The organism is Amycolatopsis taiwanensis DSM 45107 (assembly GCF_000519205.1).
In the GTDB taxonomy this organism is placed as follows: Bacteria; Actinomycetota; Actinomycetes; order Mycobacteriales; family Pseudonocardiaceae; genus Amycolatopsis_E; species Amycolatopsis_E taiwanensis.
Map to the genome: position 1 here is coordinate 1 of NZ_JAFB01000048.1, position 57,671 is coordinate 57,671.

Below are 57,671 nucleotides of genomic sequence, written 5' to 3' on the forward strand. Positions count from 1 at the left end.
GCTACGAAGGCGCGGGGATCGGCGTGCGCACCCCGATCAAACAACCCGCCGGCAACCAGGTACTCGACGTGGACAACCGGACCTACAACGCCCTCCTCCGCGGACTGCGCTGCCTGGGCGAACGCGGCTTCGCCGTCCTCACCGGCCGCTGGCGCGCCCTCCACCACACCACCGCCCACCCCAGCAAGATCGGCAACATCGTCAAAGCCGCCCTCGTCCTCACCCACTACGAACACGGCCGACTCACCTAAAAATCGTTGAGATCACCTCACTGTTCAAATATCGTATCGCGTGTTAATTTGGTGATATAATTGCTGCGTGCGCGATCGGGTCCGACGATGCGGGCGCCGCCCTGAAGGAGAACCTCGCCGCGTACTCCCGAACTCGGTTAAGCTGAAAGATCGGTTCAGCGTGCCATCGTGAGACACCTGAACAAGGCGGATTTCATTCCGATCGAACTCGGTGACCTGACCGCCGGGCAACAGACCCTAATAAGAGAATATATTGCACAGTTCGCGCCACGAGTGTTTATTCTGGAGTGATATGTCCTGGGTTTTCGTTCTTCACACTGGGCGTGCTGACGAGCGCGAGCATATGATGTTCTGGGATTCGGGCCCGGCTCGCTGGGTGATCGAGCAGATCCGTGTCACTGTTACGGACGAGCACCTCAAGGACGGGATCCGCAGGCACCAAGAAAGCGGCGAGCGCATGTTTTCTGTGAGTGACTTCCCGGAACCTCAGATAGCGCAGGAGATTGCCGTCATTCTCGGTCCGTTGCTGTGGGCTGCGCGTCGGGAGTGGTCGCCTGGCAACGACCCCGGCATGACAGACGCGATCGAGGAGCTCGTCGACTTGACGCGCGAGTGGCTAGCCAATGTCAACGACCAACGCCGCGCCGAGGGACGGCCCGAACTCCACCCTTCCCTTGATTAGTGGGGGGCGGCTTATTGGGCGAACCTGCGCATTTGGGAGAGGGAGAAAATTGGGAGAGTCGAATGTCCAGTTGGTGACGTGAACTGCGGTGAACCGACACGAACGGACCCGTTTTATGCAGGGTTTCTCTGTTTCCGCTGGTCAACGGATTATTTGGACCATTCTGGGGGTCAAGGGGTCGCAGGTTCAAATCCTGTCGTCCCGACGGTCGGGAAGGGGTCTCCTGACGTGGGTATCAGCCCAGGTCAGGAGGCTCTTCTTCGTTTTGGTGTCGATCTTGTTCATGATCGTTTCGTGAGGCCCTTGGGGACCATTTGGGGACCAGACCCCGTGAGACGCTGTGAGACGAGCGCTCATCAGACGGCCCGCAGCTGGGGCCCACGTGGGGACCGCAGGTGTTTGGTGAGCAACTCGCCCGCGTCGTTCACGGACTGACGGTCCGGGTGGAGGTAGCGCTGCGTCGTGGTCAACGAACCGTGCCCGGCGATCTTGCGAAGGTGATGCACGGGCCCCCAGCATCGGCCATCCAGGTCAGGCCGGTGTGGCGTAGGTCGTGTCGTCGCAGGTGTTCGTAGCCGAGTTGGCCCACTACGTTGTCCCAGTTGGTCATGAGCATTCCGTTACGTAATCGACTGGGTACAGCGTGGCATCGATCGCAGTTACGTAACCCCAGGTTGCCAAGGCGGCTAGTGCCAGGGCAGCGGCGAACCAGAGCCACATCTTCCAGCCGCGCCGCCACACTCCCATCGCGACGAGCGCCACGACGGCGAAGCTTGGGGGCAGCAGTACGAACTTCAGGGCAAGTTGACTGATGGTCACGAACGGATCGCCGATGACGCCGCCGTTCTCGATCTGGCATAGCCAGAGCCCGTATGGTGCCCGGTACGCCACCAGACCCGCGAAATGCAGCCAAAACGGCCACAAGACGCACGCCACTACCACGGCGACCACGACGCCGGCCCCCACACGTAAATTGGTCCTCGCCACCACCCCAGCCCTCCTCCATTGGTTACCCGAAAGACGCACGAGCGACGCGGCAGTTGCGGGGCCCACATCCCTGCTGACGTGCTGCTGGACATCGCCCGAGGCGCACCCGCCGGACCGGCACGGGATGGCGCGGACGTTCACGGACATCGAGGCTGGCGTCAGGGAGCCTGTCGTCCCAACGGTCATGTAGAAGCCTCCTGACGTGGGGTACAGCACCCAGGTCGGGGGCTTCTTTCGTTTAGCTCTCCGATCATGCGGTTGGTCAACTCGCGGCGGTCTTGGGGACCAGACCTCGTAAGAGCTTGTTCCCAAACCTGGTTCGTTTTGGTGAGGCGGCGGCTGGTGGTTCGGATCATGCTCCAGCGGACCATGGTTTCGTGGTGCTCGGGTAGGCGTTCGTAGTCGCGAACGCAGCGGCGGTGTCTGGCGATCCAGGCCAGTGTTCGTTCGACCACCCATCGCTTGGGCAGGACGACGAATCCGGTGACGTCGTCGGATCGTTTGACGATCTCGAGCGCGATCTTGCAGCGCTGGCGGGTCCACGCGACGAGCTTGCCGGCGTAACCACCGTCGGCCCAGATGTGGCGTACGCGGCGGCAGGTGGCGGCCAGTAATTCAAGCAGAGGCTTGGCGCCGTCGCGGTCCTGGACCGAGGCGGCGGTCACCAGGACACACAACAGCAGACCGAGAGTGTCCACGGCGATATGCCGCTTGCGGCCATTGATCTTCTTGCCCGCGTCATAACCCCGACTGGGCTTGCCGACGGTCTCGGCGGCCTTCACCGACGCCGAGTCGATCACCAAAATATTCTGGTCAACACCGGCCTTCTCCCAGGTCGCGAGGTAGTTGTAGACGGTCGACCATGGCGGGAAGTCCGCGGGCAGCGCGCGCCACTTGTTGCCGTTGTCCACCAGGTAGAAGATCGCGTCCACGATGGCGCGTCGGCAGCGGACCTCCGGTCGTCCTCCAGCCCCGGCAAGCCACGCCGGAACCGGCAACAACCGATCGATCACCGCCCACTGCGCATCGGTGGTGTCGGAGGGATACCGCCGCGGCCGCGGCGAACTCACGCGCCGGTGAAACGGTGCCAGACGGCAACACGCCTTCCCCGAGGCGACATCAACAGGTGTGATACGGCAAGATAGCACCCGAACTCCTGGTACAGCGGCGATTCGACACCGACTGCTCTACCAGGAGTTCCTTCACGACCAGCGCAGACACACCCAACCAAGATCAGGTTTAGGAACAGGCTCTAAGGGGCGCCGGTGGAAGGCTGCTGCGGAGAACTGGGACAGCCCGTTCATTGTCACGACCACGGTGCAACTGTTCGACTCGCTATTCGGGCGTAAGCCGTCACAGATGCGCAAGGTCCATCGTCTGGCCAACGCAGTGGTGATTCTGGACGAGGTGCAAGCGCTGCCGCTACGGGTGTTGGTGCCTATTCTGAACGCGCTTCGGGTGCTCTCCGAGCAGTTCGGGACGACGGTGCTGCTCACATCGGCTACGCAGCCCACGTTCGAACATTTGCAGGTGTGGCAGGACCTGAACGTGACCGAGGTCGTCGCTGACCCGGTCACGCTGTTTAAGCAGCTGCGTCGTGTTGAGTATGAGTGGTGGCTGGAGCCGAAACCGACCTTGGCCGAGGTGGCGGAGTCGGCAGCCGAATACGAGCAGGTTCTGGTCGTGGTCAACACGATCGCGGACGCACGTGCGGTTTACCGGGACTGGGCGGCACGAGACCCCGACTGTGCGTGGCATTTGTCCACCCGGATGTGCGCTCGCACCGTGGCAAAGTGTTGAAACAGGTCCGGGAGAGGTTGCGGCGTAAGCAGCGTGTCCGCCTGGTGTCGACGCAGCTCATTGAGGCTGGTGTAGACGTGGATTTCCCGGCGGTGTATCGGGCGATGGCTCCGGCGGAATCCCTGCAACAGGCGGCGGGGCGTGCGAACCGGGAAGGCCGTCTCCCCGGCTTGGGCAGGGTGGTGGTGTTCGACGCCAGCGACATGTCCTCGCCGGCGGGCTACCGCATCGGAACCGGCGCGACGCACACCCACTTCGGTCCGGGCCCGGACGGCGTAGTGGACCCCGATGACTTGCCCGCTTTGTCGGCGTATTACCGCACGCTCTACCAGCGTTCCAACGCCGACAACGGTGAACGCGGGGTGGAAATCCAGCGCAACCGGGCAAAGTTCGATTTCCAGGCTGTCACCGATGGGCCCTTCCGTTCCTACCGCGACGGTCCGCCGCATCGGGACCGATCGCTGGCGTTCCGCATGCTCGACGACACCGTGTCGATGATCGCCACCGGTTACGACGCGCGCGCGACTGAATTGCTCGCGCAGCTGCGATCAGATTCTGGGGATGCAGGCCGTGTGCTTCGTGAACTACAGCCTTTCTTGGTCGCTCTTCCCAAACGCGTGCTCAGCGACCCCGCAGTCGCCAGCCTATGCGCGCCGGTCATCGGCGACTTGTACGAGTGGCAGGGCGACTACCACGACGCGTACGGCATCGCCGAGCACACTCATCAGTTTGCTCGTCCCGAGGGCGATGACTGGAGCGAGGCCCTCGAATTCGCGGGCAAGGTGACGCGGCTGGAACTGGAGCGTTGTGAGAAGATGGTCTTGAAGGCCGAAGAGGATGGTGAATGGCTGCCCATCCTCCACACCTACGACGGTCCGTTGAAACTCTACGCTTCCCTGCCGCTGGTGGACGGCAGGCTATACCTCGGGTTCGCCATGACAACGATCACGCCCACCGGCCGAATTGGCATGTCTCACATGCTGCGAGACACGTTTGAGGAGATGAGCGAGGACGAGTTCGTGGAGCTGGCGGACGAAGCATGCGGCAACCTCAAACGCGGACTCTCCTTTACGGGATATACGGTCGAGGAGAAGGGGCTCCTGCTCACGCTGGAGCGCGGCGACGACAACCTGTGTGCCGGGTCCGCGATCGTGCTGGACGACTTCCACGAGCGCGCCGCCAGGCATGTGGGCGAGGACAAGCTGGTCGTGGGGCTGATCAGCCCGGACCATATCTGCATAGCGGGCGCGAGTTCGGGCTGGAGTGAGGAGATTAAGGACTGGGTGCCCACCTCTCCCGATACGAGCGGCGACCTGGTTCCCTGCGTCTTACTGATCGACGGTTCCGAAAGCATGGAAATCATCGCCGAATGTCCCACCGGACGAGCGCCCGCGAACACACCCGAGTGAGCAGAGTGTGAGGGGCCAGAAAGTTTTCGGACAGTGAGAATTAGATTTTTTTAGGCTGTCTTACTCTGCTCGATCCATTCGGATTCTACCTCATTTCGGCGTGCGATAGCCAATTGTCGAGTGGGGTCGTATCCGATTGTACGGAAATTCGATATACCGGGTGATGTCGGTCTGCGCATGCTTCCCTGGTAGGGTATTGTGTGCGGTAGACTCGTTCGGTCTTTAGCGCTCCATTGAACGATTCTGCGCATTAGTGTGTCCTGAAGGGAGCTGGTTGTGGTTATGTTGTAGAAGGCAGAATGATTGCAGTGACCGTGCGGTTTCACCACGAACTGCTGTGGTGAATGAGTCGTGATGGTGAGCGTGCGTGGAAAAGCCGTCGTGAGAGGCGGCAGGTATGAGCCAAGAAGGCGAACGAGAGTGAACCGTTGACGACGTGTCATTAAGCCAGGTGGCATCAAAATCAGGGCCTTAAATGCTGTCCTGACATAACCCAGAGGGAAACCTGTCTATGCTCTGGCGGTGCCCGGCATGAAGATGGCGCGAGCTTGGTTTGGGCTCTGCAATGGAACAGGAGAACTCTTCGGCGTGATACGGGTTCCCGTGAATTGGAACGGGACCCACCGGGGAGGCCGGCGAGTGGCTAATCCGCGAGCCGCAGAGTACCGGACGCGTGCCAGGAGAGCGGAACGTCTTGTAGTAGTGATGAAGTGCCTGTAATAGGCGTCGAGCGAAGAGGACGTGCTGTCGAGCGTCGTCCAGTGATCAACCAGAAATGGGAGGAATTGTGTGGGCAAAACAAGATCAGTGACCTCACTATCACGTCGCCCTTGAATCCGGTTCTCTTGATGGACGTTGGCCCCAACATTCCGAACATTCTGTCCTCTGGTTGGCTTTCTCGTACCCGCTTCACCTCCACTACAGCGTGAACGCGCCGCTGTGGCCGTTGAGGCGGCCGCATGCGGTGAGCGCCAGCAGGCCATGTCCGGCGACACTCGTTGCGGGGCCGAGTTGCCCGAGGTCGATGGAAGTGTGCCGGGCGACAACCGTGGCATTGCGCAGATCGGGCACTTCGATGCCCAGTTTGGCGAGACGGACCATGACTTCGTCGCCCCGCTCGCTCCAGGCGTCGTCGTCCTTGATGCTGTACATGGTCGCCCGGATGTCCCGCGCGAGATCAGGCGGTGCATATTTGTCGAGCACATCGAAGATCCCACCACCGGTGTGCGGGCGGAGCCCGGTCTCAGCGGGAAGCGGGTCTCCTGCTTCGACCTCGCCCTCATCGAGGCTGTGGTGGTAGTAACGCACCAGTGTGCCGTTCTCGGCCAGGCACCAGGCTGTCCAATCCTCGGATGTCATGTTCACGTACCAGTACACGGCGGAACCCAGTCGCCTGCTCAGTTCGATACAGCGATGCTGCCAAACCTCGTGCGGGTACGCCGATGACTCATCGCCAGATTTATCGGCTTCGCCCGAGCGGTGCGCGGCGAGCTCGTTTTGGGCGACCGGCGTACCGAACACGAGCGTCCACCCATCCAGGACCGGTGACACGAAAACCTTGGCGCACCACTCGTGGTCACTGTGCGGCCCCCAGCTCCGACGCCACGGATGCTCCCGGGGCCGGACGAGCGCAGCACCAGCGCGCATTGTGATCGGCACCGGGTCAGACAGATCGAATGCGTCCAGCACTGTCTGGCGGTCGCTGGTGCGGACCGCGTACCACTCCCCATCGGGTTCGATCGACTCCGGAACCTCGGACGCCTGTTTGTGGGCGACCAGCCGTTCCAGCGCCCGCCGATCGGCGGGATCGATCGTGTCCCACCCGATCCCGGCGAGCGCGGTCAGCGCGGCGCGCCGCTCCGGCACAGGCGACCGCCGCACCTGTTGCAGCACGGGCACGGTGTCACGGCCCAGGTTGATCAGCACCGTGACCGTCTCCCGCTGCACCTCCGGGTCGGGGTCGGCCAGCAGCGTGGTCAGGACGCGCACGAAGGGCAGAAACGGTTCGGGACCGGTATATCCGAGTGCGAAAACGGATCTGCGCCGTTCATCGGCATCCGGTGACCGCAGGCTCAGAACCCGGTCGCGGATCTTCTTGGTCATCGTCTCGAATCCGAGCAGCATCCCTGCGCGGGCCGCCGCATCCTGGCCGCCAATCGCGATGACGTCGACGAGTTCGCCATAGGCCGCCACGGCTGCCTGACGTAGTACCGCTTCCGCCGCAGGCCACTCCGAGCGGTGTTCCGCGTCGAGCAACGTGTCTGAGGCATTTCGCAACGTCAGGAAATCCATGCCAAGAATACTACGGACACCGCCTGTCGGCGGGCACGCCGGTACCACGCCCGCCCGGCAATTCAGATTGAACGCGACTGCGACCATCAGGCCCCTGACCGAGCCGAATCCGGACAATTCCACAGTGGCCGAAAGTCGCCGATGACGACAGGTGCGAAATCCGGGCCGCTTTCATCGACGAGTGGTGCACACGGGCATACTCGCGTCGAAGAACAATTCCCGCAGAAAGGAGGTCCCATCGGCGCCCGCCAGAAGCACGACGGCCATCATGCCGAGGTTGCAGTGCTTCCACTTCGACTTGTCCAGATCACAACAGGCCAGACGTTCGCGTTGGCCTCCTCGGTCAACCATCCGCAGTTTAGAGGTCGGCAGTAGATCCAGTCACCATTGCCGTCGGGTGTCCGAGAGGTGGCCGCGCTCCGTCCAGGTAATGAGAAGGTAGTCAGGGACGCGGGGAAGGGACTGGGGGCCCGCGTCCCTGACTTCTGGGGGACCACCCGCTAGGGGAGGTTTCTGAGTTTGATTGTGCAGGCCTCCGCTGGCATCTTGCTGTTATGAAAAGGTCCGCGGAAACCGTGCATTCACGCTCTGGTGCGGGAGTAGTGCGGGTTGTGCGTTGTGCGTATTACACAACCGGTACCTGAATAAGGAAGACCTCCGGTGTGGTACGGGGGTTGTCTCCTGACAATCGCCATGCCAACCGGAGGTCTTCGTGTCGTCGTGGGCCGGCGAACGGCGTTCGACGACTCTGTCGCAGACCGGCTACCGCCAGATAGCAGCGAATCTAGAGATACGGGTTATAGGTATTATTCCGCGCGATGCGAGTGCGCCGACGTGCCAGCACGATGGAGACAGTCGCGACAATCGCAATGAGCACGACAGCGCCGATGATCCAGAGGTAAGCCGGGAACGAGGAGTCGGCACGGTTCGCCACGACAGGCGACTGGGTGCCCTTGCCCTTGGTACCCGTGTCGCCGGCGCTGGGTACGCTCCCTGCCTGGCCATTCGGTGCGGTTTGATACTGCGGACCGTCGTGCGACTGTCCGGTCAATGATATGTCCAGGGTCAGCGGGACGACGTTTCCGAACGAGTGGTCCGGGTCCCCGTCGTCCTTTCCGAGATTCACCCCGATATAGTAGTCGCCGGCCAGACTTTGACTGGCGATCTCCGCAGCGGAGTCCTCACGGTTTCGATATTCGACCGGAACCGGTTTGCCAGAACTGCTGTCGGACGGCAAGACCACTTCGTGGCCGCCGTACACCGCGTTGTCTCGGCTGACGGTTTGTCGGTCTGGTGAGTAGACCGTGGAGTTCATGGCCGCTATGACGGACTCGTCGCTGATTCCGCCATAGTGAACCCTCGCCACCAGAGCCTGTCCCCATTCGACGTGAACCTTGTAGAAGACATATTCACCGAACTGAATCGCGTCCGTATAGTGCCCGGCGCCGGGCAGCGCCGCGGCTGTGCCGAAGGTGGCGCCACCGACAACCGAAGATGGCTGGCCACCGGGGTCGACATAATGTGCGACTGTGGTCGTGGGGCCGGGCAGACTGGCCGCATCGACCGGCGGTTCGAAGCCAACGACGAGTTCGAGTGGAAGAGTGATCGGTTGTCCATCGCTTCCCCGCTTGACGGACAATACGTACCTGCCTGACTCCTGGCACTGTGTGGACAGATCTGGGTCGCTGGTGTCGAAGGTCTTGACGGCGGTGAGCGGCGCCGCGTCTGAGGCGTTCTCGCTTACTCGCGTGTCATCACCGGAACACTGCTCTCCAGCCGAGTCGAACAGTGCGAGGTGGAGCGCTTCCACCGTGCCGTGGACTCCTCGTTGGCCCGGAGTGGTCGCGCTGAAGTGCAGTGTCGATCCCTTGGGAAGGTTTACGGAGTAGTACCGTTCCTGGTCAGGCGCTATGGTGTCGAGATATTGCCCTGCCTGCAGTTGCGGCGCGTTCGAAGGACCACTGCTACCTGTTACCGGGATGCCGGCAGGTTCGTAGTTGCGTAGCGCACTCGCTGTCACTCGTGGCAGAACCTGCTCGAGGGTTTTGGAGTCCGGCGCGTCGGTATAGGTGCCGCCGGTGCTGTTCGCGATGCAGGTGAGTTGCCCGCGTGCCTGCTCATCGACGCCAAGCCCGACAGCGTGCACAACGAGATCAAGACCTTGTCCCGACAAATTCTTTGCCGTCTCGCACGGATCAGGCGGAGCACAGGTGTCGACACCGTCGGAAACCAGAACAATGGAGCGCGGCCCCTCCCTGGGCAGCGCGTCGGCCGCCACCTGCAACGCGCGGCCTATCGGCGTGTAACCACGTGCCGTGATTCCTGTCACGGCATTCTTGATGCCGGTCTTGTTGACCGGTCCCGGCGGCTGCAGGACCTTCACATCCTGGCAACCCGCGGCTTTCTCCGCATCGCTCGAGCCGGTACTGGTTCCATACACGGCCATGCCGACCTGCGCGGCGTCCGGCATGGCGTCGACAACCGTGTTCACCGCGCGTTTCGCGGCGTCCATGCGTGTGCCGTTCGCATCGCGCTGGCCCATGGAACCGGACGCGTCGAGAATCAGCATCGTGGGCGCATACGGTTTTCGCGACGACGTCTGCTGGGCCTGATGTTCATGACCGAAGTCGGCGGCCGATGCATTCAACGGCACCAGGACGAAGGGCACGGAAATGGCCGCCGCGCACACCCGGCGTAATGTTGGTTTGATTTTGAATCGCATGATTGTTCCGATCCACTGGGCAGGCGTTCAGTTCCCCAGTACGTAGCGTTCGTGATCAGATCGTGATGTTATCCAGAATATCACGCGTGCCCTACTGACGTCTGTTTTGCAGTATGCGATGGGTCTTCCGAATGGACGGAACGCGTGAAACGCCAGGCGCCGCGGAAATTCGATCCGAATTCAGTGCCCACCGAGCGCTTTGGATTGCTCGGGAAGATAGGATCTCGGGCCGGGGCCGCCGGCCACAACCGGTCCGCCGGGCGTCTCAACCTCCCAAGTGGACGATTCGGGTGCGGGTTGCTGCGGAGCTCGGGTGGTCCGGTCCGCCTGGACCTGTGACGCCGCGTGGTGGTCGGCGGCCTCGGGCGTTCCGCGACCAGGCAGGGTGATCGGAGCCGCGGTTTCGTCTGGCGCCGGAGCGAATCGTCCTGCCAGCACCGGTGCGGTGCCGGTCGGTGCGCCCGTGGCGAATTCCGAGGTGGGCCGCTCGCTGCGCTCCGCGAGTCGCGCTTGGCGCCGTTCCGCGCGTAGCTCACTGTCGGTTTTGGACTGACCGTCCCGGTGCTTGTTGGACAGCACCGGTGAAGTCCCTTTCGAGGTGGCCGGCGGGGCCTCCTTGGGGCCGCCTGGCCGACAGGTTTAGGAACAAGCTCTAAAGTCTCGACCAAAAGGTACTCCAGAACGGTCGCAGCGAGTGGACAGTGGATGGAAGCCGGCCAACGAGATCGAGCGTGACCTCGCGCTCGCGGTGAATGCGGGAGACACGCGTGAGTACGCACGGAAGGTGTTGTCGGCCGAGCTGTTTCTGCCGGTGCCGCCCGAAGAAGACGACGCCAGGACCGAACTGGCGCGGGAACTGGGGCTGGAGTTCGATCACGTGCTCGCCTTCACCTCACTCGCCGGAATGTCCACTGTGCTCGGTGAGCGGGTCCGCGAGTACCACAAGGGAGACTTCGCGACACTGGCCCGGTTCTGGCCGAACCCCGGCGTGGTGCTCGCGCTCAACCCCGGCCTGCCGATCAATGCGTCCCTCCCATTGAACGTGCTCACCGGACTCGCCGACGGCGACGAGTCGCTGGTCGGCTCCGACGATGTCCGCGCAGTGCTGAACGACGAGGTGGACAACCAGATCCGGCGTCGTCGCCCCAGTTGATGCTCCGTTGCAGCTTTCGCAGCTCTTTGTGCCGTTCACGGGCCATGTCACGGGTGTTGGCGAGGATTTGGCGGCCCTCTTCCGGCTCGACAGCACCGAGGAAGGCGACGCGTAGCGGCAGGTCGTCGCGTCGGGCCTTGGGGTTGGGCGGTTCGAGCAGCCAGCGGCGCAGCTCGGCGCGGCCCGCGTCGGTGATGGCGTATTCCTTGCGGCTGCGTGGTCCCTCGGCGCTGATGGTGATGAGCTAGGCCTCGGCGAGTTTGCCCAGCTCGGTGTAGACCTGGCTCTGCGTGGGCGGCCAGACGTTGGCCAGTGAAAGGTCGAACACCGGATCAGGTCCCAGCCGCAGCCCGGTTCGTCGCTGAGCAGGCCAAGCAGCGAGTGTCTGAGGCTCATGCTCACATCTTACATTCCAGACTTGACATGTCTACCTTGGAACTTCTAGTTTTGACCTGTCGTCGTTGGAACGTCGCCCTGGGAGAACTCGTGAAATTTCTGTTGACCTTCCTGCCCTGGATCGTCTTCGCCGTGGCCGGCACGCAGCTCGACTGGCGCTACGCCGGGCTGATCGGTCTTGGACTGGCCACCATCTTGTTCGTGGTCGAGCGCATCAAGCGCAACCCATTGGACTCACTGGTGATCGAGATGAGCAGCATCATCTACTTCGCCGCGATCACCATCTTCGCGTTCGCGGACCCGTCATCGCCACTGCGCACCATCCTGGTCGGGCTGGCCTCGGCCTGGCTGGCACTGACGGCCTGGGGCTCGCTCGCCGTCGGCGCGCCGTTCACCCTCGGCATCGCGAAGCGCGTGGTCGAACGCGAAGCCTGGGACCACCCGCTGTTCCGCCGGACCAACGTCGTGATCACCACGGTCTGGGCCACGAGCTTCACCGTGGAGGCGATCGCGCTGACGATGCTGCTCGCTTTCGCACCGCACGCGAGCGTCGCCACGGTTATCATCAAGATCGCCGCCTTCGCCGTGCCAGTGACCTTCACCATGCGCTACAGCGCTCTCGCTGAAGTCCGTGCCCAGCGCCTCGCCGCCCAGGGGCTCCTGTGACTTCCATCCACCCGCAGGGCAACTACGGCCTCGTCGCCGGAACTGTTCTGGGTTGGGAACTGTTGTGAATACAGGCGATCAGGGCCAACTGGGCGCACGTGTCCGGCGATTTCGGCGCAGCGCCGGGCTGACCCAGCAGGAAGCGGCGGAGCTGGCTGGGCTGAGTGTGGGAGCCCTGCGCGATATCGAGCAGGGGCGGGTCCTGCGGCCGCGCGGCTCGACCTTGCGCCGGCTTGGCGCGGCGCTGGAGCTGGCGCGGGCCGAGCTCGCCGAGCTGACTCGCGAAGCGAATGAGGGCTCCGCCGTCGGCGTGCGGATCGAGGTGCTCGGGCCGTTGCGCGTGGTCGTGCGCGGCGAGCCGGTTGATCTGGGATCGGAGAAGCAAAGTGCCATTCTCGGACTGTTGGCCTTGTCGCCGAACCTCCCGGTGAGCCGTAACGCCCTCCTCGACGTGGTGTGGGGCGACCACCCCGCCGACCGCGCGATCGACTCACTGCACTCGCAAGTTTCCCGGCTGCGCCGGCGGCTGCAGCCCGACGGACCGGACTCCGACTCGTCGGGAGTGCTGGTCGCCAGTGGCGGTGGTTACCAATTGACGGTGACCGACGGCCAGCATGACCTGCTCACTTTCCACCAGCTCGTTGCGCAGGCGCGGTGCATGCGGGAGGAGGGCGAGCCGAACGAAGCCTGCCGTCTGTTCGCCGAGGCGGTGGCGCTGTGGCGGGGCGAGCCGCTCGCCGAGCTGTCCGCGCTGCAGTCACATCCAATGGTTGTCGCGCTCGTCCGCGAACACCGGCAGGTCGTGGTGGAGTACGCCGAGATCGCAAGTGAAGTGGGGCGCTACCACGACGTCCTGCCACTGCTGCAGCAACTGGCCGAGCTCGACCCCGTGCACGAAGCGGTGCACGCGCAGCTGATGATCGCGCTGGCCGGCAGTGGCCAGCAGGCCGCCGCGCTGAATGTCTTCGACTCGCTGCGCCGGAGGCTGGCGGACGAACTCGGCGCGGATCCCGGGGTCGAGCTGACCACCGCCTACCAGCGCGTGCTCCGCCAGGAGGTGTCCCGGCCGGATTGCGCTCCCGTCGCCGCCCATCGCCAGCTGCCACCCGACATCGTCGACTTCAGTGGCCGTACCGAACAGCTGCGGGAATTGCGGTCCTCCCCGGAAGGCGACCTGCCCGCGCTCACGATGATCGAGGGGATGGGCGGCGTCGGCAAGACCCGGCTCGCCGTGCATCTCGCGCACCGGCTGCTCGCCGCCGGCCATTACTCCGACGCCCAGCTCTATGTGGATCTGCGGGGGTACTCGACCAAACCACCCGCCGATCCGGCGGCCGTGTTGGCCTCGTTCCTGCGCCTGTTCGGCGTCCCCAGCGACCAGATCCCGCCTGGCCTCGACGAGCGAGCCGCCATGTATCGCGATCGTATGTACGACAAGAACGTGTTGGTGCTGCTGGACAACGCGGCGAGCGAGGACCAGGTGCTGCCACTGCTGCCCACCGGATCAAGGAACGCGGTGCTGATCACGAGCCGCCGCGCGATGGCTCTTGACGGCTCCCGCACGCTGTCGCTGGACGTGTTTACCACCGAAGAAGCGCGGGAGCTGCTGATCCGGGTGGTAGGGGCCAGCCGGGTGGATGCGGAACCGGTGGCGGCCGCCCGGGTGGTGGAACTGTGCGGCCGGCTGCCGCTGGCCGTCGCGCTCGTCGCCCGGCGCTTGCAGTCCCGGTCGGCATGGACGTTCGCCGCGCTGGCCGACCGGCTCGCGCAGGCCGAGAATCGACTGAGTGAACTGGCCGCGGGGAGCCGGCGACTGCGCGCCGTGTTCGACCTTTCCTACCAGGCACTGTGCCCCATTGAGCAGCGGATGTTCCGGTTGCTCGGACTGCATCCCGGCGACGACTTCACCGCCGACTCCGCCGCGACGCTGGCCGGGCTCGCCCCCGGTGAAGCGCAGGTGCTGGACCGCCTCGTGGACGAGCACTTGGTGATCCAGGTGACCGAGCAGCGCTACCGGTTGCACAACCTGGTTGCGGAGTATGCGCGCAGTTTGGTCATGGACGGCGAGTCGGAGTCGTCGCGCCGGACAGCGCTGACCCGCCTGCTCGACTTCTACCTGCATGCGGCGGCCCGCGCGACCCAACTGATCCACTCGTACCAGGAGCCCTTGGAGCTCGTGGGTGCGGAGCCCAAGTACCTGCCCGAGCTGAAGGACCGGGAGGGCGCGAAGCAATGGCTCGACGGCAACCGCGCGAACCTCGTCACGGCTGGAACCCTCGCGGCCGAACAGGGATGGCCGGTACATGCGTGGCAGCTGACCCGGACGTTGCGGAAGTACTTGGATCTCTACGGCTGCGGTGAAGCAGATTACGACTGGGTGCGCGTCAACGAGGCAGCACTCGCGGCGGCCGTGGCCGCGGACGACTCGGTCGGCGCCGTGCTCACCCGGAACCAGCTGGCCAGGGCGTACCTCAACCATGGACGTGTCAAGGACGCCCGCGAGCAGCTGCGGCTGGCGCGGGACTTCCGCCGCGACGCGGGACACCGCTCGTTCGAGATCGACACGCTTCTGTTGCTGGCGATGCTCAGCTACCAGGTGGGCGACTTCTCGGTATCACGCAAGTACGGTCGCAGCGCACTTGAGCTGGCCATCGGGCACGATCCCCACGCCGAATGCGTGATACGCGCCATGGGCGGCTACGTGCTGGGCGTGCTCGGCCACTACGACCTGGCGCTGAACCATCTCCGGCGTGGGCTCGATTTGTCCGGCCAGATTGGCGACTGGGACGGGAGCATCTATGCACTCGCCGGTATCGGCGACGTCTGTCGGCGGCTGGGCCACTACTCCGAGGCAATCCAATACCTGGAAGCCGCGCTGACCCTGACCACGGAAGAGCAACTGATCGGGCGGCTGGCGGTTCCGCGGCATCGCCTCGGCAAGGTGTACCGAGATCTGGGCCGCCATCGCCAAGCGCTGGAGAACTTCGCTGAGGCGCTCAGGGTAGGGCGCCTGACCCGGGACCAGGCACTCGTCTGCGAGGCGTTGATTGATTTCGGTGCGACGCACCGGGACACCGGCAACCTGCAGACCGCCCACGATCTTCTCGACCAGGGTCTGCGGTTGGCCATCAGCCGCAACCAGCGGTACCAGGAGGCTCGTGCGCTCTCTGAACTGGGGGAGTTGCACGACCGCGCCGGCCGGTCCGCGCTGGCGGAGAGCCAGCGGCGGCGGGCGTACGACCTGTTCGAGGAACTGGGCGCCCCTGAGACGCCCAGATGCGCGACCTCATCGCGTAACTCGGGCCCCGGCGGAAAGCACCTTCCGGCGCTGCCGATCTTGGTTCCCGGCGGGTCCGGGAGTTTCCTTGTGTTCACGTGGGTTTCTCCGCTGTTGGTCAAGCAGCGCCATGACTGCTCGTCTCCCGTTTTGAATAATGCTCAAACTAAAACAGAGGTCATTTGACTGACAGCGGCTCGATGAGCGGGAGGATTCCTTCGGCCTGCGGAGTGCCGAGTTGCACGAACAACTCGTGTGCCTGCCGCCAATGGCTCCGCGCGAGTTCGGCTCGCCCCGCGCACCGGTGCAACTCGGGGAGTTCGTGGAGGGAGCGCGCCTCGTAGTACCGCTCGCCCCGCCTGACCGCCAGTCTGCGCCCTTGCTCCAGAAGGTCGTAGGCCATGGCGAGACTGCCGAGGTCGCGGTAGGCCACGCCCAGCTCGATCAGTACCTCGCTCTCCGCGACCGGCCCACCGGTGGTCCGCCTGATCCGCTGCGCCTCCTATAGGTTTGTCAGCGCGTCGTCGAGCAACCCCAATTCGCGGTACAGCTCGCCGAGCCGGAGCCGGGACCGGCCCTCCCGCACGAGCTGACGGTTCGACGTGGCGACCGACTGCGCCTGATTCAGACTTTCCAGCGCCTCGGCATACCGGCCCATCCGCCGGTGCACATCACCGATGCCAGCGAGGGCATGGCTTTCCCCATCCGCGTTCCCGGTCTGGCGGAACAGAACGAGCCCCAGCCGGAAGCTGGCCAGCGCCTCGTCCAGGCGACCGAGCACCGCCAGCACCTCAGCCAGTTCCACCCGCAACACACCCTCCTGATATGGATCGCGTCCGGCGCACAGCTGGACCGCCCGATCGGCATGCTGGAGCGCCTCCGCGAACTCGCCGAGCCGTGCGCAAACGACGACCAGGGCTTCAAGCGTGCCCGCCTCGAACTGACGATGCTTCGCTTCCCGGTGAGCCCCCAGCGCCAGATGGAGGTGGTCACGTGCCTCAGCCATCCGCCCGTGGTGGCGATACACCCTGGCCAGATCAGCGAACGCGACCTGCTGCTGCCAGCACTCCGCGTTGTTGGCATCGAGGGCAATCGCATCCACCAACTTGACGGTCTGCCTCGCGGCCATGATCGGCGCTTTCTCGACGTCATGGACGTGACCATCAGTGGCAAAGCGCTTGTCCCGGCATTCGGCAGCAAGCTCGGGGGCCGCCTGCGCGTACTGCTCGCTTGGGGCCAGCCGAGCGCGCAGCTACTGCTCAGCTACGCCGACCAGGACAACTCCGGCGACAGCCTGCTTGTCGCCTACTTCGGCACGATGAGCGCACAGAGTCGCCGGGAACTCGCCCAACACGCTGTCATGGGCAACCGCACCGCACCGGTTGTGGTCCTCGACGACGCAGCCCTCGCCTACCTGGCCGCACACGGCAACCGACAGATCGACGCCACGATGAGCGTGCTTTTGCCGTTCAGTAACGTGAACCCGTACGTCAGCAAGAAGCGCGGGCTGGTAGCCGAGGAAATGTTCTACGGCCGCGACGCCGAACGAAAGAGCGTGCTCGACCCGGACGGCACCCAGTTGCTCTACGGTGGCCGGGGGCTCGGCAAATCCGCGCTGTTGCGCAGCGCGGGGCATCTGTTCGAAACACAGGGCGTACCCGGCGAGCGGGTCGTCCTATATCTCAGCCTCGACACCGTTGGCATCCGCGCCGGGTCCGCGATCGGACCGGAGGCGATCTGGGACGCGCTGCTGCGCGATCTCGCACACCACGGTGTCATCACCCCACCGCGACGACAGCCCAGCCACAACAACCCCCACGAGCAGGTCCGCACCGGGTTGCTTCGTTGGCTCGCCGAAGATTCCCGCCGACGGATGCTCATCCTCCTGGACGAGACCGACCGGTTCTTCGAATCAGATGCGCCAGAATTCTTCCAGACCAACCGGCTCAAGGAACTGGGCCTGACCACCGACGGCCGCATCAAAGTCGTCTTCGCCGGGCTGCACTCGGTGCAACGCTACGCCAAGAGCGCCCGCAACGGCCCATTCAGTCACCTCGCGCAACGCCCCACCGTCATCGGGCCGCTCCGGCCGCAATGGGCCGCGAATCTGCTCACCCGTCCGCTGCATTCGCTCGGGTACCGGTTCGCAGACGACGACCTGGTCAACCGCGTCCTCGGGTACTGCTCTTACCAGCCATTCCTCCTCCAGATGTTCGGCTGGCGCCTGGTGGCCACGATGCACACCCGCCGAGCCGCCGACGTCGCCAACGTCGAGCCGCCATACGTGATCACTTACACCGATGTCGTCACCGTCGAGAGCGATGTCGACCTCAAGGCGGACATTAGCGCCGCGTTCCATGACACGCTGCACCTCGACCCGCGGTACAACGTGATCGCGAACGTTCTTGCCCATCACGCGCATGAGTCCGGCCTAGACGCACGACTGTCCGATGTGGAACTTCGCGAGGAGTGCTTGGGCTGGTGGGAAGCCGGTTTCGCGACCCTCGATGTGGAGGGGTTCCGCGCGTACCTGCAGGAGATGGTCGGTCTCGGCGTGCTCGCCCCGAACAACGACGGCCGGGGCTGGCACCTGCGCAGCCCGAACGTGTTGCTCATGATCGGGTCGAAGGACGACGTGATCACCCAGCTCGTCGGGGCGGCGACCCTATCAGTGCCTGACGAGTTCATTGCACTGGAGACCCGCCCGGAGCTGCCTGACGGGCGGCGCTCGCCGCTGACCGCGGCACAGATCGACGACGTACTCGGCGACCACGCAAACCAGGTCCGCGTCATCCTCGGCTCACCCGCAACGGGAATCGACGACGTTGCTCAAGCCGTGCGCCTGGCCGCCGACGTGGGTAACAGGTTTACCGTCCCGGCGATCACCAGCCGCAGGCAGTTCGAGGAAGAGCTCGTTGCCGGCCAGCCCGGTCAGCGCCGCGTCGTGCTTACCGACCTCGTCGCCCTCGCTCCACGCGACGAGGCGTGCATCGCCGCGCTGACCGCAGCGCTCGAGCAGCGTCCGCAACGACCTGGGGTAACGCGCTCGGCCGTTATCATCGCGGGGCTGCAGCAGATGAGCTTGTGGCGGACGGTGGTGCGCCAAGCAGGTCACACTCCGGCGCTCGGCGCAGTCACCTTGCGCCGCTACGACCGAAAGACCCTGAGCGTGTGGGCGCTGGCGAGTGAAAAGTTCAGCGTGCAGGAAAGGCTGGAACGGCTGCTGGAGGTCACCGGTGGTTGGCCGATACTCGTCGAACAGGCCGCGGCACGGGTCGCGGCCGGCAACGACGAGGGTCAAGCGTTGGCCGCCCTCGCCGACGAGTTGGCGTCACCAGCTGGCGCGGCAGCGTTCGTTGACGCGGTCGGCGTCGCCGCTGACGAGGAGTTGGTCAAGGCATTCGCATCGATGCTCACTCTCGTCGACAGCGCCAGTGTCACCCTCGCCGACCTCGTTACGGCTGCATCGATGGCGGTCGACGACCCGGACACTGCGGTGGCATGCCTGCAAGCTCTCGGTGTGTTCGACATTGACGCGGATGGGAAGTACCGGCTTGAACCGCTGCTGGCCCGCTCCTGGCCGCACCGCGCTTGACCTACGCAAGCGGAGCTGGAACAGGCACGCCAGCGGAACCGAGACCGAGGACCGGCGTGTTCATGGTCGTGAGTCGTTGACACCCGACTTGAGACAGGACGGAGAGGCCGACGTACAGCTGGGCGGAGTTGGTGAAAAAGTGCCCTTGGTGATCTCCACGCCGGGACGCTCCTGTAGCCATACCGTCGACATCACTTCGGTGGTCCTGGGGGCTCGGCCGTCGTGTCCGGTCGGGCCACACTGCATGACGCGGCGACGCTGATATCTCACGTGCGGACCGGTACTTGTTAGATGCGTTACGCGAGAAGCGTGCAGGCCGATAACGTAGAGGCAACGCACGTGAGGGGAATGAGGTGTGAACCAGAGCAACGAGGGGCAGGATGCGCCGGCAGCAAACGAACGAACGCGGTTATTCGCGTACCTGACTTCGAGCCAGGCGAGGGAATACCGCGTGATTATGGACCTGTTTACAGGGCCATTGCTGACGGACCTCTCCGCTGCCGAGGTGGCTCAGCAGCTTGCTGACCGCGGTATCACACTGTCAATCGACGACGCGACTGTCCGGTGCGAGCAGTTGCAAGCGTGGGGAAATCTCGTGCGCGGGGTTCGCGACGCTCGTGTCCCGACAGTGCGGGACTTCCTTCGCTCGCGGAGTCGCTATCAGGCTTCGAAACTGGGTGGTCGTGTCCACCGTGATGCGGAGGCGGTCCTCGCGGCGGGGGGAGGGGCACAGGAGGTTGCCCGGGAGCTTCTTGGCGCCATGTTGGAATTGCTGGATCGGATTCTCGGGCGCCTGCGGGAGCCGCTGCCGGACGCGGAGGCACTCGCGGCCGATGTCACGACGGTCTTCAACAACCAGCAGCTGTTCAACGAGAGCGTCCGGGACTTCTATGCGTACCTGAACGCGGTATTGTCCCGGTATGACCTCGCCGGTGACGAGTACCAGCGGTTCAAGGAGCTGCTGCTCGAGTACATCGACCTGATCACCGCCGACGTGTCGCGCCACGCCCCGGCCATCGTGGCGCGCTGTGAACGGTTGATGCCCGACCTTGATGGTGTTCTCCGAGTGTTGAACAGCCTGCCGGTGCTGGTCATGCCGGACGGCACCCCGGTTGATCGCCTTCCTGGACGACATCGGTCCGACTGGGAGCAACTGTACGACTGGTATAGCGGCCGGAGCGGACGTTCGGGACCGGAGACTCTCCGTTCGGCGGCCAATCAGGCGTTGCGGCAGTTGCTGACCAACGCGAAACGGATGCTCGCCGCCGCCGGGACTGGCGTTAGCCGGCGAGGCGATCTTTTGAAGCTGGCCGGGTGGTTCGCCGGGGCGGACGACGAGTCCGCGCACCGGCTCTACGCCGCTACCTTCGGGATCTACCCGGCCCGGCACCTGTTCGGTGGTCCGGAGGAGCCGGGCGTCCGGGACGGCGTCAACACGTCGTGGTGGGACGCGACGCCAGTGGACGTGCCCGTCAGCCTGCGCGATCGAGGCGACCGGAACGCGCGCGGACGCACCTCGTCCGTGCCCGATCCCGGATTCGACCAGGAGCGGCTGCTGCGCGAGGCAGAACTCGAGGCACGCACGCGTCAGGCGGCAGCCGACGAACTCGTCGCGGCCGGTGCGCTTCATGGAGCGCGGGTAAGCCCCGCCGCGCGTGAGCTGCTGCTGGAGTTGCTCGGGGCGTTGCTCGCTCGCCACCAGGACCATATGCTCTCTGCCCGGGTGACCGACACGAATCTCGACCTGGAGGTCACCGCTGAGCCCGCGCCGGGCGACCGGACTGCGATCAACGCCTCGGACGGCACGGTGATCGTGCACGATCTGCGGCTGGTTGCAAGTCGTTCGATCGACAGCGCGGTCGGACGACCGGAGCGCACGGCATGACCGACACCGCCGGCGGCACCCAGGAGCACAAGGCGGAAGGCCGTCGATCAGCGGCACGCGTCCTGCTGATGAACCCCATGATCACCGTGGCCAGGCACCCGGAGGAACTCGCGCTGATCCGCGGCCATGCCCCGGAGCTCAGGCGCGCGTTCAGCCGGCTGCTCGGGTACCAGCTGGTGGTCGAATCCACCTTCGCTCGGCTGCTGAAATCCCCGCTCAGCAGCGATACCATCGTTCGTCCGGCGTTCGCGCACAACGACAAGCCGTTCACGGCGCGGACCTACACCTATCTGTCGCTGGTCTGCGCCAGCCTCCTCTCGCCTCATACCGGCGAGCAGATTCTGATGAGCTCTTTGATCGAACAGGTCCGCGCCGACGCGGTCACCGCCGGTGTGACGGTGGAGGACACGGGGAGTGAGCGCAGGCACCTGGTGCGTGCGATCGGCTTGCTGGTGGACTGGGGTGTCCTGTCCGAGACCGACGGATCGGTCGCCGGGTGGGAGCATCGGCAGGAAGAAGCCCTCCTGGACGTACACCGGCCGCTTCTGCCGCACCTGCTGACGCGCACCCTGCGAGACGTGGACGATCCCACGCACTTGCTCGACGGTACCGATCCGGCCACGTCCGAGCAGCCGCGTCGCGGCCTCCGGCGCAAGCTCGTCGAGAACCCACTCGTGCGCCGTGAAGATCTTCCCGAGTCCGAACGTGACGTCCTGTCCCGTGAGCGGCGTGAGCTGACCAGGGTACTCGACGAATGGTTCGGTCTGGTGCTGGAAGCGCGGGCGGAGGGGCTACTCGCTTACGATGTCGACGAAGAGCTCAGCGACGTCCGGTTCCCCGGCACCGGCACGGTTGCGCACACGGCATTGCTGCTGCTGAACGCGCTGCTCGACGAACTCAGACCGACGGCGGAGAACACGGTGGTCGCCGATGGACGCGTCGTGCCGGGAGCTCTTGCCCCGTGGCCCTTGGTCTCCTCTACCGTGGAGCTGCTCGTCGAGCAGTACGGTGGCACGTTCGCCAAGCAGTATTCCGCCAATGCGGACCAGCTCCAGTCGGAGGTCGTCGACCTGCTGGAGTCGGTCTGCCTCGCAACGTCCACGGACGGCGGCCTGGTGCTGCACCCGGCCTGCGCCCGGTACCGGCCCGAGCCGCGCCGGGCACCGGCGCGGACTCGCGCACTACGCCGCCTGGAGACAGACGACAGTTACTCGCTCTTCCCGGACACCCCGCTCGGCGACCAGGAGACCTCGTGACCGAGTCACTGACCACTGTGGATGAAGAACTCGCCCCCACACAGCCGAAGCACTACCCTCACCGCTGGCGCATGTCCCGGGCCGGAATCGTGAACGTGTGGTACTACTACGACATCGAGTTCGTGTTCACCGGCGGCCGGATGATCCTGCGGGGCACGAACGGCGCGGGTAAGAGCAGGGCGCTGGAGATGCTGCTGCCCTTTCTGCTCGACGCCGACCGCCGCAAGATGGACGCAACCGGTTCGGGCAAGGTCAGGCTCGAGGATCTGATGCGGCACGGCGCCCAGGGACAAACCAACCGGCTCGGCTACCTCTGGCTGGAACTGACCCGCGAGGCGGGCCAGGAGAGGCACGATTTCCTCACCATCGGTGCGCTGGTGCGGTTTTCCGCGAGCACCGGGGAGGCCAAGCCGTGGTATTTCACCACCGGCAAGCGAGTCGGGATCGATTTGTCCTTGATGGACGACCGGCGCCAGCCCTTGTCCCGAGACCAACTCGGCGAACTCATCGGCGTCGATCTGATCACCGACAGGGCGGAGATCCACCGTGACCGGATCGGCTCGCTGGTGTTTGGGTTAACCGGACAAACTGGCCGCGAACGCTATGCGGGCCTCCTGCAGCTGCTGCACACCCTGCGGGCGCCAGACATGGGCAACCGCATCGACGAGGGCAACCTGCCCAAGATCCTCTCCGACGCGTTGCCGCCGCTGTCCGAGACGACACTCCGTGAGGCGGGTGAGCGTCTCGACTCCCTCAAGGACGCCCGCGATGAGCAGCGCAGGCTCCTGGCGGCGGTCGAGCTGATCCGGATCGGTGCGAGTGCAAGCGAGCTTGGCCTTGAGGCTTGCCCTGTCGACCGGATCGCGACACTTCGACGCCGGTCTACAAGGTCCGCCCGTTTCTGGCGTGCCAGCGCCCCAGTTGGTAGCGGCGGGCGATCGGCCGTGACCTCGGTGCCAGCGGACACCACCCTTGCCTGGATCTGATCGGCTCCAGAATCCGAGCCCCTACCACTACGTCGACGGTCTGGCCGCGATCAGTGAGCGAGCGGACTCGACGAGGTTTCCTGGATCGGCCAGCGGCACTTCCCGCTGCTGGGGGTGTGCGGTGTCGATCCCGCGCGCGACGAGCACGCCTCGGTCCTTCAGCCATTGGACCTCGGCGAGCTGATTCCAGCCGATCCGGTGCCATCTCGGCGGCTGCTCACCGGTCGAGTAGTACAGGGCGCGCGTTGAGGCCACGGCGCCTGCTTGGCCGAGCACCTGGTAGCCGATGGCCAATATCCGCTCGCCGTGTCCGAGCATGGCCCGCACCGGCGCCAGGGCCCTGCGGCTGGGCGCGCTGGCCCGGCGCAGCGCCAGGGTGTACGCGACGGCACTGACGCCGAACATCGCTGCCGACAGCAGCAGCCACCGGGCCAGATATGGCTGTTGGGTCTGTCCGGTGGCCGCCAGGTACGTCGGCGCGCCCTGTTCGATGATGCCCGGGAGGAACAACAGGAAGGTCAGTCCGACGCCCAGCGCCGGCACCCTGAGGTAGTTCAGCGGGGACACCAGCGGCGTTCTCGTCGCCGCGCGGCGTGCCGGCAGCCGACGCGTCAGGGCGGCAAGTGAGCGGTCCGCCAGGGCGTACAGCGGGAACAGCACCAGGTCGTGCCCGATGACCGCGGCGAGGAACCACGCCAGCATGATCGGCCACGCCGGATCGGTGGCGGCGTGCAGCGCGGCGTAACCAGCCAGCGCGAAACAGCCGAGCAGGACCAGCAGGTGCAGCGGGCGCTGACCGTAGAAGCTGCGTATCCGAGCGATGACGGTGTGCATGTCACTGGTTCCGGAACTTGATGGAGGAGACCCATTTGGTGCAGTGGACGCCCGGCAGCGCCGGAACGATGATCCGCGCCGGGTAGCCGTGGTCGATCGATAGGTCAGCCCCGTTGACCCGCAGCGCGAGTAGGGAGTCCGGGTCGAGAACCTGGTTTGCCTGCAGGGTGGCCTGGTTGAAGGCTCCGTTTCGTTCCAGCGAGCGGACGTGCGCCGAACTCGGTTCGGGCACGCCGGCCAGGGTGGCCAGGTCCCGCAACCGCACACCGGTCCAGGTCTGTGTGGTGGACCAGCCCTCCACGCACGCGATCGGCAACGTGGCGCTGTATTGCGGCATCGCCAGCAGTTGCGCACGGTCAAACTGCCAGGGTTGCGGTCCCCCGTGCAGAAGCAGCCGCCAGCCGACGCCGGTGTCCCGCACGGTGATTCCGGCCGCGGCCGCGGCGCGGTTGATTTGGAAGTCAGTCGGGCCGTTGCCGTAGGAACGACCACGGGGCAGCAGCAGCGCGGCGGGCCGGGTGACCCCGCCGATGGCCTGCCCTGCGGTGAGCACCGCCACCAGCAGCGAGCCGCCACCCACCAAAGCCAGCGCGGCACGGCGGCTCATCGTCGGCACGGCTGGCGCAGCGGCGACCAAGCTGTCCTCAGCGTCGTCCGACTCGGGTCGGGTGTCCGTACGGGACGTGCGCAGCATGGCCCGCATCGACCGCGACCGCAGCACGCTGATCATCCGGCGCAGTTTCAGCGCCACGTGTACCACGAAGGCGCCGATGAACACCCAGGCGCCATAGTAGTGCGCCGTGTAGAAGCTGAAGCCGAACACGTAGTCGTACTGGATGTTCAACACGCCGGTGACGATCTCGAACAGGATTCCGCCGACCAGCAGCAACAACGACAGCCGTTCCAGCACCTGGGCGATCGAGCGGGCCGGCGGCCAGCTGAACAGCCTCGGCACCACCGACCACAGCTTGGCAACGACCACGGGGATGAGCACCAGGCCCACGACGACGTGCAGCCCCTCGGTGAGCCGGAACAGCCACGACGGGCGGGTCGGCCAGGCAAACAACGGCAGGTGCAGCCATCCCACATCGTTCGGGATCGCCTGCCCGAACTGCGGACCGTAGGCGATGTAGTCCAGCAGGCCGGTGATGATCACCAGCGGTAGGGTCGCCACCAGCACGGCACCGAACACCGACGTCAGCCATGGTCCGCGCAAGGGACTGCGCCAGGCGCGCGTCCGGCCGAGACCAGGCGGGCGATGCCGCGCCAGTGCCTGCCACAATCGGGCCGGAAACCCGTAGGACGACGTGTGCTCTGTCGCCCGATGCTCCGGTCTCTGCGGTTCGCCGGTGCCGCGTTGGTTGGATGCCATGACCATCCATGAACCGGTTCCGGTGGGATATTACGCCGCGCCGGCCGGCCCGACCTCCATTCCACCATCGTGCGAGCGTGCTTTCGCCGAGGCTAGGACAGCTTTTCGCCACCGGCCAGCCACTCGCGGAGTAGGTAAGTGATCCGTCATATCTGGCATGCCGAGGGGGCGCTTGCTTATTTGATAAAGCGGCGTCGCGCTTGCGCCGGCCAGCGCACCCGAAAGCCCGCCGCTGCGGTCGTGACGACACAATGCGTCCACGCCAAAACCGTACCAATTCGAGGAGAATCCCGCGCAGCGCAATGGGCAGGTTTTCATATTCCGTGAAGACTTGCCGTGACGTCCGCCACCGCCGCGGCGAACCGGCTTGCCGGTACGGTCGCGGCCACCCGCGTGGCGGTCGGCATGTCATCCACGTCGGATAGCGTCGTCGCCAGCGTGACTGCTAGACCCTCGCGCCGGAGCGCTTCACAGGTGCGCCTTCCGGTGTCCGCCCGCGACATCGCCACATCCCCCAACACCTCAGCATGCCGGGGATCACGCAAGCCCAGCGCCCACCAACCGCCGTCGGATGCCGGGCCGAGCACCGCCTCAGCGCACGTGGACCCCCAACCAGGAAACGGATTCCTCGCCGCGTGGGGTGCCGGACGCGCCAACGGCCCAGCGGTTTCGGCGAGCAACTCGGGGGTGACCTGCGGAGTGTCCATGCCGATCTGCAACACCGGAAGCCCAGGCCAGCACAGTGCGGCGTCCGCATGGGCATGGACGAGTCGCTCGGCGAAATCCGCACCACGTTGGGTGATGATCCTCGTTGAGGCCAACATCCCACGTAGCTCGCCGTCTCGTGGGGCTCGGGAAAGGTGCCCGGTCATCGCGACCACCGGGGCCGCCCTCGGGGTCTGCAGCACCGTCGTCAACGTATCCAACAGAGCCGCCGCGGCGATGCCGGCGGCCTGCTCCGGCGTGGCCGGCGGGCACAACCGGGTCTTCGCCTGTCCGGGCACCGGGGCCTTGGCGACCACCAGCAGGCAGAATCGTGCCGTTGAGAATGCGGTCATGGCCGCTTGCCTGCCGTGACCTTGGTGTCGCCACCGACTCGCCGCCACACCGCTGCCATGTCCCGGATCGCGCGGGCCGTGCCACGCACCGAACCGGACACCTTCGATGTGGTGCCCTTCGCCCTACGCCGGTAGCTGACGTCGAGTTCGATCACCCGCCAGTTCGCCGCAGCCGCCCGGACCAGCAGTTCCAGCGGATAGCCGAAGCCGCGGTCGGTGATCCCGAGGTCCAGCAGTTCGGCGCGGCGAAACGCCCGGACCGGTCCGATGTCGTGCACCGGCAGCCCCCCGTGGCGCAGCAGCGCGGCCAGCACCGCGTTACCGGCCCGGCCATGCCACGGCCAGGCGTCGCGGCTGACCGGCAGGCGCCGCCCCACCACCAGGTCAGCCGAGCCGAGACGAACCGGCTCGACCACCCGAGGCAGCTCCGCCGGGTCCAGCGAGCCGTCCGCGTCCAGCACACAGACCACGTCGGTGCTGGCCGCTTCGATGCCAGTGTGCACGGCCGCCCCGTATCCGCGTCGGGTCTCGTGCACGACGCGGGCGCCATGCGCAGTGGCGATCTCCGGTGAACCGTCCCGCGAGCCATTGTCCACCACGACGGGCCGAAACCCGTCGGGCAGCGCCTCAAGCACGCTGGGTAGCGCCGCAGCCTCGTCAAGGCACGGTAGTACCACATCGACTACACACTCTGTCGCGGTATACGAATCAGCGGCCATGCCGCCATTCACTCCGGATTGTCTACTGTCCATCGAAATCACGCTCAGCACCGAAACGGCGGTCGGAAACGCCTGAGTCCCTTACCACAGTGTGACGGCATACTGATATCAAGGAAGCCTAGCGGATCGTCCGGCCGCTCATCGAAACGGCCGGGTACGCATTACGGTCAGAAAGTGACAGTGTGTGCGGCGGGAATCGGCAGACGGCGGCCCGGATGCGATTGGCGAACGACGCGAACGCGGTAGTGTACTCGCCGACCTCGGGGCCGGCGCGGTAGCGCTTCTGTTGGTTGCGGCCGCCGGCATTGTGATCACATGGCTGCACTGGTATCCCGTATGGAGGATCTACGCGTTCGCGCCGCCGCTGTACGGCGCTTGGCTGCCGCATGTCGGCTGGGGAACTCCGGTGGCCACCGTGCTGGCGGTCGCTGTGCTGGCACGCGGCCCCGAGTTGGCGCGGCGGCTGGCGTGGAGGCGGCTGTGCGTGCTGGCCTATCTGGCTACCGTGGCCTGGACACTGGCCTTGGCGATGATCGACGGCTGGCAGGGCTTGGCCAGCCGGCTGGCCGTGTCGACGGAGTACCTGCACGACGTGCCACGAGTCACCAACATCACCGCCATGCTGCACGCCTTTACCAGCCACATCATCGCTGGTCAGCCGGATTCCTGGACTGTGCAGGTGTCCGGCCACCCGCCGGGTGCGTTCCTGGTGTTCGTGTGGCTGGACCGGATCGGCCTCGGCGGTGGCGGGCCGGCCGCGTTGGCCTGTGCGCTTGTCGGCTGCCTCGCCGCGGTAGCGGTCCCAGCGACGATCAGGACACTCGGCGACGAACAGACCGCACGGGCCGCAGCGCCCTTCGCGGTGTTGTTTCCTGGGGCCGTGTGGGTCGGGGCGTCCGCCGACGGCCTGTTCACCGGGGTGACCTCGGTCGGTGTGTTGCTGGTGGCACACGGTGCCACCCGCCTGCGCGGTTCCCTCCGCTGGTCGCGCGCGATCGGCGGGCCAGCGATGAGTGTGGCCGGTGGCGCGCTACTCGGCTTCGGCCTGTTTCTGTCCTACGGCCTGGTGTTGATGGCGCCGATCGCGGCGGCGGCGTGCTGGGCGGCGCGCAGCTGGCGGGCCCCGGTGTGTGCGGCGCTCGGTGCCGCCGCCGTGGCCGGCGCCTTCGCCGCGGCTGGATTCTGGTGGCTGGACGGGTATCACCTGGTTGTACGGCGCTACTACCAGGACGTCGGATTCACCCGCCCCTACAACTACTGGGTATGGGCGAACCTGGCCAGCCTCGTGTTGGCGGCTGGCCCGGCAGCGGCGCCTGGCCTGCGCCGGGCCGTGCTGGTCATGCCGCGTCGCACGGGCGGCCCCGTGGTAGCGCTGGTAATCGGCGCCGCCATCGCCATGGCCGTGGCCGACCTGTCCGGCTTGGCCAAAGCGGAAGTGGAGCGAATTTGGCTACCGTTCGCGGCATGGCTGACCTCGGCCGCCGCGCTGCTACCCGCGGCGTCCCGTCGGTGGTGGCTACTCGGCCAGGCGCTGACCGCACTCGCCGTACACCACCTGGTCCTGGCCCCTTGGTGAGGCCGACGCGGGGCGCGAGGTATTGACATCATGCTGCGTCGTCGAACCCAGCCAGCGCGACGTGTCGCAAGGACGGACGGTTCACCTGAGGGCGGCCGACTCGCGTAGCGGGTCAGTGGCGAACGCGGCGATCCCCTCGGCGAACCCCACGGTGGCGGCGAAGCCGAGCAGGCGCCGAGCCCTGGCCGGGTCCGCAACGATATGCCGGACATCCGTCGACCGGGCCCCGCCGACAATCTCCGGGGCAGGGCCACCACATGCCTTAGCCAACTCGGCGGCCAACTCACCGACCGTGTGCGGCTCACCGGAACAGACATTCACCGGGACCAGCCAGCCCTGCGACGGCGGGTTCACCACGGCCAGGGCGTTGGCCCGCGCGACGTCCGTGACGTGCACGAAATCGCGCCGTTGCCGGCCGTCCTCCAGCACCGTGGGCGCCACACCGCGCTGCAAGGCCGATCGGAACAGCGAGGCCACCCCGGCATACGGGGTATCACGTGGCATCCTGCGCCCGTAGACGTTGTGATAGCGCAGCGCCCAGACCGTGCCACCTGTCTGCCTGGCCCACCCCTCCGCGAAGTGCTCCCCAGCGACCTTGCTTGCCGCGTAGCTGCTGCGCGGGTCCAGGGGCGCGTCCTCGGGCACCGGCAGCGGCTCCAGCGGGACGGCACACACCGGACACAGCGGCTCGAAACGGCCGGCATCCAGATCGGCTTGACGTCGTGGGCCCGGTCGCACCACGCCATGGGCGGCGCACTCGTAGTGGCCCTCACCGTAGACGACCATCGATGAAGCAAGAACGAGCCGGCGCACCTTTGCCGCATACATCGCGGCCAACAGCACCGCCGTGCCGTACACGTTGTGCGCGGCATAGACGGGAGCGTCGGCAGGGTCCACGCCATGCCCCACCACGGCGGCTTGGTGACACACCACGTCGACACCGGACAACACACGGCCAAGCAAGTCTGCGTCACGAAGGTCACCGGTCACCAGTTCGTGTCCGGCCAACCACTGACCCGGGCCGCTGTCGCCATGCGCCTGCGGCAGGAAATTATCGATTCCTATGACCTCATGGCCCGCGCTGGCCAGCGCATCCGCAACGTGTGAACCAATGAATCCGGCCATTCCGGTGACCAGTACCCGCATAGGCCTCACGCTAGCGTCCAGCTGTCAGCGCGACCATACGGTCTGCCACCCTGTGGCGGCCGACGCCTCGTCGGGATCACGCCTCACGTAAGCAACCTTGCTCACGTCTGACCTTGGCCCTGTTAGCCGGACACATTGGCGTTGCCCCCTGCTGGCGGACTCGGGTGTGTGGAGTCGATGGCTTCTGGTCTGGAAGGCTGTCGATCATGCCAAAGGCTTATCCTGGCGAGTTTCGTGCTCGGGCGGTCGCTCTGGTCCGAGCTGGCAAGCCAGCGCGTCAGGTGGCACACGAGCTAGGGATCAGTGAGTCGTGCCTGCACAATTGGCTCAAGCAGGACCGCATCGACCGTGGTGAACGTCCTGGACTGAGTAGCCGCGAACATGCCGAACTCGCGGCGGCGAAGCGGCGGATCCGCCAGCTGGAGACCGAGCTGGAGGTCCTGCGTGAGGCGTCGAAGATCTACGAGGAGCTGAAAGGCGACCCAAAAGGGCGTTCCCGGTAGTGGCCCGGCTGCTCGAGCGGGGGCTACCGGTCAAGCTGGCCTGTCGCCTGCTGGAGGTCAGCCATTCCGGGTTCTACGAGTGGCGATCCCGGCCGGCCTCGCCCGCGGCGCTGCGTAGGGAATGGCTGACCGGGGTGATCACAGAGATCCATGCCCGATCTCGTGGTACCTACGGCGCACCGCGGGTGCATGCCGAACTGCGGCTGGGGATGGGCATCATGGTCAGCCGTAAAACGGTTGCCAAACTCATGCGGGCGGCCGGGCTGGCCGGGATTCCGCGCCGCCAGACCCGCAAGAACCGCTGCGCCGTGTTGGATGCCTTCAGCCGCAAGATCGTGGGCTGGTCCATCGACAACAGCCAGAACACCACCCTCGTCGTCAATGCCCTCGATATGGCTGTCGACAACCGCAATCCCAAACCTGGCGCCGTATTTCACTCCGATCACGGCGTCCAGTTCACCTCCTGGACGTTCACTAACCGCGTCAAGGAAGCCGGACTGATGCCCTCGCTCGGGACCGTTGGCGACGGCTACGACAACGCGATGATGGAGTCGTTCTGGTCGAAGATGCAGACCGAACTCCTCGATCGAAAGAAGTGGAAAACCCGCACCGAACTGGCCAACGAAATATTTCAATACCTCGAGATCTTCCACAACCGGCAACGCCGACACTCCAAGCTCGGCTACCTCACGCCGGTCGAGTATGAAAGACTCCACGAACTACAACAACCCGCCTGAGACTCCACACACCCGAGTCCGCCAGCAGGGGGCAACGCCAAGGTGTCCGGAATAGAGGGCCAAGCTCATCCCGCCGGCCGAGCTGAGGTGCCGGAAGGTTCTCGGACAGTGGCCCCAACGTAGGATTGGGGTTCACTGACGGGAGTTGTTGTGGCACGGAAGAATTCGCGGTATTCGCCCGAGTTTCGGGAAGCGGCGGCAAAGGAGGTGGTCGAGCGGTCTCGCACGATCGCTGAGGTAGCCCGCGAGTTGGGCGTAGTGGAGCAGACTCTGAATAATTGGGTGAAGAAATACCGCGAGAATCACCCATCCGATGAGCCGGAACTGTCAGTTCCGGAACGTGCCCGGTTGAAGGAATTGGAGCGCCGTGTTCGGGAGCTCGAGCTTGAGAACGAGTTCCTGGGAAAATCGGCGGCCTTCTTCGCGAAGAGGTTCCGGTGACCGGGAAGTACGCGTTCATCGAGTCCGAAGAAGGCAACTATCCGATCGCCCGGATGTGCCAGTGGGCGAAGGTGTCACGGTCGGGTTATTACAACTGGCGGGACCGGCCGCAATCGGCGACTGCGGCTCGGCGTGAAATTTTGGTGGCGCAGGTCAAGTTCGCTTTCGAGCATTCCGACGGCACGTATGGCTACCGGCGCATCCACGCTCAACTGGCGCGCTGGGACACGTGTGTGGATCCGGGGACAGTCCGGTCAATCATGCGCGAACTGGGGCTGGTGGCGTGCCAGCCGCGCCGTTCCGGCCAGTCACGACCATCGCCGGCGACGCGGACGCACTGCCAGACCTCGTGGCCGGCGACTTCGGCGCTGACCGCCCGGGCGTAAAGCTGGTCGGCGATATCACCTATATCCGCACCGCGGAGGGCTGGCTTTATCTAGCGACCGTCCTGGACTGCTTCTCCAAGAAAGTCGCCGGATATGCGATGGCCGACCACCTACGGACCGAACTTGTGGTGGACGCTCTACGCATGGCGGCAGGCAACGTTAGTATCGTTGCAGACGTCACCGTGTTCCACTCCGATCGCGGTACTCAATACCTCTCCGCAGAGTTCGCGGCAGCAACCAGCGAATTGAAGATCATTCGCTCCGTCGGCCGCACAGGAATATGCTACGATAACGCGTGGGCAGAGTCATTCAACGGAACCCTCAAGAACGAGTGTGTCTATCGCACGCAATACCTGACCAGACAACACGCACAACAGGACATAACCCGCTACATCGAGTTGCGATACAATCAGATTCGACTCCATTCGGCGCTTGGTTACCGAACACCCAATGAGGTAGAATCCGACTGGGCCGAACAGAATCAGGCAGCCTGAGAAACCAAAACTCACTGTCCGAAATCTTCCCGGCAGCTCAGTTGGCAACGGTTGACGCCTGTTGTGCGCGGTTGGACACACCAGGCCTGGGAGAGGCCGTTTCCGCGACCCCACAAGCCCGTTTAGTCAAAGACGACCAAGATCGTCTCCCAATTTTCTCCCAAACAGCCCTGTTGATCTTAGTTCAGGCCACACAATGGACAGACAGGCAAGATCAAAAACGAATAGCAAAAAGGTCCGCCGACCTGGGCTTTCACCCAGAACCAGCGGACCCTTCCGACCGTCGGGTACCACCCGAGGCCGTGGCCGCGTGGAGTGAGCTGGCGGGCACCGTCCAGACGGAGCTCGCCCGCGTCGGTATCCCCGCATCGCTGGAGACCGATGTGCCCGGTGACCCCTCGCCGGGGATCCGCATCAGTCTGGGTATCTCCGGGGCGGGATACGGGGTCTACCTCGACTGGCACGCACCACTCGAGGACACGCGACCGTACCAAGAGGCCGTGCATGCGCAGAACAGATCCTCGGAGCTGAGGCTGTACCACATCACGGCCCGCGACATCATGCTGACCGCCGTGCTGGACGTGCTGGCCGCAGCCGGATTCCAGACGTTTATGGACTTCGGTCACCGCTACGAGCGTCACCGGCAGTTCTGGATTCTCAGCCCGCCGACCCACCCCATCAGCTGAACCGTCCGCCGCTGCGGCACGGCACTGCAGGTGAGCACGCTACTTCGCGAGGTTTGGTGAGTGCGGTCGTGTAGTCAACGCCCAGATGTTTGCCGACTCACGTGCCGGGACCAGATGAGGATTGTCGGCGGACTGCTGGGGGCGGCGAATCGAGCGAGGTTGTCGGGGTGTTCCAGTTGGGCCATCACCGCTTTGGACAAGGATCTCGGCGGACCGGTCACCAACCGGGGGTAGTCCTCGGGGAACAGGTCGACCTGGGCAGACAGGCGGGATTCCCAGCCGTGCTGGCGGGCCGCGCGCAGCAGCCCGGCGAGGTTGCTGAGCTGGCCGGTGCGGCCTTTCGGGTTGGGAAATCGTTCGGCCAGGTGCGCCAGATGGACCTCGATCAGCTCCCGGGTCAGCGCCTCGGGTCCGCGGTGGGAACTCGGCGTCCCAGCCGACGCCCTCGACCAGATCACCCAGGTAACCGACCGCGTCCAGCAGGAACCGGCTTCGACCAGGATCACCGGCTGCGCGAACTGCGGACGCAGCCGGGCCGCCAGGCTGGTGCCGGAGTCGGTGTCGCTGTCCGAAATCGGGTGCAGGCGGCTCATGCGATCGGCTCCGCCGTCGCCGACTCATCCAGGAACCCGGCTGCCGCCAGCGCGCGGCGGGCGTCCTCGACGCCCAGATGCGAGTAGGTGTCGACGGTGGTGCTGATGCTGGCATGCCCGTGCAGGTGCTGCACGACCTCGGCGGCGACACCGCGGCGCAGCAGCCCGGTGGCGTAGCTGTGCCGGAACAGGTGGGGCGAGAACGCAATTCCGGTCCGGTCCCGCAACCGGCGCACCAGTCGGTCGACGCTGGCATAGGACATCGGCTCCCCGATCGGAGAGCCCCAAAGGTTGACGAACACGTAGTCGCAGTCCAGCAGCCCGTACTCCTCATGCAGGTAATCGCTATAGAGGCGGAACAATTCGGCGTCAGCGGGAACCTCCCGTGACCACGTTTTCGCCCGCGCCCGATTCACGTTCTCCCGGGGACGCACCACGACCAGCCTGCGACGGGCATCAAGGTCCTCATGCCGCAACCCCAACGCCTCACCGATCCGCAGCCCCGTGACCCTCAACAGACTCAGCAGGAACTTGTCCCGCAACCAGTCGCAGGCATCGATCAGCGCCGTCATCTCCGCCTGGATCAACTCCCGCGGCGGCCGCCGCTCCACCCGCAGTGAAATCGCGCGATGCCGCTCCGGCCGCGCTCCCAGGTGCGCCAGGAACGACTGCCACGACCCACCCCGCCGACCCGGCCGCCACCGCGTCAGCAACTCCCCGAGCGCGACACCGTGCCGCTGATGGAATTCGTAGAACGATGCCAATGCCGACAGCTTCCGATTCACCGTCGCCGCAGCGAGATTCGCCCTACCCACGGCAGCGTTGCCACTCGTCCGTCGCGGGCCTCGCCCGGCAACCGCAGCCAGGTCACGAACCGGCCCAGATCCTCCAACGAGACCCGATCCCATTGCAAACCACGGCATTGCAGGAACTCGAAATAGTCCCGCAGATCATGTGCATAGGCGCGGACCGTGTTCGGGGACCGGTCGATCGCTGTCAGGTGCGCCAGGAACCGGTCCACCGGATCCACGACCAGACCGCTGGCCAGAACGGTCGCCCACTCCGTACTCGACGGCATCACAACCCGCTGCACCCTCAACTCTGATCGTGCCCAGCTCGATGTACGACCGTGATCCCTCGCTGCGCCAGGTGAACGGCCACACGAGCGCGAAGTACGGTCGCCTCTGCGTCGGCGGACCGGGTCACCAGCTACACCGTCAACTTCCTACGGCCCCGCTGGCGGCCGCGAAGGCGATCACGGCGGTCGACGCCCGTGTCCTGTGGACTTACATGGCGGACACCTGTGTGCGGGTCGAGTACGCGAGCGCCGCTCTCCGCTCGGCGTTCGGCCACACTGGGGCGGGATACGGGAGAACGGGGTGGCCAACGACCGGCCCGGAGATCATCCAGGTGTTGTGGCTGTGCGTGGAAGGTCAACCCTGGGCAGACCGGGTAGGTTCGCACCTCCAGGTTCCCGACGGTGAGGTTGCCGTCTGCGGCCGGGCGGAGGACGCGGCGAGTGAAGGTGGAGCGCCACAGCTAGGTGCCGCTTTTGGTGAACACATACTCATACGATGGCTGTTCAGGTGCTGCCGCAGCAACTCGACGAGGAACGGTGGTAGATGCACGCGGCGGGCCGACGACGCGGTCTTGGGTGGTCCGATCCGCCGCCTGCCGTTGGACTCGTGCAGCGATCCTTGCTATTCGTCGACGGTGATCATGCCCCGGTGGAGGTCGACGTTGCGGCGGTGCAGGCCGGCGAGTTCGCCCCATCGGCAGCCGGTCCAGCCGGCGGTGATGGTCAGCAGTCGCTACATCTCGTTGGCGGACGCCAAGCACTGCTCACCGGCGTGCCGGAAGCGTGACTGGCGAGCCTGTCATCGTGCTGACCATGATGCGTAGCCGCCTGCAGGGGCCCTGGCCCACGTCGACATCGACGACATCAGTCGGGTGATGGAAGAACTCGCCGACGCCCGCCTGGCCGCCCGCGACGACTCGCCACCAGCCTGACACCGTGCACTCGGTCGCGCGTCCTGGCTTGGCGGGGCTGGGGCCGTGGGTCACGTGCGGTTAGCCATGTCGGGCGGTCAGGCGCCGAGGCGGGTGTAGAGGCGGCTGGCCAGGGACGCGGCCAGTTGGTTCAACGCAGCCGGTGGATCGAGCTGTGCGAACTGCCCGAGCAGTTCCGCCGCGGCATAGGCCTCGGCCTCCGACAGCAACGCCACGCACCGCTCCCGCCGCCCCCACTCGACCAGCCGCCTCAGGGCTTCGGCGTATTCGTCCAAGTCGCGCACCCCGACCAGGCCGTATCGCTCACCGAGCGGATCCTGCGCAACGTCCTCACCCATGGTCGTGCGTCCACCCTTCCATCGGCCATCCGACCCGCCCCAGAAAATCTATGCTGACCGGAGTAGACATTCAACGTCGTGGATGTGTAATATTGTCCTCGTACCGAGAGAGACAACATCAAGCAGGCGCGGGAGAGAACGTAACTACCCGCGAAGTGAGATGAGACGGTCAGCCAGGACGGAGCCGGCAAGAAAACAAGGTTCCGGCTGGAGGCCGGGAGCAGTACTCCGGGACCGGGTTGTGAAGAGGTTTGACCAGGTAGTAGTGGCCCCGGAGGGGTAGTGCAGGACGCGGGCGGAGCATGTGTGCCCGTGTTGATCAGCAGTGTCAGCAGTTGTTGTGTGCAAGTGCAGTTGCAGGACCGGTCAGGTGGCCGGAGCCGACCAATGAACGGGGCTCCGGGCAGTGACCAGCGGCGCCAGCGTGCTGGGACCGATCAGTGGAAGGGTTCCCCGCCGGTGACGTTCGCAGAAAGTGAAGTAGCAGTTGCAGTACCGAGTAAGTGGAAAACACCGGAAAGAAGGGAATGGAAGCATCATTGGATCGCCCGCAGCGGGTGTGTAGCGCCCCGCGGGTGCCGCAGTTCCATCGAGTTCGGAGGTGGTTCTCGGTCACGAATGAGCGATCCCCGCACGATCCGGCCTTCCGCCGGACGCGGGTGCAGGGAGCCGGCGGTCACGTCGGCTGACAATGGTGGATCCCAACCCTTGAGGGCCCCGGGTGCCGTGTATGGCACCCGGGGCCCTTTGTGATGTGGAGGTGGAATGATTCCTGACCAAGAAGGCCCGGCCACGCACAGCGCGGCCGACAAGTTCGACGACGAGCACTACCCCGCCTACACCATGGGCCGGGCCGCCGACATGCTCGGCACCACCCAAGGCTTCCTGCGCAGCCTCGACGAGGCCGGCCTGATCACCCCGCAACGCTCCGCCGGCGGGCACCGCCGCTACTCCCGGCACCAGTTGCGCCTGGCCGCCCGGGTACGGGAACTGGTCGACCAGGGCACCCCCATCGATGCCGCCTGCCGCATCATCACCCTCGAAGACGAACTCCACGAAGCCCAGCGCCTCAACCAAACCCAGCGCCGCGACAGCGAATCCGACACCCTCGACTGACCCCTCACCCGCCGTCGACCGACTCGGCGCAGGCCGAGATCGGTCAGTGCGCCGGAATGTCGTCGTCGGTCCCGCAACACGGGTGAAAATTGACCGTGCCGCCCCCCGGCTGGCGCAGCCACCACTCCGCCGGCTCATGCCACCCCCTCAGGAAACACACCGGGGCGGGTCCGTATCGCCGGGTCGCTGGCATCCGGGTTGCCGTCGGCTGCCGGGCGCAGGATGCGGCGGGCGAATGTTGAGCGCCACAACCAGGTGCCGCTCTCGGTGGTAAACACGTACTCGTAGGGGTGGGTGTTCAGGTTCTGCCGCAAGAGCTCGACGAGGAACGGTGGCAGGTGGATCCGGCGGGCGGAGGAGGCGGTCTTCGGCGGGCCGACCCACCGCTTGCCGTTGTACTCGTGCAGCGACCCATGCCACTCGTCCACGGTGATCACGCCGCGGTGGAGGCCGACGTTGCGGCGGTGCAGGCCGGCGAGTTTGCCTCAGCGGCAGCCGGTCCAGCCTGCCGTGATGATCAACAGGCGGGCGGTGGGCCCGCCGAGCATCCCGGCCTGCTCGGCCCCCGCAACACCTGCTCTGGGGTGGTCCAGATCCTTCTCAACGGCCGAGCGATGACCTTCAGCGCCACCGTTCTCGTGCAATAACGGCGGAGCGAGCCTGCGGTTCCGTGCGCGCCGCGCTGTGCCGGTCAGCTCGACCACATCATCGCCGAGTTAGCCGCGCTCGTAGAGCGGGCCTGGGCGCGGGTGGGCGTCGGGATCCTGAACCCGGTGGGCCGGGATTGTCACCCGTCCTGGCGCCTTCTTGCGGCATCCGATCAGAGGGATCGCGAGGAGGTCGGGTTGACCGCTGGACTGGCGCGATCGGTTCGTGTCGCGGCTGACCGGCTGACGGGAGTGGTTCGCGGAACAGGTTGTCGTACGAGGGCTGTGTGGGGGGACCATTTTGGTGGTGCGGGTGCGTGGGGAGATGGCTGAACAGCTCCTGCCCGCTGTGCTCGAGGTTGTCGCTGGGGATAGCTGGGGCCATGGTGAAGAGTCCTTTTCGGAATGGTGACGTGCCCGACGCCGTGAGATGTGACGAGGGCCACATCGAGGCTGTAGGCGACGTTGCACACAACGTCATCGTTGCCGGGGTTTCCCGCTCCGTCCTGTGTGCTCGATGGGGCACGCAGCGCAAAGGCTGTGGCGATCTGACCGTGAAAGAGGGCCGAATCCAACGCACCGGCCGGAGAACGATGCTGACGTGATCGTCGATGTTCGGATAACTTCCGATAGTGCCAACAGTACACGGCCGTCGTCGTGGTAGGAGCGCAGCGTACTGACGAGGTCATCGAGCGCAGTGCCGGCGGCCAAACCGGCGTGTCAGCGGTGACCGGTTCGCGTGAGGAGCAGCGGGTGGGCCTTCGGCCGCATCACCCTGGTGAACATGGGCGATCGCTCTGGTAGCACGCCGACACTGAGCCGCGGGTTGGCCGGGTACCTGAGCGAGGTGGCTGCCGCGGTCGGGGTGCCGCCCGAGGCGACCTCGTTCGAGGTCAGCGACACAGCGACCGCCTACCTTGGGTTGGCAAGACGGTGGTCCGCACGTCCCGTTGACGACCTGATGCTGGTTTGGAGTGAGCGGCACGGGTGGGCGGGTTGCGGTGGAGACCGAGCCCGGAGAGGCGCCGGTGGTATTGGCCTACTTCGCGGGTGCGGAGATCGTCCCGGCACCGATTGTGGTGGCCCCGGTTCGTCACCGCCATCGTCACCGGGGGTCTGCTCGGCTCATCCCGACCCGTCTTCCCTGCCGGCACCGGGCGCGACGAACTTGCCGTACGTCTCGCCCGATACACCTGATCTTTTCCGGCGGCACCACCAGCGGTGTGACGCGATGGCCTGACGAGGTCGTCACGTCCACGCATCAGGGTCCAAGCCAATTGGTAGCCAGTGGGGGCCAGACCACGACGTGCTGCCTCGGCCCGCCGCGCACAGGTCGCGTCTTGTTTCCCGTGTCAACGACTACGGCGACGGGCTCCCGCTCGCGTTGCGGCGGAGGAGGACGCCGCGCTGGAACGGCGGTTCGACGCCACGTGGGCGGCGGACTGCCCACGACGCGCGTCCGGCTTGGCCTCGGGCTTCGGTTCGGCTTGTGCGGGGAGAACACGCCGCTTGGTCAGCTTGCCGCCACCGCTTCGGCGCGGCGGCCGGTTGGCCGACCGTTGCTTGGCCGGAGGCGCGGTGAAGGAGCGCTCACCGGGTGCGAGTTCGGCCAGCAGCGGATGTCCGGCGCCGAGTTTCGTGATTGTGGCTTTGATGCCTGCCTTACGGGTCAGGTCTCGCACGTCTGTGAGCTGTTCGTCGGTCATCAGTGTGACGACGGTGCCAGTCGCACCAGCCCTGGCGGTCCGGCCCGAACGGTGCAGGTATGCCTTGTGCTCGACGGGCGGGTCGGCGTGAATGACCAGTGTGACGTCGTCGACGTGGATTCCGCGTGCGGCGATGTCGGTGGCTACCAGCACCGTCGCGGTGCCGGTGGAGAAGGCGTCGAGGTTTCGGGTTCGCGCGGACTGGCCGAGATTCCCGTGCAGCTCGACTGCGGGCACTCCGGATGCGACGAGCTGGCGGGTGAGGGCTTTTGCACGGTGCTTGGTGCGGGTAAACACGAGGGTGCGTCCGGGCGCCGAGGCGAGATCGATCAGGACGGGAAGCCGCTGGTCGGTGCGCAGGTGCAAAAGGTGGTGTTTCATCGCCGCCACCGGGGACCGGTCGGAGTCGACGCTGTGGATGACCGGGTTGGTCATGAATCGACGTACCAGAACATCGACGCCGGCGTCCAGCGTCGCCGAGAACAGCAGACGCTGACCGGTCGCCGGGGTTTTCGCGAGCAGTCGCTGAACGGCAGGCAGGAAGCCGAGGTCGGCCATGTGATCGGCCTCGTCCAGCACGGTGATCTCCACGGCGTCGAGCCGCACGTGACCGGATTCGAGGTGGTCGGCGAGCCTGCCGGGGCAGGCCACGACGATGTCGACGCCCGTTCGCAAGGCCGAGATCTGCCGACCGGCGCCCACCCCGCCGAACACGGCGAGGGTACGCAGTGAGAGCGCCTTGGCCAGTGGGGCCATCGCCGCCTCGATCTGGCTGGCGAGTTCGCGCGTCGGCGCCAGGATCAGTGCACGCGGGCGCCCCGGCCGGGGCCTGGCGGTGCTAGCAGCGAGCCGCGCCAGTACAGGCAGGACGAACGCATACGTCTTGCCCGAGCCGGTGCGCCCCCGGCCGAGCACGTCGCGACCCGCGAGGGAAGACGGCAGTGTCGCGGCCTGGATCGGGAACGGCGTTTCGATGCCCTGTTCCTTGAGCGCGCGGGCAAGCGCCGATGGCACGCCGAGCTCGGCGAAGGACGAGGTGGCAGGGGGCCGAGAGGTCTGGTGGACGCGGGTGACCGACATAAGTGCTCCGAAAGTAGAAGGGTCGTCCTGCCCGGCGCAGATCCGCTCGTGGACCGCGGCGCGTGGTGGTCGACATGAAACACGGCCCGAGGCAGAACTAAGCGGACCGCATTAGCGACTCTACCGGAACAGCCGGCCTGCCTACATTCAGCAGCTAGACCGCACAGGCAAGATCCGCCTCGCCCCAGCTTGCTGATCGAAACCCGCTGCGCGTTGGGTATCTGGCGGTGGGACGGGCGCGCAGCCCGCGCTGGTAGAGCCGCTCGGACAGGTGGTCGAGGGTGAGGTTGCCGTTGACGAACAGTTCGAAGCCGAGCCGGACCATAGGCGCACGTTCGGGGCCGACGACGATGGTGCGGATGTCTCGGCCGTCGGTGCGGTCGAAGTGGTTGAGGTGCCGATCCTGGCGCGGCCGATAATGCCGCCGTTACGGGCCTTCTGGCCTTCTGGCCCATCTTGAAAGCAATGTCGGCACCACGCTCGCGGGACTGGTACTCGTTGAACGTGGCCAGGATGCCCTGCATCAGCTGTCCGACCGGCGTGTCGTCGACGGACTCGGTGCGGGCCTGGCGCCCCCGAACGCGGGACCTGTCCACCGAGTTGCCAGCACTACTGGCAGCCCGACTGGGACCCATCGCCCGGGTGACCTACCTCCCGAACGCGTGGGATCCATCCGCTCGCTACGTCAACATCGACGGAACTCTTGTTCGGCTCGGCAGACACCGTCGGCAGGACCCGGACACGGTTGACGTGGCGACCTCCTCGGGCCACCACCTCACACTCATCGTGGTGCCCGTGCCGGTGGGAACGTGCACCGACACCGCTCACCGTCACCGCGCGACGTGGATCCCGAGCCGGAGAGGCGGCACCGAGCAGGTGGAGGAGCTTCTCGGCCCTGCCACGGCTGAAGTCACGGCGCTGCCGCCTCATCAGGTCGCGCCGACCGGCACCTGACGCGTCCCGCCACTCATGGCGCGTTCAAGGCCAGACGCCCGCTGCGGATCGGTCCTTCCAGCACCACGTGACCTGGTCGGTGAACTCCATCTGCCACATGATCGGCGATCGACCTTTCACCAGCCGCGACAAGTCGGCCAATTTCTGGCCGCTGGCCCTGCTGTCCATGGGCGAGTCCTGGCACAACTCCCACCACGCCGACCCACCTGCGCCCGCCACGGCGTGCGCCGTGGACAGGTCGACATTTCGGGACGGGCGATCTGGCTGTTCGAGAAGATGGGCTGGGCATGGCAGGTTCGATGGCCGACGGCCGAGCGGCTGGCGACACTCGCCAAACCCACATAGGCCGGCCCTTGAGGCCGAGCCTCGCCCTCGACAGTGGGGCCAGCACGCCATTGGCGGAAGCCGAGGAGGCGAGTGGGGCCGAGCCGGATCAGGTGTAGTCGGCCAGACGCCTGGCAAGCTCGTGGCGCTCGCTCGGGAAGACCGGTCGGGGAGAGCCGGGTCGGCGGCCCGCGACGACGTCGGTGACGAACCGGGCCACCACAGCCGGTGCCGGCACGACGTCCATACCAGCAAAGTAGGCCACCACCATGGGTTCCTCCTCGGGCATTGTCTCCACGGCGACCGCCCACCCCTGTCGCTCGCTCCAGATCAGCATCAGGTCGTCACCGGGGCGTTCAGACCGCCGTCGCGTCAATCCCAAGTAGGCGGTCGCCGTGTCGCTGATCTCGAACGAGGTCGCCTCGGTGGGCACCCCGACAGCCTCGGCCACCGCCCGCACGTATCCGGCCAACCCGCGGCTCAGTGCCGCTGTCCTGTCGGTGCCATCGTCCATGCGCATGAGGCTATGCCGCGCCTACGGGGAACGGCTGATTGCGTACGTTTCTTGGCGTCACAACCGCTGGTCCGCTGAGCCCGAGACCACCGCGTCATCGGCTGGCTCCCACGCCGCCGGTCGCAGACCACGGGTCTCGCGGGCGCTTCCGATTCCATGGTGACGACGGACGTGCCCTATCGCGCAGGTGGCAACAGGCTTCCGTGTTATCATGAGGAGTCGCAAGTTTTCTCGTGCGTTATCGCGTTTCGCGAAAATCTTGATGCGGACGTGTTGTTTGTCTTCCAGTGGCTGCAACGGTGGCCGTTTCTCGTGTGCGACCCGGGAGCCGCACGGTGCGTGCCCCGGTCAACCAGCTCCTGGAAGGAGACACATGGCAGAGGGAACCGTGAAATGGTTCAACGGCGAGAAGGGCTTCGGCTTCATCGCGCAGGATGACGGAGGCGCCGATGTCTTCGTGCATTACTCGGAGATCGACGGTAACGGCTTCCGTAGCCTCGAGGAGGGCCAGCGGGTGAGCTTCATGGTCGGCCAGGGCACCAAGGGGCCCCAGGCCACCGGCGTTCGCACGCTCTGACCGAACGAGCGGGCGGTGCTCATCACCGGCACCGCCTGCTCGCTCGGCGCCCTTCCGCATGTGCCTCAGCCGCACTGGGAGGCGGGCCTGGCGAAAGACCCACTCCGGCTGGACAACAACAGCCGTTCGTGAGTGGTCACCCAGAAGGTGAAAGTGGACTATTCCCCATAGGTCGGTGCTGACAACTGCGACTGGTAAAATTGTTTCGTGACGAGTGGTTCGTCGGATGAGGCCGGTGCACTGTCCAAAGAGGGATCCCGCAACAGATCTGTCCTGCTTCGGGCGATGGCGCGGGAACAGATTGACATCGACACGGTGACCTGGCTGTCGGCCGCTGAAAGCGAGGCCGTCGTCAGCCGCTGGAAGAAGGAATTCGGAGCGGAACGGTACGGGGCCCTCGTCGCGGTCGCGCCCGAGTCAGGATCGGTACGCGATACGCTCCTGCCTGGCGTCCTGCCCTCCTGGCTCACCCCTGTCACGGAGCCAGTGTTCGTGCTTTTCCAGGAATACAAGACGGTCGGCCTCATGACGTGTGAATCGTCGTTCGTCGCCGCCAACTTGATTCCACTGGCACGCGCGGACGGCAATGGTTTCGTCGCAGCCACCAGGGACTGGACCGGCGTCCTGATCGTCGACCTCGAAGAAGAGGACAGCGAAGTCGTTTTCCCAACGGAAGCCTGGGGCGTTTTCGTTCGCCGTTAGCACTGAACCGCCCCGGGGTTGGTGGAGGCTCGGTTAGTTGATTGCTCTAACCGGGGTTGGCTTGTGTTGACGGTAGTAGATGGTCTCGTGTTCGGCTGGTGGTAGGTGGCCGATTTCGCCGTGGAGCCGCTGGTTGTTGTACCAGTCGAGGTATTCCAGGGTGGCGTATTCGACCTGGTCCGCGCGGCGGTCTCGAGTTCCTTTAGCCGCCAGCTGCGGCGATGGTTTCCGTGACTCGGGGTCGCATCGTGGCGGGCGTTTCCTTGGTGCCGTGCTGCGGGGTCATTGACTCGGGACGATGCCGAAGGCACGGATCTTGCGGTAGATGGTCGCGCGTGACATGCCGAGGTCCGCGGCGGCCCGTTCCTTGTTGCCGTGGTGGGCGGCGAGGCTGCGGACGATCGCGTCGCGTTCGATCGACTCCAGCTGGGTCAGCTGGCGGCGCGCGGTGGTCCGGCATTCGGCCGGCAGGTCGGTTACCTCGATCGTGCCGGAGCGATGCCGCCGCGAGACCTCGGCCAGTACCCGGTCGAGCTGGCGGACGTTGCCCGTCCACGGTAGCCGCATGAGCTGGCGCAAGCACGCGTCCGACAGCGCCAGGTCCGGGCTCTTCGCATGGCGGGCCAGCAGGTACGGCACCAGGCGGCGCACGTCCTCGATCCGGTGGCGCAGCGGCGGCACCTCAACCGTGTGCGCGAAGAACGGCATCAGCCAGCCGGCCGCATCGGGGTAGCGCGACGTGTCACTGAGCGTCACGGCAACCCAGGCCGGGGCCCGGCCAAGGGACGTCCCCTGCCAGCTCGTGAACACGTCGGTGAGGCGTCGCATGCCCTCGGTGCCCGGCGAGTCGGCGTGGCGCAGGACCACGGCCGGCGCGGTTCCTCCGGCCACCTCGTCGGCCAGCGCGCCCGCCCATGCCTCGTAGTCGTCAACGCCCGAGCAGTCCTGGACGATCAGCTGACCGCGTGGTGCGTGGTGGCGAGCGACGGCCTGGGCCAGCGCCGCCTTTCCGGTGCCGCGCTCGCCGGTCAGCATCAGCCAGTTTCCGCCGCTGAAACTCGCCTGCGCGGCGGCACACGCCTGCCGCCAGGCCGGGCTGGTGCCGACCACCCCGGGCAGATGCAGATCGGTGCCGGCCGCGCGCGGCGCGGCGGCCTGGTTCTTGACCCGGAACACACCTCCCGCGAGAACCGAGCCGCTGTACACGGGCCGGTATTCGAGCCGGGCGACCACACCCGAGGGCAGGTCGGCCAGCACGGTGACGCGCTTGGTCGCCCCGGCGACGTCGGCGCTGTGGGTGAGCAGCGCGGCCCGGTCGGCCACGTCGTACAGCTCCCGGGCGTGGTTGTTGACCATCACGACGTCCTCGTTGACGGCCAGGATCGCGCCCGATCCCCGCTGGCAGGAAGCGAGATAGTCGCGGAACAGGGCCAGTTCGCGGGCGCCGAGGCCCCCGAGCATCGCTTCCTCGATCTGCTTGGCGGTCCGTCGCGCCAGCGTCAGGAGCAACGGGCCGGGAGTGCCCGTCCAGGACGTCAGGTCGAGCACACCGACCAGGTGCCCGCGCACCGGGTGGTGGATCGGCGCTCCCGCGCACTCGAACGCCGCCAGGCGGCTGTTGAAGTGCTCGAATCCGGACACCAGCACCGGTTCCTGGCATTCGAGGGTGGTGCCGATCCCGTTCGTCCCGATCGACTCCTCCGCGTAGCTGTAGCCGGGTGCGAGCGAGATGCGGTCCAAACCGGAGTCGAGGGCTCTGTCCACACTGGACCGGCGCACGACCAGGCCGTCGGCGTCGGTGAGCAGGATGGCGACCGGGTGGCCGGCCAGTTCGGCGCGCAGGTTGTCCAGGATCGGCGTGGCGCTGCGCACGAGCAGGCTTTCCTCGTCGCGGTCGGTGACGAAGATGGGGTTCGGCTCGTCCGCGTCGATGTGGTGTTCGAGCGCGCGTCGCCAGGATGCGGAGATGATGTCCCGCACGCCCGGGAGTTCGGGCAGGTGCTTCGAGAGGAACTGCTCCCGCAGGAGGCGGACCTGCGAATGCGACTCGTGTCCTTGCGTCGTCACAACCGTCTCCTTTGACGTCACGCGCCTGGTCACTGCGCCCCTGGACCCGGAGCCATCGTGGCCGGTGCCACGAGACTCCCCGGTCTCACATTGAGACAGAAGTTACATGCGATCCGCAACACACTCTTCCTCGTCAGTGACGACTGCCGGGTGGCGAGACCCCGGCTGCGAGGAGGCTGCGTTGAGCAGGCAGAGTCTCACCAAGGCACACAACAAGATCACGGAGCTATCGTGGGAGCCGACGTTCGCGACGCCGGCGACTCGCTTCGGGACCGACTACACGTTCGAGAAGGCACCGAAGAAGGATCCGCTCAAGCAGATCATGCGGTCGTACTTCCCGATGGAGGAGGAAAAGGACAACCGCGTCTTCGGCGCGATGGACGGGGCGATCCGCGGGAACATGTTCCGGCAGGTGCAGCAGCGCTGGCTGGAGTGGCAGAAGCTGTTCCTCTCGATCATCCCGTTCCCGGAGATCTCCGCCGCGCGGGCGATGCCGATGGCCATCGACGCGGTGCCGAACCCGGAGATCCACAACGGACTCGCGGTGCAGATGATCGACGAGGTTCGTCACTCGACGATTCAGATGAACCTCAAGAAGCTGTACATGAACAACTACATCGACCCGGCCGGGTTCGACATCACGGAGAAGGCGTTCGCGAACAACTACGCGGGCACGATAGGCCGGCAGTTCGGTGAAGGTTTCATCACCGGTGACGCGATCACCGCGGCGAACATCTACCTGACCGTCGTCGCGGAGACCGCGTTCACGAACACGCTGTTCGTCGCGATGCCCGACGAGGCCGCCGCCAACGGCGACTACCTGCTGCCGACGGTGTTCCACTCGGTGCAGTCGGACGAGTCACGCCACATCAGCAACGGTTATTCCATCCTGCTGATGGCGCTGGCCGACGAGCGTAACCGCCCGTTGCTCGAGCGCGACCTGCGTTACGCCTGGTGGAACAACCACTGCGTGGTCGACGCCGCCATCGGCACCTTCATCGAGTACGGGACCAAGGACCGCCGCAAGGACCGTGAGTCCTATGCCGAGATGTGGCGTCGCTGGATCTACGACGACTACTACCGCAGCTACCTGCTCCCGCTGGAGAAGTACGGGCTGGTCATCCCGCACGACCTGGTCGAGGAGGCGTGGAATCGCATCACCAACAAGTTCTACGTCCACCGGGTGGCGCAGTTCTTCGCCACCGGCTGGCCGGTGAACTACTGGCGCATCGACGGCATGACCGACGCCGACTTCGAGTGGTTCGAGGAGAAGTACCCAGGTTGGTACAACCAGTTCGGCAAGTGGTGGGAGGCCTACAACCGGCTGCGCTACCCGGGCCGCAACAAGCCGATCGCGTTCGAGGAGGTCGGGTACGAGTACCCGCACCGCTGCTGGACCTGCATGGTGCCCTGCCTCGTCCGCGAGGACATGGTGCTGGACAAGGTCGACGGCCAGTGGCGGACCTACTGCTCGGAGCCGTGCGCCTGGACCGACACGGTCGCGTTCCGCGCCGAGTACGAGGGCCGGGAGACGCCCAACATGGGCCGCCTGACCGGACAGCGGGAGTGGGAGACGCTGCACCACGACCGGGATCTCGCCGACATCGTCAAGGACCTGGGCTACGTCCGCGACGACGGCAAGACCCTCATCCCGCAGCCGCACCTGGACCTGGATGACCCGAAGAAGCTGTGGACGCTCGATGACCTGCGGGGCATCCAGTTCGCGAGTCCGAACGTGACCCTCAACCAGATGACCGACCGGGAACGCGAGGAGTGGGCCGCGGCCTACCGCGCCAACCCCAACGTCACGGCCGCCTGACGGTCTCCGGACCAGCGGACGGCGGCGGTGGCTTGCCGGTGGCTGGGGCCGGCCGCCGCCGTCCGTGCTTCGAGAATCGGGAGACCAATGGCCGACAAGCATCGCATCTCCTTCGAACCGGTCGACATCGAAATGGAGGTCGGCGAGGACGAGAAGATCCTCGACGCCGCGTTCCGCCAAGGCATCCACCTCATGCACGGCTGCCGCGAGGGCCAGTGCTCGGCGTGCAAGTCCTACGTCCTGGACGGCGAGATCCAAATGGAGCGCTACTCGACCTTCGCCTGCAACGACGCCGAGGTCGAGCAGGGCTATGTGCTGCTGTGCCGGGCGCATGCCTTCAGCGACTGCACGATCGAGTTGCTCAACTTCGACGAGGACGAGCTGCTCAACTCCGCCCCGTTGCAGGACATCCGGACCGAGGTCGTGGAGATCGTCCCGCACACGCACGACATCGTGGGCCTCAAGCTCAAGGCGGTCGACCCGTCCGCGTACGAGTTCAAGCCCGGTCAGTACGCGGACCTGACGATCCCGGGCACCGACGAGCACCGGTCCTTCTCGATGGCGACGACGCCGTCCACGGACGACCACATCGAGTTCGTCATCAAGAAGTACCCGGGTGGCCGGTTCTCCTCGTTGCTGGACGAGGGCATCAAGCTCGGCGACACGATCCAGCTGACCGGGCCGTACGGCAGCTTCACCCTCAAGAACGGGCACGTGCTTCCGCTGGTGCTGATGGCGGGCGGGGCCGGCATGGCGCCCGTGCTCGCGCTGCTGCGCCACCTGAGCGAGACCGGCGATCCCCGCCGGATCCGTTTCTACTACGGCGCCCGCACGCCGGCGGATCTCTTCTACCTCGACGAGATCCGTGCGCTGGGCGATCGGCTCGCGGATTTCGGCTTCGTCGTCGCGCTTTCGGAGTCCGACGAGGGCGTCGAGGAACTCGGCATCACCGCCGAGCGGGGGATGGTCACCGACGTCGTCGAGACCAGGGAGCCCGAGTTGCACCGGACCGAGGTCTACCTGTGCGGGCCGCCGCCGATGGTGGACGCCGCGCTGGCGCTGGCCGCGCGGCAGGGAGTGCCGGACGACCAGGTGTTCTACGACAAGTTCACCACTTCGGTTCGTGACGAGTAGATATCAGAGGAGATATCAACATGGCGAGCAGTGCAGCGTCTGCGCCCAAGGTGCGCAGCTTCCCGAAGGTGGAATTCACCGATTCCGAAGCGGGCGCGCTGGAGTTTCCCAGTTCCTCCAGCCGCGCCTACAACTACTTCAAGCCGGCCAAGCTCCGGGCGACGGTGTACGAGGACGTGACCGTCGACGTGCAACCGGACCCCGCGCGATACCTGAGCCAGGGCTGGATCTACGGCTTCGGCAACGGACCGGGCGGGTACCCGCAGGAGTGGACGGTGGCGAAATCGTCCAACTGGCACGCCTTCCTCGACCCCAACGAGGAATGGGAGGCGACGATCTATCGCAACAACTCCGCTGTGGTGCGGCAGGTCGCCCTGTGCCTGGACAACGCCAAGCGCGCCGGAGCATACGAGAACTGGAACCCGGCCTGGCAGAAGTTCATCGCCCGCAACCTGGGCGCCTGGATGCACGCCGAGAACGGGATGGCGCTGCACGTGTTCACCTCGATCCAGCGGTCCGGGCCGACGAACATGATCAACACCGCGGTGGCCGTCAACGCGGCGCACAAGATGCGCTTCGCCCAGGACCTCGCCCTGGTCAACCTGGACCTGTCCGAGTCGCTCGACACCTTCGACGGTGCGGTGCACAAGGAAGTGTGGCAGTCGGCCGAGGAGTGGCAGCCCACCCGCAAGGTGGTCGAGGAGCTCACGGCGGTCGGCGACTGGGCCGAGTTGCTGTTCGGTACCAATGTCGTCTTCGAGCAACTGGTCGGTCAGCTGTTCCGGTCGGAACTGGTCATGCAGATCTCAGCCAAGAACGGTGACTACATCACGCCGACGATCGTGGGCACCGGCGAGTACGACTACAGCCGGGATCTCGGCTACACCCGGGCCTTGTTCCGGCTGCTCACCCGCGACGAGAAGTTCGGCGAGAGCAACAAGGAGCTGTTCGGCCGATGGCTCGCGAAGTGGGTGCCGCCGTGCCTGGAGGCCGCGCACGCGTTGCAGCCCATCTGGTCGCAGCCGGCGGAGAAGACGCTGACCTTCGCCGACTCCCTCAGCGCGGCGAAGGAGAAGTTCGCGCAGTTGCTCGAGGAGATCGGGCTCGACGTACCGAAGGAGTTGGAGAAGTGAGCGACAGCATGCAGTTCGGTTCGCAGGCGGGGTCCTCGAACAGGTGCGGCGTCACGCTGATGAACACCCCGGTGGGCCGGGTGGTGGCCGAGGTGATGGCTGCCAAGGAGGGCGTCTCGCTCGTCGAGTACCCGTCCATGATCCGGGTGGACGGCACCAAGCTACTGGAGTTCGACTACGACGAGATGACCGAAGCGCTCGGCGAGCAGTTCGACGGTTCGATCTTCGAGGAGATCAGCTCGACACACTACGGCCGCATGGTGCATCTGGACGATCGCACGCTCCTGTTCGCCAACCCGGAAGACGCCGCCGAGTACATCGGCTTCGACCTTCTCGCACACAACTGACGCCGGACTCCTGACGACCAGGTGGTGGCGGGGCCCGCGCAGGGGAAGCCCCGCCACCACCGCAGACAACCACAGCGAAGGGGCTTGGAGATGTACGAGAAAGATGGCGAGCAGTACTACATCGTCGACGAGCACGTCCACATCTGGGACGGCCGGGCGTCGAACCACAAGAACGTGCACGGCAAGCAGTTCATCGACTGCTTCTACGACTACCACCGGAACCTCAGTCCCGAACAGGAGGTCTGGGACTACGACACCTACACCTATTACGGTTCCGAGCGGTTCATGAAAGACATCTTCGAAGACGGTTACGTCGACCACGCCATCTTCCAGGCAACCTTGCTGAGCGACTTCTACAAGAACGGGTTCGGCCAGACCGAGGAGGCGTTCGGGCTCGCCCAGCGGCATCCAGACAAGCTGACCTATAACCACGCCTACGATCCGCGTAACGGCGAGGCCGGTCTGGAGCAGCTGCGTCGCGACGCCGAGCGGATGAACCTCAAGGGTGTCAAGCTCTACACGGCCGAGTGGAACGGCGACTCGCGCGGGTACAAGCTCGACGAGCCGTGGTCGCGCCGCTACCTCGAAGAGTGCCTGAAACTGGGCATCAAGAACATCCATGTCCACAAAGGACCAACGATCCGGCCGCTGGACCGGGATGCCTTCGACGTCGCCGACATCGACAAGGTCGCCACCGACTACCTCGACCTGAACTTCATCGTGGAACACGTCGGACTGCCGCGGCTGGAGGACTTCTGCTGGATCGCGACCCAGGAGTCGAACGTCTACGGTGGACTCGCCGTCGCGATGCCGTTCATCCACGCGCGGCCGCGCTACTTCGCCCAGGTCATCGGCGAACTCCTTTACTGGCTCGGCGAGGACAAGATCGTGTTCGCCAGCGACTACGCACTGTGGACGCCGAAGTGGCTCGTCGAGCGGTTCGTCGACTTCCAGATTCCCGAGGACATGCCGGAGTACGCCCCGATCACCGTGGCACAGAAGAAGAAGATCCTCGGGCTGAACGCCGCCGCGCTGTACGACCTCGACGTGCCCCGGCAGCTCCGCCTGCCCGCCACCTCTGGGGTGGGCGTGCGATGACGGCGATGACACAGCCGGTCCGGTCCGTGGCAACCAAGATCCTCTCGGCGCTGGCGACCGTGGTCGACCCCGAACTGGATGAACCCGTGACCGAGCTGGGATTCGTGCGTTCGGTGACTATCGACGACGAGGGTGTGGAGGTGCACCTGCGCCTCCCCACCTCGTTCTGTGCGCCCAACTTCGCCTACCTGATGGTCGCCGACGCCTACGACGCGCTGGCGGAAGTGCCCGAAATCGGCCGGGTACGGGTGCTGCTGGACGACCACCACGACTCCGACAAGATCAACAACGGCACCGCGGCAGGGCTGGGCTACGTCGGAACCTTTGGTGTGGAGGCCGAAGACAGCCTCGACGAGCTTCGCCGCACCTTCCAGCGCAAGGCGCACGTGGCCGCGATGGAACGGTGCTGCCGCTCGGTGCTGGCCAGCGGCGCCTGGACACTCGAGGAACTGCCGCTTCTCGAGTTGTTCGATCTGCCCGAGGGGCCGCTGAAGTCCGCGCTGCTGCGCCGTCGTGGGGCCGTGGGGCTCCCCAACCATGCACATGCGCGCGTGATGGTCGAGCCCGCTGGTTCCCCGGTCGCGAAATCGGACGTTGCGCTGTGGTTGCGCTTGGCTGCCACCACGCGCGTTTCCATCGAGGGCAACGCCCATTTCTGCCGGGGTCTGCTCGCCACCCGGTACGCAGACACCGACCCGGCGGGAGCCGTCCCGGTCATCACCGACGCCAGGAGCCACTCATGAAAGCCGTACAGGTCACCGGCTACCACCAGGACCTCGAACTGTGCGACGTCGACGAACCCAAGATCACCGGGCCGCTGGACGTCGTGGTCAGGGTCGGGGCCGCCGGGGTGTGCCGCACCGACCTTCACATCCTCGAAGGCCAGTGGGCGGAGAAGTCCGGCGTCACCCTGCCTTACACGATCGGCCACGAGAACGCCGGCTGGGTGCAGGCGGTCGGCGACGCGGTGACGAACGTCGCGGTGGGAGATAAGGTGATCCTCCACCCGCTGGTGACGTGCGGCCTGTGCCGGGCGTGCCGCCTCGGCGACGACGTGCACTGCGAGAACTCCCGGTTTCCCGGCATCGACACCCATGGCGGGTACGCCGAGTACGTGCTGACGTCGGCCCGCTCGTGCGTCAAGCTGGACGACAGCCTGGAGCCGGCCGACGTCGCCGCGCTCGCCGACGCGGGCCTGACCGCGCAACATGCCGCCGCCAAGGCGGCCGGCGTGCTGCGTCCTGGCGAGGTCTGCGTCATCATCGGCGCCGGCGGTCTCGGCCACATCGGCGTTCAGTGCATGAAGGCGATGAGCGCGGCGACCCTCGTCGTCGTGGATCGCAATCCCGCGGCGCTCGAACTGGCCCGGCGGGTCGGCGCCGACGTCACCGTTGTCGCCGACGGCAACCACGTCAACGAGGTCCTCGAGTTGACGGGCGGCCACGGCGCGGAGGCGATCATCGACTTCGTCGGCGAAGGTGGGTCGACCGCCGAAGGGGTGCGGATGTTGCGCCGGGCGGGCAATTACTACGTCGTCGGTTACGGCGAGAACCTCAACGTCCCGACGATCGACATCATCTCGACCGAAATCAACTTCATCGGCAACCTCGTCGGCTCGTACACCGATCTGCAGGACCTGATGGTGCTAGCCGCGCAGGGCAAGGTGAGGCTGCACACCGCCCGCTACGGCCTGGACGAGTTCCAGCAGGCGATCGACGACCTGAGCGCGGGCAAGGTGCGTGGCCGGGCAATCCTCATTCCCTGACCAGGGTGGAAATCTCCTAGCGCGGAAAGGAAGTAGGAATCATGGCGAAGGAGTTGCGGTTCAGCGTCGAGGCGCGGCGCCAGCTCGAGCTGGGTGTTAACACGCTGGCCGACGCGGTGAAGGTCACCCTGGGACCCAAGGGGCGCAACGCGGTGCTCGAAAAGCTGACCGGGCCACCGACCATCACCAACGACGGGGTGACCATCGCGCGGGAGGTACAGCTGCGGGAGCCGTTCGCCAACATGGGCGCTCAGCTGGTCAAAGAAGTCGCGATGAAGACCAACGGTGCCGTCGGAGACGGCACCACCACGGCGACGGTGCTCGCCCAGGCAATGGTGCGGGAGGGCCTGGCCGCACTCGGTGAGGGCGCGAACCCCATGCGGGTGCGCCGCGGTATCGAGGAGACCGTCGAGGCCGTCGTCGAGTGGCTGCGGAAGTCCGCGACCCAGGTCGCGGGCGAGGCCGAGCTCGAGCGGATCGCCACGCTGGCGGCGAGCGACGACGAACGGATCGGCCGCGTGATCGCGCAGGCACTGGCCGCGGTGGGCGGTGAAGGCGTCGTCGAGGTGGAGGAGTCCGACGAGCCCGGCCTGAGCGTGGAGTTGGTCGACGGGATCGAGTTCGACCATGGCTACACCTCGCCTTACATGGTCACCGATCGGGATCGCATGGAGGCCGCCTACGACAACCCGGTCATCCTGCTGACTAACAAGAAGATCAGCCAGGTGCAGGAGTTGATGCCCGCCGTGGAGGCGGCTCGCCGCCTCGATGCACCGCTGGTGATCCTCGCGGAGAACGTCGACGGCCCCGCGCTGCAGATGATCGTCAGCGGCAACGTGCACCGCACCTGCCCGGCTGTGGTGGTTCGCGCACCGGGCTTCGGTCACCGGCGGGTGGCTGAGCTGGAGGACCTCGCGGCGGCGCTCGGCGGGCGAGTGGTCAGCGAGGACTCCGGAGTCACCCTCACCGAGGTCACCGAGCGGGATTTCGGTCGCTGCGAGCACATCACGATCACCGAGGAGACGACGACGATCGTCGGCGGTGCAGGTGACGAAGCGGCCGTGCGGGCGCGGATCGGTCAGCTGGACAACCAGCTCAAGCGAGCCCGTATCGAGCATGACCAGGACAGCCTGAGACTGCGTATCGCCAGGCTGTCGGGCCGGATCGCCGTCGTGCGCGTCGGCGCCGCGACCAGCGTCGAGCTCAAGGAGCGGATGCTGCGAGTCGAGGACTCGCTCGCGGCGGCCCGGGCGGCGCTGGAGGAGGGGGTCGTGCCCGGCGGCGGGGCGCCACTGGCACAGGCCGCCCGTCGCGTGGACCTGGCCGGTTTGGACAGCGATGCGGCGCAAGGGTGCGAGATCGTGCGTCGGGCCCTCGGGGAACCGCTGCGGTGGATCGCCTCCAACGCCGGCTACGACGGGGACGAGGTGCTGACGCGAGTGTCCGAAATGGATGGTGGCTGGGGGTTCGACGCGCTCACCGGCGAGTACGGCGATCTCTTCGCGGCCGGTGTCGTCGACCCGCTCAAGGTGACCCGCTCGGCGCTGGAAAGCGCGGCGTCCATCGCGGCGCTACTGATCACCACGGAAACGGCGATCGTCGAGGAAGTGGTGGTCAACCCCGGCTCGGTGATCGCTCCCGGCGTCGGCGACCTCGCCGAGGGCTTGGTGCGCCCGTCGAACATCTACTGACGGCTGGGGCGTCACCGGATCCGTTTCCGGTGACGCCCCCAATGCGTTATGGGCGCACGGCCAGTTCACCCAACTCCGACCAGTCGTCCTGCTCCAGCACCATGTTCACGACGCGCGGCGTCTCGACGAGGTACTTGGGCAGTTTCTCCTGAGCGGCCTTGAAGTGGGCGGACCCGACGTGTGCCGCTCCGGCCTCCCCGTCCTGGAAGGCTTCCACCAGGACGTACTCGTTCGGATCCGCTACCGAGCGGGACCAGTCGAACCATTTGCAGCCGGCCTCGCCACGGGTCGCCTCGGTGAACTCGCGCGTGATCTCCGGCCACGCTTCGGCGTGCTCCGGCTTGATGCGGAACTTCGCGGTGATAAAGATCATCCTGAACCTCTCTGGCGTCGCCTGTTCGTCACTGTCGACTTCGGACAGCTCTCGTGCCTTCCGGACGGCTCAGGGATATCGCATCGTTCGCCTGCCGACGGTCTGGAGTATGAGACAGGGAAGCGCGTATCAGGTTCATATGCTTGGCGCATCGGGGCCCGTGGCCAAGGAGGACTCCTCATGCTCGACCTGGAGTACAAGGCGGAGGCCATCCTGGTCAGGATCCGCGGCGTGCTGACCACCGAACTACTGGACAGCTTGATGGCGGCCATCGCCTATATCGGACCAGGCCGTCCCATCATCCTCACCGGTGCCGGCGGTGTTTTCGCGTTGGACCTCGAGCCGCTATACAGCCCCGGCCGCGAGGAAGCGCTGAACCGGTTGCCGTACGTGCTGGCAGCCCTTCGCGCCCATCCGCTCCCCGTCGTGGCCGCCATCAACGGTAACGCGGTGGGCGCGGGCTATACGCTGGCATGCGCGGCAGATGCGCGGATCATCTCCGGCGGGGTCATCCAACCCTCGTCCGGGAGCACGGTGCGCTACTCGCCGCCGGCGGCGGTGGCCGTCGGGCTAGCGGACTACTGCTGCGCCCCGGCGGAGTTGATCGGCACGGCCCTGCGGCAGGCGAGCCGGTGTCAACCAGCCGGCATCGCGCCTTTCGCGGTGTCGTCGCTGGGCGCCAAGGTCCGGCCCGGCCTCGCGGCGTCCGTTGTGGAGCATGGGCACGAAGTGGCGCGTACCGTGTAGTCACCAGCTGCCACGGTGATCGCGACGTCCTCACCTTCGGTGAGAGTGTCCTTCCCGACGGTGTCCAGGCCGAGGGCTATCCGGTAACTGCCCAACCGGGCAGACTTTCGTCCAATCGGCTCGCCTACCCCTTTATCGGCGATTGCAACCGCGTCTATCGTCCAGCCGTGACGCAGAACCCGCAGGGCCCGTACCAGCCGGGCCAGGGCCAGGGCGGCGGGCACCAGCCACCGCCCTACGGTCAGCAACAGCCGCCGTACGGTCAGCCACAACCGCCTTACGGTCAGCCGCAGCAGCACAAGCAGCAGCCAGGCGGCGCGAAGATCCCGGACCCGCCCGCATTCGCGCAAAAGTTAAGCGGAATCGGCGCGAACTGGGGAACCGGTGGTGCCCGGCCGGCGATGCCAACGCCCAAGAGCGTTAAGTGGGCGTTCCTACTCGCCGCGACGGGCGCGGTAATCATGATCGCCTACTACCTGGTTCAGATGATCGCCTGGGCCGGTTACTACGGCATGTTCACCGACGGTTTCGGAATCGTAGGGATCCTGTTGTCAGCAGGTGTGTTCGTCATCGCCGTGATGATGCGCAACGGCGCTGAATGGGCCCGGATCACCCTGGCGGTCCTCACCGGGCTCGGCGCGCTGCTCGCACTGATCGCACTGTTCAGCGTCGGACTGGTGTTCACCATCCTCGGCGGCTTCGGCGTACTGATGCTGATCTTCATGCTGGCCGAGATCGCCGCGTTCGGCGGATCGCTGTTTTTCCTGTTTCAGTCGGACGCCAACGCCTACTTCAAGTCCGCGTCGCCCGGCCCGGGGCCGGGATACCCGCCACCGGGCGGGCCCCAGCACTTTGGCAGCTGACCGTCCTGCGGCTAACGTTGCCGCGGAACCAACTCGGCCAGCAGGTCCTGCGCCATGTCGCGATCGGACTGGTACAGCGGAAAATGCCCGAACATGTTCGTATATGTCCCTACGGGCATGGCAATCCCCTAATGACATCTGAACGGCCCCGGCGACCGAGGATGTCTAGCAATCCCCAGGCCCGGTGAGTTCCGGTTTCAGGCCGGCACCGACGTTGGCGTGGCCGTTCACCCGGCTTGAGCAGTTGGTCGAAGATGCCTGCAGCATCAGAGGACCTCGAGTTTTGTCAGCAGACCGGTGCTTCGGTCAGCCGCTCGTCTTTTCTCAAGTTCCGTTATCGACTTTGCCCCCTCGACGCTGTCGATAACGGAACTCGAGTGGGTGGTGGTCCGGCACCCGAGGCGGACGCCTGTCGTATCCAGGGGCTGCGAGCTCTCCTGATAGAGCGGCGCACTTGGCGTGTCGGGCCACCCCCACGTTCCTTGATCAGCGAAGTTGATGTCCATGGTTGCAGCCCGTCCGCATGGTCGACACCTCGCTCAACGAGAGCCCTCGAGCTCTGGCGTGCGGACCGGATCCGTGCGGATCGCTGGGATTGCGAACGGCTCAATCGGAGGGAAGGCTTTGAACCTCATCATTAGCCCGGATCTTGCATGGGGTGGTCGGCTGGTCCTGGGTGGTCCGTGGGGTTGTTGTTCGGGGTGTTTGTTTGGTTTGGGGCAGGTTGGTGGTGCCCGTTGTCGGTGGGGTGGCCGCCGGTGTTC

53 protein-coding genes and 4 pseudogenes are annotated in these 57,671 nt (G+C 65.8%); 32 read left to right on the top strand and 25 right to left on the bottom strand.

The features are described 5' to 3' along the window. Positions 1-251, top strand: a 251-nt coding sequence (locus A3CU_RS0131100; protein ID WP_027945362.1) for a transposase family protein, incomplete at its 5' end; no start/stop codon positions are given. Between the two features lie 292 nt (positions 252-543). Beyond that, entirely contained in the window at positions 544-933 is a 390-nt protein-coding gene (locus A3CU_RS0131105) for a hypothetical protein (RefSeq protein ID WP_027945558.1), read from the top strand. A gap of 356 nt (positions 934-1,289) precedes the next feature. Here A3CU_RS0131105 and A3CU_RS54795 read toward each other — a convergent pair whose 3' ends face one another. From A3CU_RS54795 to A3CU_RS47595, 3 genes and pseudogenes are all read right to left on the bottom strand, one after another. Further along, positions 1,290-1,439, bottom strand: coding sequence for a hypothetical protein (locus A3CU_RS54795; protein WP_245617438.1), 150 nt, complete (start codon positions 1,437-1,439; stop codon positions 1,290-1,292). Between the two features lie 100 nt (positions 1,440-1,539). Continuing rightward, positions 1,540-1,923 (bottom strand): hypothetical protein, encoded by a 384-nt coding sequence (locus A3CU_RS0131120; protein ID WP_156960653.1) that lies wholly within the window; start codon positions 1,921-1,923, stop codon positions 1,540-1,542. A 326-nt stretch (positions 1,924-2,249) separates the two neighbouring features. Then, positions 2,250-3,011 (bottom strand): annotated as a pseudogene (locus tag A3CU_RS47595) (IS5 family transposase); the annotation flags it as partial. Positions 3,012-3,279: 268 nt separating this feature from the next. Between A3CU_RS47595 and A3CU_RS50175 the strand changes: the two are divergent. Then, a complete protein-coding gene (locus A3CU_RS50175; RefSeq protein ID WP_156960654.1) occupies positions 3,280-3,720 on the top strand; it encodes a hypothetical protein in 441 nt (146 codons plus the stop codon). Further along, the gene (locus A3CU_RS50180) at positions 3,714-5,129 is read left to right on the top strand and encodes a hypothetical protein (protein WP_156960655.1); all 1,416 of its coding nucleotides are present in this window, start codon (positions 3,714-3,716) and stop codon (positions 5,127-5,129) included. The genes A3CU_RS50175 and A3CU_RS50180 overlap by 7 nt, the downstream gene beginning before the upstream one ends. A gap of 918 nt (positions 5,130-6,047) precedes the next feature. Here the strand turns inward: A3CU_RS50180 and A3CU_RS0131140 are convergent. Together A3CU_RS0131140 and A3CU_RS47610 are read right to left on the bottom strand one after the other, a co-directional pair. Next, positions 6,048-7,544 carry a HEAT repeat domain-containing protein gene (locus A3CU_RS0131140; protein WP_156960656.1) on the bottom strand — a complete coding sequence of 499 codons (1,497 nt, stop codon included), beginning with the start codon at positions 7,542-7,544 and terminating at the stop codon, positions 6,048-6,050. Positions 7,545-8,205: 661 nt separating this feature from the next. Next, positions 8,206-10,143 carry a vWA domain-containing protein gene (locus A3CU_RS47610; protein ID WP_052372488.1) on the bottom strand — a complete coding sequence of 646 codons (1,938 nt, stop codon included), beginning with the start codon at positions 10,141-10,143 and terminating at the stop codon, positions 8,206-8,208. 694 nt (positions 10,144-10,837) lie between these two features. On the opposite strand from A3CU_RS47610, the gene A3CU_RS0131160 reads away from it, so the two are divergent. Beyond that, positions 10,838-11,296 (top strand): SseB family protein, encoded by a 459-nt coding sequence (locus tag A3CU_RS0131160; protein ID WP_027945564.1) that lies wholly within the window; start codon positions 10,838-10,840, stop codon positions 11,294-11,296. Here the strand turns inward: A3CU_RS0131160 and A3CU_RS55820 are convergent. Continuing rightward, entirely contained in the window at positions 11,190-11,537 is a 348-nt protein-coding gene (locus tag A3CU_RS55820) for a hypothetical protein (RefSeq protein ID WP_156960660.1), read from the bottom strand. The two genes, A3CU_RS0131160 and A3CU_RS55820, sit on opposite strands and share 107 nt — an antisense overlap. A 245-nt stretch (positions 11,538-11,782) precedes the next feature. Between A3CU_RS55820 and A3CU_RS0131175 the strand changes: the two genes are divergently transcribed. Further along, a complete protein-coding gene (locus tag A3CU_RS0131175) occupies positions 11,783-12,358 on the top strand; it encodes a hypothetical protein (protein WP_027945565.1) in 576 nt (191 codons plus the stop codon). A gap of 64 nt (positions 12,359-12,422) precedes the next feature. Further along, positions 12,423-15,821 carry a BTAD domain-containing putative transcriptional regulator gene (locus A3CU_RS47620; protein WP_084144021.1) on the top strand — a complete coding sequence of 1,133 codons (3,399 nt, stop codon included), beginning with the start codon at positions 12,423-12,425 and terminating at the stop codon, positions 15,819-15,821. Here A3CU_RS47620 and A3CU_RS0131185 read toward each other — a convergent pair. Together A3CU_RS0131185 and A3CU_RS50185 are read right to left on the bottom strand one after the other, a co-directional pair. Further along, positions 15,814-16,068 (bottom strand): hypothetical protein, encoded by a 255-nt coding sequence (locus A3CU_RS0131185; protein WP_027945566.1) that lies wholly within the window; start codon positions 16,066-16,068, stop codon positions 15,814-15,816. The two genes, A3CU_RS47620 and A3CU_RS0131185, sit on opposite strands and share 8 nt — an antisense overlap. A 69-nt stretch (positions 16,069-16,137) precedes the next feature. Further along, entirely contained in the window at positions 16,138-16,737 is a 600-nt protein-coding gene (locus tag A3CU_RS50185; RefSeq protein WP_169739719.1) for a tetratricopeptide repeat protein, read from the bottom strand. Between the two features lie 48 nt (positions 16,738-16,785). On the opposite strand from A3CU_RS50185, the gene A3CU_RS47625 reads away from it, so the two are divergent. The 4 genes from A3CU_RS47625 to A3CU_RS0131210 all read left to right on the top strand — a co-directional run bounded on the left by A3CU_RS47625 (position 16,786) and on the right by A3CU_RS0131210 (position 23,357). Continuing rightward, positions 16,786-19,230 (top strand): ATP-binding protein, encoded by a 2,445-nt coding sequence (locus A3CU_RS47625; protein ID WP_052372491.1) that lies wholly within the window; start codon positions 16,786-16,788, stop codon positions 19,228-19,230. Positions 19,231-19,585: 355 nt separating this feature from the next. Then, complete coding sequence (locus A3CU_RS47630; protein WP_063628930.1) at positions 19,586-21,115, top strand: TIGR02677 family protein; 1,530 nt, start codon at positions 19,586-19,588, stop codon at positions 21,113-21,115. Beyond that, a complete protein-coding gene (locus tag A3CU_RS0131205) occupies positions 21,112-22,371 on the top strand; it encodes a TIGR02678 family protein (protein WP_027945568.1) in 1,260 nt (419 codons plus the stop codon). Before A3CU_RS47630 ends, A3CU_RS0131205 begins: the two co-directional genes overlap by 4 nt. Beyond that, the gene (locus A3CU_RS0131210) at positions 22,368-23,357 is read left to right on the top strand and encodes a hypothetical protein (protein ID WP_027945569.1); all 990 of its coding nucleotides are present in this window, start codon (positions 22,368-22,370) and stop codon (positions 23,355-23,357) included. Before A3CU_RS0131205 ends, A3CU_RS0131210 begins: the two co-directional genes overlap by 4 nt. Positions 23,358-23,384: 27 nt before the next feature. Here A3CU_RS0131210 and A3CU_RS54800 read toward each other — a convergent pair whose 3' ends face one another. The 4 genes from A3CU_RS54800 to A3CU_RS0131230 all read right to left on the bottom strand — a co-directional run bounded on the left by A3CU_RS54800 (position 23,385) and on the right by A3CU_RS0131230 (position 27,340). Next, positions 23,385-24,191: a hypothetical protein gene (locus tag A3CU_RS54800; protein WP_063628931.1), complete on the bottom strand. Its 807-nt coding sequence runs from the start codon at positions 24,189-24,191 to the stop codon at positions 23,385-23,387. A gap of 1 nt (position 24,192) precedes the next feature. Further along, positions 24,193-25,563 carry a molybdopterin-dependent oxidoreductase gene (locus A3CU_RS0131220; protein ID WP_084144025.1) on the bottom strand — a complete coding sequence of 457 codons (1,371 nt, stop codon included), beginning with the start codon at positions 25,561-25,563 and terminating at the stop codon, positions 24,193-24,195. A 314-nt stretch (positions 25,564-25,877) separates the two neighbouring features. Beyond that, complete coding sequence (locus A3CU_RS0131225; protein WP_027945571.1) at positions 25,878-26,621, bottom strand: TIGR04282 family arsenosugar biosynthesis glycosyltransferase; 744 nt, start codon at positions 26,619-26,621, stop codon at positions 25,878-25,880. Beyond that, a complete protein-coding gene (locus tag A3CU_RS0131230) occupies positions 26,618-27,340 on the bottom strand; it encodes a glycosyltransferase family 2 protein (RefSeq protein WP_052372493.1) in 723 nt (240 codons plus the stop codon). The genes A3CU_RS0131225 and A3CU_RS0131230 overlap by 4 nt, the downstream gene beginning before the upstream one ends. Before the next feature lie 307 nt (positions 27,341-27,647). On the opposite strand from A3CU_RS0131230, the gene A3CU_RS0131235 reads away from it, so the two are divergent. Next, positions 27,648-28,916 carry a hypothetical protein gene (locus tag A3CU_RS0131235; protein ID WP_245617440.1) on the top strand — a complete coding sequence of 423 codons (1,269 nt, stop codon included), beginning with the start codon at positions 27,648-27,650 and terminating at the stop codon, positions 28,914-28,916. Between the two features lie 81 nt (positions 28,917-28,997). Here the strand turns inward: A3CU_RS0131235 and A3CU_RS0131240 are convergent, their stop codons facing one another. Then, positions 28,998-30,062, bottom strand: a complete 1,065-nt coding sequence (locus A3CU_RS0131240) for an NAD-dependent epimerase/dehydratase family protein (RefSeq protein WP_027945574.1) — start codon at positions 30,060-30,062, stop codon at positions 28,998-29,000. Positions 30,063-30,268: 206 nt separating this feature from the next. On the opposite strand from A3CU_RS0131240, the pseudogene A3CU_RS0131250 reads away from it, so the two are divergent. The 3 genes and pseudogenes from A3CU_RS0131250 to A3CU_RS0131265 all read left to right on the top strand — a co-directional run bounded on the left by A3CU_RS0131250 (position 30,269) and on the right by A3CU_RS0131265 (position 33,309). Continuing rightward, a pseudogene (locus A3CU_RS0131250) lies at positions 30,269-31,302 on the top strand (IS3 family transposase). A 150-nt stretch (positions 31,303-31,452) separates the two neighbouring features. Beyond that, a pseudogene (locus A3CU_RS47640) lies at positions 31,453-32,623 on the top strand (IS3 family transposase). A gap of 302 nt (positions 32,624-32,925) precedes the next feature. Then, positions 32,926-33,309, top strand: coding sequence for a hypothetical protein (locus tag A3CU_RS0131265; RefSeq protein ID WP_027945578.1), 384 nt, complete (start codon positions 32,926-32,928; stop codon positions 33,307-33,309). Positions 33,310-33,383: 74 nt separating this feature from the next. Here the strand turns inward: A3CU_RS0131265 and A3CU_RS0131270 are convergent, their stop codons facing one another. Genes A3CU_RS0131270 through A3CU_RS54075 form a run of 3 tightly spaced genes read right to left on the bottom strand, consistent with a single transcriptional unit; the run spans position 33,384 to position 34,980 of the window. After that, a complete protein-coding gene (locus A3CU_RS0131270) occupies positions 33,384-33,902 on the bottom strand; it encodes a hypothetical protein (RefSeq protein ID WP_027945579.1) in 519 nt (172 codons plus the stop codon). Next, complete coding sequence (locus A3CU_RS47645) at positions 33,899-34,666, bottom strand: tyrosine-type recombinase/integrase (RefSeq protein ID WP_211246562.1); 768 nt, start codon at positions 34,664-34,666, stop codon at positions 33,899-33,901. The genes A3CU_RS0131270 and A3CU_RS47645 overlap by 4 nt, the downstream gene beginning before the upstream one ends. 17 nt (positions 34,667-34,683) lie before the next feature. Continuing rightward, complete coding sequence (locus tag A3CU_RS54075; protein WP_211246563.1) at positions 34,684-34,980, bottom strand: site-specific integrase; 297 nt, start codon at positions 34,978-34,980, stop codon at positions 34,684-34,686. 649 nt (positions 34,981-35,629) lie between these two features. Between A3CU_RS54075 and A3CU_RS52925 the strand changes: the two genes are divergently transcribed. Next, the gene (locus tag A3CU_RS52925) at positions 35,630-35,767 is read left to right on the top strand and encodes a hypothetical protein (protein WP_156960657.1); all 138 of its coding nucleotides are present in this window, start codon (positions 35,630-35,632) and stop codon (positions 35,765-35,767) included. 222 nt (positions 35,768-35,989) lie between these two features. On the opposite strand, the gene A3CU_RS0131280 is transcribed toward A3CU_RS52925, so the two are convergent. Continuing rightward, positions 35,990-36,250, bottom strand: a complete 261-nt coding sequence (locus A3CU_RS0131280; protein WP_027945580.1) for a hypothetical protein — start codon at positions 36,248-36,250, stop codon at positions 35,990-35,992. A gap of 765 nt (positions 36,251-37,015) precedes the next feature. Here A3CU_RS0131280 and A3CU_RS0131285 point away from each other — a divergent pair. Continuing rightward, on the top strand, positions 37,016-37,366 hold the full coding sequence (locus tag A3CU_RS0131285) for a helix-turn-helix domain-containing protein (RefSeq protein WP_027945581.1): 351 nt from the start codon (positions 37,016-37,018) through the stop codon (positions 37,364-37,366). A 134-nt stretch (positions 37,367-37,500) separates the two neighbouring features. Here A3CU_RS0131285 and A3CU_RS50190 read toward each other — a convergent pair whose 3' ends face one another. Together A3CU_RS50190 and A3CU_RS54080 are read right to left on the bottom strand one after the other, a co-directional pair. After that, positions 37,501-37,794 (bottom strand): site-specific integrase, encoded by a 294-nt coding sequence (locus tag A3CU_RS50190; protein ID WP_169739720.1) that lies wholly within the window; start codon positions 37,792-37,794, stop codon positions 37,501-37,503. A gap of 939 nt (positions 37,795-38,733) precedes the next feature. Then, entirely contained in the window at positions 38,734-38,916 is a 183-nt protein-coding gene (locus A3CU_RS54080) for a hypothetical protein (RefSeq protein ID WP_027945584.1), read from the bottom strand. On the opposite strand from A3CU_RS54080, the gene A3CU_RS54805 reads away from it, so the two are divergent. Then, positions 38,879-39,253: a DUF6292 family protein gene (locus A3CU_RS54805; protein WP_245617441.1), complete on the top strand. Its 375-nt coding sequence runs from the start codon at positions 38,879-38,881 to the stop codon at positions 39,251-39,253. The genes A3CU_RS54080 and A3CU_RS54805 overlap by 38 nt on opposite strands. A gap of 112 nt (positions 39,254-39,365) precedes the next feature. Here A3CU_RS54805 and A3CU_RS0131305 read toward each other — a convergent pair whose 3' ends face one another. Then, positions 39,366-40,799: a DEAD/DEAH box helicase gene (locus A3CU_RS0131305; RefSeq protein ID WP_052372496.1), complete on the bottom strand. Its 1,434-nt coding sequence runs from the start codon at positions 40,797-40,799 to the stop codon at positions 39,366-39,368. A 154-nt stretch (positions 40,800-40,953) separates the two neighbouring features. Beyond that, the gene (locus tag A3CU_RS52935) at positions 40,954-41,124 is read right to left on the bottom strand and encodes a hypothetical protein (RefSeq protein WP_156960658.1); all 171 of its coding nucleotides are present in this window, start codon (positions 41,122-41,124) and stop codon (positions 40,954-40,956) included. Between the two features lie 140 nt (positions 41,125-41,264). Here A3CU_RS52935 and A3CU_RS52940 point away from each other — a divergent pair, with 140 nt between their 5' ends. Both A3CU_RS52940 and A3CU_RS54810 read left to right on the top strand, forming a co-directional pair. Continuing rightward, complete coding sequence (locus tag A3CU_RS52940) at positions 41,265-41,753, top strand: DUF5994 family protein (RefSeq protein WP_052372498.1); 489 nt, start codon at positions 41,265-41,267, stop codon at positions 41,751-41,753. A 52-nt stretch (positions 41,754-41,805) separates the two neighbouring features. Beyond that, positions 41,806-42,098 (top strand): annotated as a pseudogene (locus tag A3CU_RS54810) (acyl-CoA desaturase); the annotation flags it as partial. 88 nt (positions 42,099-42,186) lie between these two features. Here the strand turns inward: A3CU_RS54810 and A3CU_RS0131325 are convergent. Further along, complete coding sequence (locus A3CU_RS0131325; protein WP_027945586.1) at positions 42,187-42,591, bottom strand: DUF6292 family protein; 405 nt, start codon at positions 42,589-42,591, stop codon at positions 42,187-42,189. A gap of 373 nt (positions 42,592-42,964) precedes the next feature. On the opposite strand from A3CU_RS0131325, the gene A3CU_RS0131330 reads away from it, so the two are divergent. After that, on the top strand, positions 42,965-43,168 hold the full coding sequence (locus A3CU_RS0131330) for a cold-shock protein (RefSeq protein WP_027945587.1): 204 nt from the start codon (positions 42,965-42,967) through the stop codon (positions 43,166-43,168). Positions 43,169-43,375: 207 nt separating this feature from the next. Further along, positions 43,376-43,870 (top strand): hypothetical protein, encoded by a 495-nt coding sequence (locus A3CU_RS0131340; RefSeq protein WP_156960659.1) that lies wholly within the window; start codon positions 43,376-43,378, stop codon positions 43,868-43,870. Between the two features lie 33 nt (positions 43,871-43,903). Here the strand turns inward: A3CU_RS0131340 and A3CU_RS51670 are convergent, their stop codons facing one another. After that, positions 43,904-44,083 carry an IS3 family transposase gene (locus A3CU_RS51670; protein ID WP_084144027.1) on the bottom strand — a complete coding sequence of 60 codons (180 nt, stop codon included), beginning with the start codon at positions 44,081-44,083 and terminating at the stop codon, positions 43,904-43,906. Between the two features lie 69 nt (positions 44,084-44,152). After that, positions 44,153-45,937, bottom strand: coding sequence for a sigma-54-dependent Fis family transcriptional regulator (locus A3CU_RS0131345; protein ID WP_027945589.1), 1,785 nt, complete (start codon positions 45,935-45,937; stop codon positions 44,153-44,155). 181 nt (positions 45,938-46,118) lie between these two features. Here A3CU_RS0131345 and A3CU_RS0131350 point away from each other — a divergent pair, with 181 nt between their 5' ends. The 8 genes from A3CU_RS0131350 to groL all read left to right on the top strand — a co-directional run bounded on the left by A3CU_RS0131350 (position 46,119) and on the right by groL (position 54,924). Beyond that, entirely contained in the window at positions 46,119-47,756 is a 1,638-nt protein-coding gene (locus A3CU_RS0131350; protein WP_027945590.1) for a ferritin family protein, read from the top strand. Positions 47,757-47,843: 87 nt separating this feature from the next. Beyond that, on the top strand, positions 47,844-48,890 hold the full coding sequence (locus tag A3CU_RS0131355) for a 2Fe-2S iron-sulfur cluster-binding protein (RefSeq protein WP_027945591.1): 1,047 nt from the start codon (positions 47,844-47,846) through the stop codon (positions 48,888-48,890). Between the two features lie 20 nt (positions 48,891-48,910). Then, positions 48,911-50,023: an aromatic/alkene monooxygenase hydroxylase subunit beta gene (locus tag A3CU_RS0131360; protein WP_043843193.1), complete on the top strand. Its 1,113-nt coding sequence runs from the start codon at positions 48,911-48,913 to the stop codon at positions 50,021-50,023. Next, positions 50,020-50,370 (top strand): propane 2-monooxygenase effector subunit MimD, encoded by a 351-nt coding sequence (gene mimD, locus A3CU_RS0131365; RefSeq protein WP_027945593.1) that lies wholly within the window; start codon positions 50,020-50,022, stop codon positions 50,368-50,370. The genes A3CU_RS0131360 and mimD overlap by 4 nt, the downstream gene beginning before the upstream one ends. A gap of 90 nt (positions 50,371-50,460) precedes the next feature. Further along, on the top strand, positions 50,461-51,468 hold the full coding sequence (locus A3CU_RS0131370) for an amidohydrolase family protein (RefSeq protein WP_027945594.1): 1,008 nt from the start codon (positions 50,461-50,463) through the stop codon (positions 51,466-51,468). A 5-nt stretch (positions 51,469-51,473) separates the two neighbouring features. After that, positions 51,474-52,211 (top strand): metal-sulfur cluster assembly factor, encoded by a 738-nt coding sequence (locus A3CU_RS0131375; RefSeq protein WP_027945595.1) that lies wholly within the window; start codon positions 51,474-51,476, stop codon positions 52,209-52,211. After that, positions 52,208-53,233, top strand: coding sequence for an NAD(P)-dependent alcohol dehydrogenase (locus tag A3CU_RS0131380; RefSeq protein ID WP_027945596.1), 1,026 nt, complete (start codon positions 52,208-52,210; stop codon positions 53,231-53,233). The genes A3CU_RS0131375 and A3CU_RS0131380 overlap by 4 nt, the downstream gene beginning before the upstream one ends. Before the next feature lie 41 nt (positions 53,234-53,274). After that, entirely contained in the window at positions 53,275-54,924 is a 1,650-nt protein-coding gene (groL, locus tag A3CU_RS0131385) for a chaperonin GroEL (RefSeq protein WP_027945597.1), read from the top strand. A gap of 46 nt (positions 54,925-54,970) precedes the next feature. Here the strand turns inward: groL and A3CU_RS0131390 are convergent, their stop codons facing one another. After that, a complete protein-coding gene (locus tag A3CU_RS0131390; protein WP_027945598.1) occupies positions 54,971-55,297 on the bottom strand; it encodes a putative quinol monooxygenase in 327 nt (108 codons plus the stop codon). 180 nt (positions 55,298-55,477) lie between these two features. Between A3CU_RS0131390 and A3CU_RS47660 the strand changes: the two genes are divergently transcribed. After that, complete coding sequence (locus A3CU_RS47660; RefSeq protein ID WP_063628932.1) at positions 55,478-56,044, top strand: enoyl-CoA hydratase/isomerase family protein; 567 nt, start codon at positions 55,478-55,480, stop codon at positions 56,042-56,044. Positions 56,045-56,211: 167 nt separating this feature from the next. Next, positions 56,212-56,907: a hypothetical protein gene (locus tag A3CU_RS51675; protein WP_084144023.1), complete on the top strand. Its 696-nt coding sequence runs from the start codon at positions 56,212-56,214 to the stop codon at positions 56,905-56,907. Positions 56,908-57,671 lie beyond the last annotated feature (764 nt).

Coding starts and splice junctions, on each gene's coding strand:
- A3CU_RS0131105 (WP_027945558.1), top strand. CDS start 544: ATGTCCTGGGTTTTCGTTCTTCACACTGGGCGTGCTGACGAGCGCGAG.
- A3CU_RS50175 (WP_156960654.1), top strand. CDS start 3,280: ATGCGCAAGGTCCATCGTCTGGCCAACGCAGTGGTGATTCTGGACGAG.
- A3CU_RS47610 (WP_052372488.1), bottom strand. CDS start 10,143: ATGCGATTCAAAATCAAACCAACATTACGCCGGGTGTGCGCGGCGGCC.
- A3CU_RS47625 (WP_052372491.1), top strand. CDS start 16,786: ATGGACGTGACCATCAGTGGCAAAGCGCTTGTCCCGGCATTCGGCAGC.
- A3CU_RS0131205 (WP_027945568.1), top strand. CDS start 21,112: ATGACCGACACCGCCGGCGGCACCCAGGAGCACAAGGCGGAAGGCCGT.
- A3CU_RS54800 (WP_063628931.1), bottom strand. CDS start 24,191: ATGCACACCGTCATCGCTCGGATACGCAGCTTCTACGGTCAGCGCCCG.
- A3CU_RS0131220 (WP_084144025.1), bottom strand. CDS start 25,563: ATGGCATCCAACCAACGCGGCACCGGCGAACCGCAGAGACCGGAGCAT.
- A3CU_RS0131225 (WP_027945571.1), bottom strand. CDS start 26,621: ATGACCGCATTCTCAACGGCACGATTCTGCCTGCTGGTGGTCGCCAAG.
- A3CU_RS0131230 (WP_052372493.1), bottom strand. CDS start 27,340: ATGGCCGCTGATTCGTATACCGCGACAGAGTGTGTAGTCGATGTGGTA.
- A3CU_RS0131240 (WP_027945574.1), bottom strand. CDS start 30,062: ATGCGGGTACTGGTCACCGGAATGGCCGGATTCATTGGTTCACACGTT.
- A3CU_RS0131270 (WP_027945579.1), bottom strand. CDS start 33,902: ATGAGCCGCCTGCACCCGATTTCGGACAGCGACACCGACTCCGGCACC.
- A3CU_RS54075 (WP_211246563.1), bottom strand. CDS start 34,980: ATGCCGTCGAGTACGGAGTGGGCGACCGTTCTGGCCAGCGGTCTGGTC.
- A3CU_RS0131280 (WP_027945580.1), bottom strand. CDS start 36,250: ATGGGTGAGGACGTTGCGCAGGATCCGCTCGGTGAGCGATACGGCCTG.
- A3CU_RS0131285 (WP_027945581.1), top strand. CDS start 37,016: ATGATTCCTGACCAAGAAGGCCCGGCCACGCACAGCGCGGCCGACAAG.
- A3CU_RS0131305 (WP_052372496.1), bottom strand. CDS start 40,799: ATGTCGGTCACCCGCGTCCACCAGACCTCTCGGCCCCCTGCCACCTCG.
- A3CU_RS52935 (WP_156960658.1), bottom strand. CDS start 41,124: ATGGTCCGGCTCGGCTTCGAACTGTTCGTCAACGGCAACCTCACCCTC.
- A3CU_RS52940 (WP_052372498.1), top strand. CDS start 41,265: ATGTCGGCACCACGCTCGCGGGACTGGTACTCGTTGAACGTGGCCAGG.
- A3CU_RS0131325 (WP_027945586.1), bottom strand. CDS start 42,591: ATGGACGATGGCACCGACAGGACAGCGGCACTGAGCCGCGGGTTGGCC.
- A3CU_RS0131330 (WP_027945587.1), top strand. CDS start 42,965: ATGGCAGAGGGAACCGTGAAATGGTTCAACGGCGAGAAGGGCTTCGGC.
- A3CU_RS0131355 (WP_027945591.1), top strand. CDS start 47,844: ATGGCCGACAAGCATCGCATCTCCTTCGAACCGGTCGACATCGAAATG.
- A3CU_RS0131360 (WP_043843193.1), top strand. CDS start 48,911: ATGGCGAGCAGTGCAGCGTCTGCGCCCAAGGTGCGCAGCTTCCCGAAG.
- A3CU_RS0131370 (WP_027945594.1), top strand. CDS start 50,461: ATGTACGAGAAAGATGGCGAGCAGTACTACATCGTCGACGAGCACGTC.
- A3CU_RS0131375 (WP_027945595.1), top strand. CDS start 51,474: ATGACACAGCCGGTCCGGTCCGTGGCAACCAAGATCCTCTCGGCGCTG.
- A3CU_RS0131380 (WP_027945596.1), top strand. CDS start 52,208: ATGAAAGCCGTACAGGTCACCGGCTACCACCAGGACCTCGAACTGTGC.
- groL (WP_027945597.1), top strand. CDS start 53,275: ATGGCGAAGGAGTTGCGGTTCAGCGTCGAGGCGCGGCGCCAGCTCGAG.
- A3CU_RS0131390 (WP_027945598.1), bottom strand. CDS start 55,297: ATGATCTTTATCACCGCGAAGTTCCGCATCAAGCCGGAGCACGCCGAA.
- A3CU_RS47660 (WP_063628932.1), top strand. CDS start 55,478: ATGCTCGACCTGGAGTACAAGGCGGAGGCCATCCTGGTCAGGATCCGC.